This is a genomic window from Muricauda sp. MAR_2010_75, assembly GCF_000745185.1.
In the GTDB taxonomy this organism is placed as follows: domain Bacteria; phylum Bacteroidota; class Bacteroidia; order Flavobacteriales; family Flavobacteriaceae; genus Flagellimonas.
In genome coordinates this window covers 3,346,668-3,404,338 of the sequence record NZ_JQNJ01000001.1, presented here as the reverse complement: position 1 = coordinate 3,404,338, position 57,671 = coordinate 3,346,668, and the positions used below count along the sequence as shown (strand labels likewise).

Below are 57,671 nucleotides of genomic sequence, written 5' to 3'. Positions count from 1 at the left end.
TGGCATATGGTCACCATCGGAATCCACATACATATCTGTATTGGTGAATGATGTGTTATTCCATTCTGAAGGCTCACGATAACGGGAAGGGGTTGTCCCATTAATAGAACGCTCAATGTATTCTGTATCAATATCATCTCTGAAAAATCCAGGGCTACCATCGGCATTGATACCTCTGTTATGTCCTACTGCATATTGTAGTTTGTTGGGAACGTTCATGACATCCCAAATACCATCAGCAGGGTCTCCAAAATTATTTATTCTTGATGATTCATAATGATATGATAATATTGATCTCTCATCACCACCCTCTGAATTGTCCTTAAAATTCACCCAAAGATTTGTTTGGTTCCCAGATGGGCTTTCATCAAAGCCTGTTACATAATTATCCGCCGTATAGGTGTAGAAAGCGGTAATACCATCACCCATTTGGTTCACGTGTGCTGTTGTCCAATGGGACATGTTGCCCCCTTGGGCATAGTTCTTGAACCAATCAACATCAATGTTTCCATTTGTCCTGGAAAGCCTACCGTTCCAGTTTGAAATCCAGTTATTGTAGACCTCAAAACCGCCAGTTCTTCCACTCATATTGGGTGTTCTGTGACTTATGTTGTAGAACATGTTACGAGCAAACGTGAAATTACCAACATCATTTTCATCTTTACCTTGGTCGCCTATTATGGTCCCCGTATTGTGAGCTGGGTTCGCCTCTGCTATAAGTAGATAGGCCGAAGTACTTTTGGCTGTACCTTCTTCGCTTTCTATCGTATATACTTGGTCAGATGCATATCTAAATGAACAATGGTCTACGTAAATAGAAGAATTAGCCTCTTGTTTGTAAAAATTAAGACAGTCAAAACAATCAACATTGGGGGTACAGCTTGGATCATTGTGCTGGGAAGTGATATGCCTTATGAGAATGTTCCCAGAGTTCCTCCATGAGAACCTCTCCCCAATTTGCGTCATTCCCAATCCCGGCGCCATTTGGCCCCATATCGCTACATTACCGTTACTTGATGATTGATTGTCCAATGGAGATGTATGATTTACTATGCCTTCAACTTTTATAATGATTATCCTTTCGCCAGATGCCTCAAAAGCTTCTCTAAATGAACCTGAACCACTATCATTGAGATTAGTCACTTCATAGATTCTAGCACTCGAAGGATTGATTCTAAAATCTTTGCCGGCTCCAAAGGCTGATGGGAATGCTTTTAAACCATTAAGTGTGATAACGTCATCGATAACAATATTGCCGTCGTTGCCATTTTCATCATCTGGTTGTGGATTGTCATTAACCTTGCCCGCATATTCAACCACCAAGCGTGGACCAGGATTGTTTGGGCTCTCCTTTGAGGATATTGAAATATCATTTCCAGATGCAATGTTCAAAACAATGGATGTTAAGGAAGGGGTCAACGATTTGATTTCCAAAGGGATACGCTGATTATAGCCAACAGCATATTCACTGTCCACCTCTCCCAAAAGTACTCCAATGCTCGGAGCATTTTCAAGTGATAGGGTTTCTTCGGTCCAATCATTACCAGTTCCTTTATAAGCTTCCAAGTGACCATGACCTTGGTCGGAATCAGTGGTAAATTCAAGGTACGCATCCGTTATGGTTCCTTCAATAGATCTTAAGTCAAATTTCAAATAGGTTGTTCTTACATCGGCTTCAACGCGGACAATGTCTTCATCAAAACCTTTGCCGTCCTGTAAATAAGCATCATCAATTGCATTTAACGTAATTGTTGCTGTTTCAACTTCAGAACCATTACCGCCATCAGAATCATTGTCAGTTATGGTTTCTGGGTCATCCAAAACTGCTTCGGCGAATAAATCTGAATCTTTTTGACATGAAGAAAACACCAAAAAGAAAAAAGAAATAATAAACAACATAAACGTAGTTGGGGTGGGGTTACGTTTCATAAGTAAGGTTAAAAAAAGTACAATTCAAGATTCAGTATGCAATAGTATATTAAAAACGAAAAACTCCGATTAAAAGTTGTCTTTTTTCGATGAAATACATGGTTTTTTAAATATCAGTTATTTCATCGATACTAAAATTCATACAATCGCTCTTGATTGCCTTATGGGGTTAACAATTTTTTCACCGAGATACGGGTCCATTTTTCTTTTGGATCTTTGGAGCGACAGTTTTAACATTGATTTAGCGTTTTCGCCTGTTTTTGCATCCAAAATGGATGCTATAACGAAAAAATGGGTAGTTGGGATGATAAAATGTTTTTGGCTCGAAAAAAGTTTAGACCTTAGCGTGAATTTTGATGAAATCTTTGTTACGAAATTTATTGGATCCAATACAACGGTCCAATAAAAAATATAATCTGGAAAATACAGCGAAGTTTTGTAATATCTGTACCCCCACTGCGCTTTAAAAAATCCAATGGCATAACAATAAATGACTGATTCACCGTTAACTTTTTTAATAGACTAATTTTGTAAACTTTTTATGGGTCCTTCAAAGAACGATTCACTTACCAAAAAAGGAATAAAAGGCTTTATTTGGAATTTTTCGGGTTCAGTTGTCCAAATTGTTTTACAGTTATTGGTCATAGGTATTCTATCCAGGCTACTTACTCCTGAAGAATTTGGTGTTGTTGCCATAATCATGATCGTGGTCAATTTTACAAAGCAAATCACTACAATGGGTATTGCAAGTTCATTGGTTCAATTACCCGAGATAACCAACAAACATATTTCACTGGCCTATACGTTTTCCATTCTTTTAGGAACCCTTTTGGGATTTGCCTATTATGCCCTCACTCCAGTATTTGCTGATTTTTTCCACATTCAAAAAGACATTGAGGCACTTCAATTTTTTTCCATCTTTTTTCCTTTGGTAAGTTTTGGCAGTGTAGGTGAAGCCCTATTGAGTAGAAAGTTCCGGTTTGATGTGGGGGTTAAAATTGGCCTGGCAGCCTACCTCTTGGGTTCAGGTACAGTTTCCATAATCTTGGCCTATCTGGGTTATGGGTATTGGTCACTCATTTGGGGCCAGTTTATTGGACTTTGCATTACTGTTTGTTTGACCATTTGTTATGAGGTCCCCAAATTTTCATTGCGTTTGGAAAAGCAGCCTTTAAAGGATCTGTTCTTTTTTGGCTCAGGTCATACCCTAGGGATTATATTTAACTTTTTTGGTGAAAAAGCGGATAATATTATTGTGGGCAGAACCTTGGGGACCGCTTTGTTGGGGTTTTATTCAAAGGCCTTCCAATTGTATTCCATACCCGCCAGTTTTTTTGGGACTATTTTCGACAAGGTCCTATTCCCTATTCTATCCCAAAAACAGAACGACATTAAAAAACTATCATCTTTCTATACGTTTAGTACAACCTTTTGTTTTGGGCTCTTGGTTCCCATAAGTGTATTGATTTTGATCAATGCAGAATTTATTATCGATGCGTTTTTGGGAGGTCAATGGGGGTCTGCGGTACTACCACTGCAATTGTTGATATTGGGGCTGGCTTTCCGTTTTGGGACCCGAATAAACAAGTCATACCTTAAATCGTTGGGGATTGTGTACAGGGGAGCCTATTACCAACTGATATTTGCGGTCTTAATGTTTGTCTGCACCTATATTGGTGGCCTTCTCTATTCGTTGCCTGGGGTCGCTGCCGGGGTATTGGTGGCCACTGTGATCAATTATGTGCAAATAGCCTATAGACTCTATAAGGTTTTGGATTTTTCAGGTGTTGGGCTAATAAAAGACCTATCAAAAAACATCATTTTTCATTTACTTTTTGTGCTGAGCACGGTAGTGCTCTATTATTTCGAAATTAAATCAAAATGGATTCATCTGGCTATAACCGTAACGGTATATTTGCCCATATTTGTACTATATTTTAAGAGCAAGAAAAATATAATTTTTACCCCTAATAATCTTTCCATGTTTATTTTAGTTGCCAATTCGTTGCCTGGAAAGATTAAAAATTATATGGTTCGAGTACCCATTTTTAAAGACTTTTTTGCAGAACATCCATGAATCTAAAGGTCCCTTACATAATTATTGCCTTTTTATTGGCGTTTGACAATGTCTTTATCAAATTTCGCTTGGGAGGCCTTATCAGTATTGACCGTGGGTTGGAGTTCCTATTCTTTTTTATACTCTTTAAGCCTTATCTAACAGCGCTAAAGACCAATTCCTTTTTTAGGGGGTGGAATATTTTTTTAGTAGCTTTCACGCTATTACTATTTCTTGTTAATCTCCGTATTTTGGCCCTTAATGAAATAGAAACCAAATATGTTTTAATTGATTTGTTCAAGGGATTCTCCTTTATTGTATTTTCCTATTTATTTTTCCTTATTGCCCAAAAGAATTTAAAATACGTAAATGTAGTTTTAATAGGCCATTTCTTTATTTGTCTGTTCGCCCTTTTACAGCACCCTATTTCGCCCATTGCTAGTGAAATGTTTGAATTTAAAAGGTTTCTATTTTCAAATGTGACTGAAGGTAGTCGTGTTTCTGGAACTCTTGAAAACGAAGATATGTATATTTCTGGAGGGTATGCTGATAGATTCAGGTTAGCTGGCCCCTTTGCCTCTACCATCTCATTCTCTTACTTTGCCATAAGCAGTTTTTGCATGGCCTTTTTTATGTATATCAAAACCAAAAAAAGAATTTACATGGGCTTGCTTGGAGTTCTATTTGTTTGCTCCATTCTTACCCAGACCCGTTCATTGCTATTGGGGGAACTTGTTATAATTGGCGGTTATTTCTTTTTTGTTCCCCATAAAAAAAGGCCTATGTACCAATCTGCCATGTTTGTTGCAGGCTTGCTTCTTTCACTCTTCGTTGTTGTGGGCCAAGACTATTTTTTGCCCAAAAACTCCCGATTGACCAAATTGAGTTCAGAAGGGGAGTCTGATAGTAGGCCATTATTATGGCTAACAGGTGTCACTGCTGCAGTAACCTATCCATTTGGAGTATCCCAAAAAGAATACAAAGCCGTAAAACAAGATATGTACCACAAGTTTGGACATACTGCCATATTGCATTTAACTTCACACAATGGCATCATCAATGTGGGCATTTATTATTCGTTGCTTGGGTATGGGCTGCTCTTTATGTTGGTGAAATTTTTATTGGAGCACAATAGAAATTCAAATTCCATAATGCGGGTCTTTTTTATCTTGTGCCTGTTGGGCTATGCCACCCATATAAGCTTTCACAACAACATTTTTCTCAGTGCGGACTATCCGTTTTTTATGGTTCTAATGTTATTGGGTCTCGAATCCCAGGGCTTACTTTCAAAACCAGAGGAGGAATCACAGCATTTGAGTCCAATTCCTGATTAAAAAGCGAAATCAACCTAAAACAATGGCCAATAATGTTCATCAAAATTAAGTCGCAAGAGCTTTTCAAAACAAAACCATAAAACCCATTTAGAATTGGAGAAAAAAATTGATGTCCTTTTTATTTTGCCATCATTGCGTTCTGGAGGTGCTGAGCGGGTGATGTCTTTTTTGGCCCAAAACATAGACCCTAGCCTATTTAATTCCCATTTGCTGATTACCGGTTCCAATGCTGACCAGAAATATAACGTAGAGAACATTCCCGTAACCTTTCTAAACAAAAGCCGGGTCAAAAATGCCATTCCTGCAATTATTAAGTTTCTGATCAAGAACAGGCCTAAAATTGTGATTGGTGCCATGGGACACGTAAATACGGTAACAGGGCTGATCGGACTTGCTTTTCCTTGGATAAAATTTGTGGCCAGGGAAACCACCATATCCAGCTTTAGTATGGAGAATGAGAGTACCGAAAATGAAAGGCCTGCTTTGCCCTATCGCTTGGCATTAAAATCACAGGATAAGATTATTTGTCAATCCATTGACATGAAGAAGGACTTAATTGAAAATTTTGGCTTGCCCGTTTCAAAAATGGTGGTCATCAATAATCCGGTAACCTCAAAATTCAAGTTAAAGGAACGCAAATTTTCAGAGGACAATGTATTGCGGTTCATCACCATTGGCAGGTTAACGGAACGGAAAGGGTTTCAAAGGGTTTTAAAAGTCCTGTCTGAGTTCGATAAACCTTTTCAGTACACCATAATTGGGTCTGGAGACTATAAAGACACCTTAGTGAACTTGATTGACGAATTGGGGCTTATTGAAAAAATCACATTTATTTCGCATACGGATAAAGTGAATGCGTATTTGGCGCAGAACGATCTCTATCTTCAGGGTTCTTATGTTGAAGGTTTCCCAAATGCATTGTTGGAAAGCTGTGCAACAGGCACGCCAGCCGTTGTGTTTGACGCTCCTGGTGGAATCAATGAAATTATTATTCCCGGGCTAAACGGTTATATAGCCAAGGACCATTCCGATTTTTTGAAGAAATTGAAATTGTCCATCAACCACGATTGGGATTCAAGTGCCGTCCGGGAGTCCGTATATTCCAGATATTCGGAGGAAAAGATTTTATCTGAATATGAAAACCTTTTTCTAGGTTTGGTCTCCCCCAAGAAAAAATTTCAGGAAAAAATAAAATAAACTGATTTGCTACGTTATGTAGTAGAGAATTTTAATTTCATGAAGGTTTTACAGGTAATCAATTCTTTAAATTCAGGTGGAGCAGAAAAACTGGTCACCGATTTATGTATCGCTTATCTAAAAAAAGGGGTGGATGTTGAACTGGCTTTACTGAACGGCCAAAAAACGGCGTTTCTAGAACGCTTGATAAAAATTAGTCCTGAGTTAAAAATCCACAACTTGGGCGAAGGCAAAAGCATGTACAGTCCAACGCATATTTTTAAGCTAAGAAGATTGCTGAAGCAGTATGATGTGGTACACGTGCACCTATTTCCATCTTTTTATTGGGTTGGTTTTGCAAGTTTTCTTGGGAATGTTCGCCCTAAACTTTTCTACACCGAGCACAACACTACCAACCGACGTAGAAACCATCCCCTACTAAAACACATTGACAAGGTTATCTATAGGCGTTACACCAAAATCATTTCCATATCGGATGCAGTGCACCAAAACCTGCAGGAGCACCTTGGAAAATTGAAAAAGTTGGTGTTTCAAATCAATAATGGGATTAATCTAAATGAGGTAAGTTCCGCAAAGCCCTATCAAAAAACAGAACTGGGTTTTGATGAAACAACGACGCTTTTGTTGCAAGTATCGAGCTTTACACCTCAAAAAGATCAAAAAACACTGATTCAAAGTTTACAACATCTTCCAGAGACAACACATCTTATTCTAGTGGGTGATGGTCCGTTGAGAACAGAACAAGAAAAACTAGCGGCCTCGTTGAAGCTATCGGAAAGAGTTCATTTTTACGGACTGCGCAATGATGTGCCCCGTCTTCTAAAAACTGTTGATATTGTTGTTCTTTCCTCAAATTTTGAAGGCCTATCCCTATCTTGTGTTGAGGGGTTGGCTTCAGGAAAACCATTTATGGCTTCCGATGTGCCCGGTCTTACCGAAGTGGTCCAGGGATATGGAATCCTATTTCCCAAAGGGGACCATGAATCTTTGGCCTCGAGCATAAACAAACTGATTGAGGATGAGGATTACTATAAAGCTGTAGTTGAAAAATGCATGGCTCGATCTAAAGATTTTGATATAGAAGATATGGTAGAAGGCTATTTGCAATGCTATACGGGTGCCATTAAAAAATAAGGAACAATTCAATAAACGCCACAATCAATGACAAAGCCAAAAGTTCTAATTATTTGTTCTGTTTCCTATTCCCTGCTTAATTTCAGAAAAGACTTTATTGAAGAACTTGTTCTAGCGGGTTATGATGTTTGGTGTGCTGCTCCTGATTTCTACGATGACAGTATTGAAAAGGTGAAAGCCATGGGCGCCCATCCCGTTGAATTCAACCTGCAAAGGAAAGGGCTAAACCCTATTAAAGACTTTAAAAGTGTCTGGGAACTTAAAAAAATCATGAAAGACCTGGAGATAGACTTTGTGTTTGCCTACACCATAAAACCGGTCATTTATGGCTCTTTTGCAGCACAACAATTAAATATCAAGACGTTTTCCCTGATCACGGGACTTGGCTTTACGTTCAGCGGCGTTTCCATAAAGTCCAAACTATTGGGTCAGGTCTCACGACTTTTGTACAAGCTTGCCCTCAGAAAAAACAATACTGCCATTTTTCAGAATGTGGATGATAAAAACCTTTTTTTGGAACAAGGTATTCTTCCCAAAAACAAGGAGTCCTTTTTAGTGAACGGTTCTGGAATCAATATAGATCGATTTCGCTCCAAAGAAGCTCATGAATTCAATAAAGGAGGTATCGTAAATTTCATCATAATTGGCCGATTGATGGTTGAAAAGGGTATTGAACTGTTCCTGGATACAGCAGTATCTGTACATAAGGAAAACAGGGACGCTAAATTCCACGTGGTTGGAAGCCCTCCTGAAGACTTGATCGCATTGGCATCAAGATTACAAAAACTACATGATGATGGTGTAATTGTACATCATGGTACGCAAACCGATGTTAGACCTTATCTCAATGCTGCAGATATATTTGTTCTGCCCACCTATTACAGGGAAGGCGTACCGAGATCCATTTTGGAAGCCTTGTCGGTAGGTTTGCCAATCATAACAACCAAAACCCCCGGATGTAGGGAAACTGTACTTGAAGGAAAAAACGGATTTTTGATTCCTCCAAAAGAATTGGAACCTCTTCAAAAGGCCGTAAGCTACTTTTTGGATAATCCAGATAAAATTGAGGCAATGGGTAGGGAAAGTAGAAAACTTGCTGAACAGAAGTTCGATGTTCGTTTGATAAATGCTGATTTACTTAGAATCATCAACCAAAATATAACATAATGTATTCACGGTTCTTTAAACGGATAATAGATTTTTTGGTCTCATTGATCGCGCTACTGGTGCTGTCACCCATTATTTTAACATTGACCGTTCTGCTAGCATGGGCTAATAATGGAAAACCCTTTTTCTTTCAGAAAAGACCAGGGAAAAATGAGAAAATCTTTACTATCATCAAGTTCAAGACCATGAACGATAAGAAGGATGCCCAAGGCAACCTTCTCCCCGATATGGAACGCATCACCAAAGTGGGCAAGTTTGTGCGTGGGGCCTCCCTTGATGAACTCTTGCAACTTATCAACGTACTCAAAGGAGACATGTCCATTGTGGGGCCCAGACCCCTTTTGGTGGCTTACCTCCCACTCTACAATTCCGAACAGGCCCAACGGCATAATGTAAAACCTGGAATTACCGGTTGGGCACAGGTCAATGGGCGCAATGCCATAAGTTGGGAAGAGAAATTTAAGTTGGATGTTTGGTACGTCAATAACATCAGTTTCGCCACTGATGTAAAAATCTTGATGAAAACGGTGCAAAAAGTAGTACAGCGCGATGGAATATCGGCCAGTGAAGAGCAAACCATGGAGCGGTTTATGGGAACCAAAAATGGGTGAATCTTTTAACCCGGGATGCACGTTCAAAATAGGAACGTGGCATCACTTATGTACGATTCAAAGAATGTTTGAACAACTTTATAGATAAAAATCAAAGCCATACCAATAAATACCTAGATTTGGACAATGTACGAATTTAGGCAAGCTGATATAACATGAAAACTGTAATGATCTTAGGGGGATCCAAGGGAGTAGGCAAGGAAATCCTCAAATCCTGTGTGAAAAAAGGTTATAATGTAGCCTTTTGTGGGCGAAACCAAGAGGAAGGCGATAAGGTTATCCAATCTACACAGGCCGAAAATCAACTCTATTTCCATAAGTTGGACTTGAACAGTATTGAAGAAATAGAAAACTTTTACAATCAGACCATACAACGTTTCAAAAAAGTGGATGCCCTAATTTTATATGCGGGCATTACTCCTGTTGCCTCAATTCTTGATGCTGAGGAAGATGTGTATGACAGTGTGTTCAACATCAACCTTAAAGCACCATTCTTTTTATTGAAACACGTGCTAAAATCCATGGTTGAACAACAGTCGGGTTCCATCCTATTTTTTGGGTCGGCGCATATGGATTACGGTGAAATTGACCGCGCTCCCTACGCTCTAACAAAAAGTAGTTTGTATACCTTATCAACCCATATAGCCCATCATTATGCCAAATATGGCGTGCGATCAAATTATTTGGTCATGGGTTGGACCAATACCGAGGGTGAACTTGAACTGCGAAACAAAGAAGGCGTAAGCGAGGAAAAACTAAAGGAAAAGGCATCTGGAATTATCCCAATGGGTAGAATGCTCAATACGTCAGACCCCATACCCGCGGTCATGTACTTTATTTCAGACGAATCAGCAATGACAACTGGCTCATTGGTGCGAATTACAGGAGGAGAGTTTATTTAAAGTATGATCCATCTTTGATTTTTCAAAATAGATTCCCATATATGACAAAATCAGCCACCGAAAACAATATTTATATAGGAGGTTTGTTTTATATTGAATTGCATAAACTATGAGTCAATTGAATACTGTTGAAATAAGCGTTATTGTTCCCATCTATCGGATTGAAAGGTACTTGCCTCAGTGTATCGATAGCCTTTTAGACCAATCTTTTTCAGATTTTGAATTGATTTTGGTGGATGATGGCAGTCCTGACAGTTGCCCCAAAATTTGTGATGATTACGCAAAGAAGGATACCCGGGTAGAAGTCATACACAAAGAAAACGGTGGACTTTTAAGTGCAAGAAAGGCAGGATTGGATCAAGCCAAGGGAAAATATATTGCATACGTTGACGGTGATGATTGGGTAGATACATTTTATTTGGATGTGCTGTTCAAGCTTGCCGTGGCAAATGACTCTGATCTTGTGGTCACGGGCCATTTCAGGGAATTCGATGGGAAAATTGAGACCATAAAACCAAAATCCACAGGCATCTATGAGCATGAAGAATTGCAATCCTCCATTCTTCCCAACGCCATCTATAATGGTCGTTTCTGTGAGCATGGTATATCAACTTATGTGTGGAACAAATTGTTTAAAAAATCATTACTGAGTGAAGTTCTCTATGATGTGCCCAACGAAATAATCATGGGAGAAGACGCCGCCATAACCTATGCCTACCTGGCCATTTCAAAAAAAGTCACCGTAAGCCGTATTCCCGTTTATTATTATAGGCAACGGCATGATTCCATCGTAAAATCCATTGAAAATCCACAAATGGAATATTACAGGCTGGGGCTGTTGACAAGCTTTCTAAAATCAAAACTCAGCAAGTTTCTGGATAAGGAAAATCTGGACAAACAGATTACTTACTATTTGTACTCCCAAATTCTGGTTCGCTCTGGAGGGTTGATTTTTGACGAGGACAACAATCTGGTTTTCAATCCTTTTTTAAATGTCGGACCCAAGTCAAAAGTGGTTGTTTACAGTTCAGGTTCATTTGGGCAACACATCCTATCCACGAATACCAAAGCCCATTTTTTTGAGGTGGTCAAATGGATAGATCTGGACTACCATCCCTTAAATATTGGTGGGAACCATGTACAACCCATCAGTGCAGTAAGCAACAGTGATTTCGATCATTTGATCATAGCCACCATCAATCCTACAAATCACGATGAAATCAAGGAGGAGCTGAAGCTTATGGGCATTGATGAAAACAAAATTGTAGAAATAAACACAAACATGGGGGACATTAAACAAATATTGATGGATTTGGGCTTCAATGACCGATTTGAATTCCAAAAAAATTAATACTGCCTGTTTAAAATTGAAACCCCTGGAACATCAAAATAATACGATGTTGTAATAACTTTGATTTATGAAAAAACTTATCATATTGGGAGGAAACCCAGAAACGGCCGTTTTGGTCGATGTGGCAAACGCAATGGGCATTTATACCATTGTTGTTGATCCAAATCCCAATGCTCCAGCAAAAAAGAACGCTTCAGAAACCCATGATATAGATGGTTTTGATATTGACGGCATCGTTAAGTTGGCAAAGGATCGTAATGTAGATGCAGTATTGGTGGGCGTAGCGGACATCTTGGTAAAGCCCTACAGGGAAATTTGCGAAAAACTGGGTGTACACTGCTATGCTACCAAAGAAGCTGTTGAGGCATTTTGTAGCAAGGACGGGTTTAAAAGATATTGTGCTGAATATAACATTCAAGATATTCCCGGCATCTATTTGGATGAAACGAACATCGACAAGCCTGAAAACCTCGACTACCCCTTAATGATTAAGCCCGTGGATAGCGGTGGTGGTGTTGGTATGAAAATCTGTAGGGACGACAAGGATTACAACGAATCGGTAAAAACAGCATTGAAATTTTCCAAAAAAGGCGTTGTCCTTGTTGAAAAGTACATGGACTGTGATGATATGGCCGCCTACTATACTTTTAGATATGGTGTACCTTATATTTCCGCAATATCAGATAGACTTACTACTAAAAAACAAGGGGATGCCAGTCCAGTTTGTATTGGGGCTGTTTATCCGTCCAAGCACTCCCAACTGTTCATAGATCAGGTACATCCAAAACTCTGCGAACTTTTCAAAGGGTTGAAAATCCAAAACGGCGTACTCAACATTCAATTTTTTGTGGAAAATGGGATTGTCTACGCTTATGATCCCGGCTTTAGATTGCAAGGTGAGGCACCTCACATTCATATTGCCCATATCAATGGGTTTGATCATAGGGAAATGTTAGTGAACTATTCCTTCACTGGAGAAATGGGCGAAGATGACTTTGCTGAGAAAAATGATTATTGGTTCAAAGGAAAGACAGCCTGTACCATTTGGATACTTCTTACGGGTGGCGAAATTGGTTCCATTGAAGGTGTCGATAAAATAAAAAATGATCCAAACACCGTTTTTGTACTGGAACGATTTAAAGAAGGAGACACCGTTGAAGAAGAATGGTTGGGAACCGAACGACAAGTGTATTCCAGAATATACGTGGTGACCGACACTATTGCGGAAATCAATTCCAAAATCAATGCGTTTAAAGAAGTATTGAAAATCAAGGACACCAACGGTGAGAACATGATTTTGGAATGGTTGAAGCCTTTTAACGAAAATGATTATTAAACAGGAGAAATTCCTTCGTTTCGGCAAAACAGTAGTAGTTTGCCCCATAAAACGGCACTAAATCAATTTTATTTGTCCATACTGAAGGATGCCCTAGTTTTATGTTGATTTTAAGGATAATAAGAAAAAATCAAATATTGCGTTAGTAACATTGAAATCTTTGAATCAACATTTTTTTAGTGATTAAAACAACAACACAAGCCAATTAAGATTGCAATGAAATTAAGCATACTTATTCCACTTTATAATAAGGAAAAATATATTGAGCGTTGCTTTAAAAGTCTATTGGATCAAGACTTATCGTCAAATGAATATGAAATCATTATTGTTGACGATGGTTCCAAAGATTCAGGAGCTGCCATTGTAGCGGAATATGCTGAAAAGCATGCTAACATTCATCTCATCAAACAACAAAATCAAGGTCCAAGTGTAGCCCGAAACAAATGTTTGGAAGCGGCGAAGGGCGATTATGTCTATTTTCTGGATGCAGACGATTATTTGGCCACCAATGTTCTAAAAGCCGTGATTGAATTGGCCACAGAACATGAGCTAGACGTACTGGAATTCAATACCAAGGAAAAGAAAGAAGGTTCCGAACTTGATTTTGATTCCATGACACAAAACCCACAAAATCTGCCTGTGGTTGTTATGGATGGTATTACCTACGTTGCCGAACACGGTTTTAGAAATGAAGCGTGGCGTTATATTGTTAAGCGAAGCCTTTTGGAGGATGCCGGGGTGAAATTTATAGAAGGCACCTTGTACGAAGATGCTATTTTTACGGCCAGTCTCTTTTTTAAAGCCAATAGGATGGCCAAAGTGGACATGGATGTGCATCGGTACATTGTAGTTGAAAATTCCATCGTGACCAGCAAAGATCGGGCACACAACCTCAAATTTATTCATGGAATGGTCAATGCCATCGAACATTTCCATAGTCTGATCAAAGGTTTGGACAGTTCCCATCCCGATTATGGCAGAGTGGTTAAAAACTTAAAAGGCAAACAACAAGCTTATGTTTTTGCCCTGATCATAAGAACTTTAAAATACCGTCTGCTCAGTTTTAAGGAATTAAAGCAAATACTGTCCAAACTGCACACGTTTGAAGCATATCCGATGGACCCAAAAATTGGAGGTATCGGTGAGGGCAGTACTGGCCGTTTGTACAATATGACCTTTGTCCCGGCCTTTAACAATAAAACATGCCTTTACTTGGGTATGGGATTGATGAAGATCATGCCCTCACGTTAATAACAGCATTAAAATTTTGGTCTAGCTAGCTACGGTATAATAAAACGTACTGTAGCTTTTTTTTTGCCTAAAAATAGAAGTCAAGTAGCCAAATAATAGCATGCTACAAACGACCTCTATGCTTTCATTTGGCAATGGGCAGGTCTATATAAAAAAGTAGCTGGAATCCATTCTACTTTAAAAAATACACATAAAAAAGCCATAGTTTTCACTATGGCTTTTAAGGTTTGATGTATCTTTAATCCTAAAATTCAACAATCTGGAATTCCGATCTTCTATTTTTGGCGTGCTTTTCTTCCGTACAATATACTCCATCCTCACACTCGTTTACCAATTGGGTCTCCCCGAAGGCTTCATGACTAATCCTATCCCCTGCTATTCCTTTTGAAATAACATATTCAACGGTACGTTCCGCTCTTCGTTCCGAAAGCCATTGATTGTATTGGTCGGTTCCCCTTGAATCGGTGTGTGCCGTTACTTTAATGATCAAGTTTGGTTCATCTTGCATAACGGTGACCAATTGGTCCAAAAGTTCTTTATCCTTGGAAGTCAGATAGGAAGAATTAAGCTTGAAGTACACATTGCCCAATCCATTGATTTTGTTTTGAAGGGCGGCACGTCTGGCATCCTCAGCATCTTTTTTGGCCTTTTCGGCAGCAGACAGTTCCGCAGCTTCTTTTTCTCTTTGCAGACGTTCGGCCAACAATCGAGCTTCCTCCTCTGCTTGTGCAATGGAATCTTGAACTCTTTTTTGTTCTTCCTCCATCTCTTTCAACAAAGCAAGTTTTTCCTCTCCTTTTCGGGAAAGTCCCTTTTCAACTTCAAAACGATAGGCCACGGCAACCGCATGTTGAATGTGATTGTTCGCATTTTCTGTACTCATGGCCCATTTACCCGAAGTATTAATATCAAGACCCCAATGATCGGAAAACCAAGTCCTAAAACCCAAAACCGCATTGTAGGTTCCCCTACCCTGGTTATTGGCATCGGTATATCCCGCTCCTATTCCAACATAAGGATCAAAAAAACCGGTTTCCCCCAAAATTTTGTTCAAATCGTAGCTTGCCCTAAAATCAATTCCAAAGTAATCTATGTCTTCAGGGTTAACTTGTTTATCAATGATTTTTCCCTCCTTATACTTATTATAGGTACCAATGGCCTCCAAACCAAGACCATTTTTAAAATAGCGCCCCACACTGATTCTAGATGGGTATGGTACCATGTTCCAAGCATCTTTAATGTCAAAAAGCCTGTCAAATTCATGTCCAGAGTCGTCCACGATATTGGTTCCAAGGGATACTAGCCAGTAGCTTTGTACTATGCTATCCTTTTTTGTTAATTCAATGTCTTGTGCAAAGGTTGATGCTGTAAAGAAACAAGCCAAAGCTACAAGCGCTGGTTTTGAAATATTCATCATTCAGGATTTGAGGTTAATCAACAACAAAGGTATGTCACTGCTATAGAAAGGTGGATTTTGCACTTTCAAGTGCTTTTATTTTCGATAAGAAGTACATATTCCCATTTGAATTACCATCCCGTCTTTTGAAAGCTGAGCGATTTGACGGTCAACGGCATTTTATATAGATAAAAGGGATATAAAATAGGTGTTGCCTCTATATTTTTGGTGGTTTTAAGGTCCGTTAGCTCAACCGCAATGGTCAGTTCGTCTTCAGTTTCAGTTGTTTTGGACAATATGGGCATCCTTTCTCCCCTTTGTTCTCCCAAACAGACCACAATGGCCATTTCCTTGGAAAAATCTATCATAGGCACGGGAAGCCCGGGTTTTCGGGTCTTGTTGATCTGAGAATAAAATTTGTTCAAGGATTTTGTATCTCGAATCGCCATGGCATCATACTCCATAACACCACTATATCCGTCCTGCGCCACAAGTACCAAATCTTCAATTTCTTCTCCAGCCAAGCTCTTTTGCGCCTTACACGAAAACAGACAACATACCAGCGATAAGAGCATTATAAACCGCATAAATCAAAACGTGTTTTTAAAGCGGGATTTGAAGGCTTTTTCATAAAGTTCCTCATAAAGCGGTAGAATATGTACAATATCAAACTTAGACGCCACATTGTATGCATTTTGTTTGAATTTTTCTAAAACAGTTTCATCCTTTAGGATTTGCAATGCCTTGGAAGCCATATCGTCCACATCGCCCACATTTGATAAAAATCCAGAAATCCCATCCTTGTTCACTTCTGGAATTCCGCCTGTATTGCTGGAAACCACAGCTACCTTATTGATCATCGCTTCTAATGCCGCCAAACCAAAACTTTCCGTTTCCGATGGCAAGAGGAATAAATCGGAAAAACAAAGGATTCTATCAATCTCGGTGCTATTGCCCAAGAACAATACTTTTTCCTTCATTCCAAGATCATCGCATAATTGTTCTGCCTTTTCCTTTTCTGGACCCTCTCCCACCATGATCAATTTTGCGGGAATCTCTTTTTGGATTTTATGAAATACCTTGATCACATCCGGAATTCGCTTTACCTTCCTAAAATTACTGATATGGGTAATGATACGTTCATCCTCTTTGGCCATCAAGGTGCGTTGGCAATCTGTATATTCCGTACTGTATTTTGACTTTTCAATAAAGTTTGGAATGACCTCGATATCCTTTTCAATGTCAAAAAGTTCCATGGTGCTTTTCTTCAAGGCTTCGGAAACAGAAGTGACCACATCAGATTTATTGATGCTGAAGGTTACCGCTGGCTTATAAAAAGGATGTTTGCCCACCAAGGTAATATCGGTTCCATGAAGGGTTGTGATCATAGGAATGAAAATACCATATTCCTGAAGCATTTTCTTTGCCATATACCCTGCATAGGCATGCGGTATGGCATAGTGCACATGGAGCAATTCAATACCATAGAGTTTTATGGTATCCACCAATTTACTGGATAAGGCCAATTCATAGGGTTGGTAATGAAAAAGAGGATACTCGGGTACGTGCACTTCGTGAAAATGGATGTTATTTCCCAGAAGTCCCAACCGTACCGGCTGCCGATAGGTAACAAAATGTACTTCGTGACCCCTTTCGGCCAAGGCTATACCCAATTCAGTGGCCACAACACCGCTTCCACCAAATGTGGGGTAACAAACAATTGCAATTTTCATGACTACAAATCTAAGCCAATATTTGTTGTTTAATTTATAATGGAATCATAAATAGCTTGCTGGATCCTTGTCCGCAAACCCGATCTTATCAACAAATTATTGGTGGCCGAGGGATAGGTTCTGTTGGACAAAAACACATACACCAGTTCAGCATCAGGGTCGGCCCAGGTATAGGTGCCCGTAAAACCGCTATGCCCAAAGCTTTTTGGGGATACACATCCACAGGTTGGGCCGCTTTCTTCCAATTGGGGTTTATCAAAACCAACACCACGTCTTACATTCTTATTGCAGAAATAGCAGGTATTGAATTTTTTCACGGTACGCTCGTTCAAAAAACGTTCCCCACCGTAATAGCCTCCTTGCAAATACATTTGCATGATCTTGGCCACATCATTGGCCGTACTGAACAATCCTGCATGTCCCCCCACTCCACCTTGCATGGCTGCACCCATATCATGAACATACCCTTGAATGGTTTGGTACCGATAATAATCGTCCTCCTCAGTGGGAACAATTTCATCTTTTGGAAATTTATCCAGTGGATTGAACGCGGTGTACTGCAACCCCATGGGCCTGTACAGAAATTCATCGATAAGTTTGTCAATGGGTTTTCCATACGTTTCCTCAATATACTTTTTGAACACGTAGTAACCAACATCACTATAGCGGTACCGATTTGATTTTAAACTCTGTCGCCCAATACGTTCATAAATGGAATCTTTGTAGGCGTTGGTTAGGTATAGGTGATCCGCCACTTGGTAGGGAAATTCTTGGGAAGGGTTGTGACTGTAAAATTCAGGGGAAGGCCTTCTGTCCTTGTTCAAGGTGTCCAAATAAAAAGCGATCCAAGCGGGCAAACGGCCATAATGTGATAGTGCTTTTAGTACAGTTACATCTTTAAGTTCCGTATCTTCATACTCAGGGACCAATTCCTTGAACGTATAGTTCAATGCAATTTTACCCTCTTCTTCCATTTTCATGATCAAGGGAAGTGTGGAGAGGATTTTGGTCAATGAGGCCAAATCATAAATGGATTGTTCATCAATATATTCCGATGAATTATAGGTGGGCTTACCAAAACTTTTGTTGTATATGACCTTACCTTTTCTGGCCACAAGGACTTGTGCTCCAGGATACATCAATGAATCCAATCCGTTTTGTACCAGTGTATCCACCATGGCCAATTGTGAGGAACTCATCCCAACTCGCTCCGGAATGCTATAACCTAATCGTTGTAACGGTTTTACATCCACTCCCGTGTTCACTGGAAACTCTTCATGGGCCGAAACAGGGAGTTTTCCGGTTGCCCCGGTGGCTCCAAAAATTACCTCCGCTGTTTTTTCTTGGGCTATTTTGCTGTTCTGATATCCAACAACAACACCATCCATGGTGTCAAAATTAAGGACGTCCAAAAGTGCATAGGGTTTTGCAAACAATGCCAATATAGTATTGCTGGTTCGTAATCTTGAGATTTCCTCAAGCCAAAAGAGCTCATTTTTAGAAAATTTATATCCTTTCCAAGGGCTTTCATTGCTCATGTGGAACCCAATGATCACCAGATTGTAATTTTCCAATTCCTTTTTATATCCCGCGATATCCTTCGCCTTAATCTGAGTAACCTTAAAATACTTGTTGAGCGATGCAACAAAAGTGGAACCCGAATCATCTCCAAATTGCACATAGGCAATTTTTTTGTTCTCCAGTTTCTTAATGGGCATCAATGAAAAATTGTTCTTAGCTACCGTAATAGCTGCTTCAATGGTCTCCTCATACACCACATCGTTTTCAATGTCATTCAAATCTTCATAAAGATTGTTCAAATCTATTGGACGATAGTCGTACAAACCTGCCTTGTACTTGGCCATCAATATTTTTTTGACCGAATGGGCCAATCGTGCTTCCGAAATGACCCCGGTATTGTAGGCCTCAATCAACTTCTTCTTGGCCTCGAGCACATTTATGGGCATTAGAAGCATGTCGTTCCCAGCTAAAAATGCTTGAAGTTCCACTTCCCCATCAGGAGCAAATTGAGACACGGCCTTCATGTTCAGGGCATCGGTAAAAACCAACCCTTTATAACCCATTTCATTCTGAAGTAATCCGTAGACAATAGCATTGGAAAGTGACGAAGGATACCCCTCTCTACTTTCCAGACTGGGCACATCCAAATGGGCTATCATGATGGAGCTCAATCCTTGTTCCATTGCTTTCTTGAAGGGATACAGCTCAATGGAGTCCAACTGTTCCCGATTAGAATTGATTATGGGCAATGCTTTATGGGAATCTGTGGCGGTATCGCCATGCCCTGGAAAGTGTTTTCCACAAGAAAGAACACCTGCCCGCTCCATTCCTTTTATGAGGGCGACTCCTTTTTCGGCCACATTTTTGGGGTCTTCTCCAAAAGAACGATTACCAATGATGGGGTTTTGGGGATTGTTGTTGACATCCAAATCTGGAGCAAAATTAATATGTACCCCCAAACGTTTGGCGTGTTTCCCTATTTGATAACCCACTTTTTCCACTGCGGAATTATCCTGAATGGCTCCCAAGGTCATGTTCCAAGGGAAAGCGTAGGTAGAGTCTAAACGCATGGCCATTCCCCATTCCGCATCAGAACCAATAAGCAATGGTACTTTGGATACAGATTGATAGTCGTTGGTCAATTTTGCCTGCTGGACCGGTCCCCCCGACAGGAAAATAACCCCGCCTATGCCTTGTTCCTTGACCAGCTTTTTGACCTTGTCTTTTGATGCCTGATCTTGATTGGAAGCTATGCTCACCATGAACAACTGCCCAATCCGCTCATCCAAGGACATTCTGCTGTACTGGCCCTCCACCCAATTGGCCTGGACAAGTGAATCCTTTGTGACCAACGGGTTGGTTTGGCCCGTTACATGCAAACAAAAAAACAGGAAAAGGGGGAGGTAGAGTTTAATGCGCATAAATATCTTGTCTAGGACATGAACTTATCGCTGATAAAAATATTGCATTTCGTCGAAGAATGTACAGAAATTAAGATATTTTAAGAATTCGCCTATACAAATCGAGCATGCCAACTTTCACTGGCGGGCACTTCCCAATTGTCCAAATATTCCTGTTTTGTTGCCACCAAATTATTGAAAACAATGGTGTTCTTGGAAACGGCTTTCTCTTTAGCCATTTTTTTGAAATCCTTTAAGGGTTTGTAAGCGATGAACTCGCCTTGCTTGTAGGAAACATTCATTCGGTCCAAGAGTTCCACATCATATTTTTGCTCCAAGTTTTGGATAAAGTGCACGGATGCATCAATGGAGCAACCTGATGCGCTGGCATTGGTCTGATCTAATCCAATGATAATGAACCTTTTGTACTTTATTTCAAAACCTGCTTGCAATTCAGCACCATGTGCCGTCCATTCTTTTAAAAAGTTGGAAACATTTTGTTCTATATCTTGAAGCTCTTCGTCGGTAAAGCTTCGATTGGATTGGTAAATCCAAATTCTTGATGTATCTGGGAGTGCACTAAAATCTACTAGCATTTTTATGAATTTTTCGGGGAAAATCCCTGGTCCCTCCAGGGGGCAATTATACAGTTACAAATTTAGGGAGTTTGCCAATAACTCGGCAACATCCAAAACGGTAACACTATCTTCTTTTTCATGTGCCTTGATGCCGTCTGTCATCATGGTATTGCAATACGGGCAACCTGTGGCAATAATATTGGGTTGGGTCTCCAAGGCATCTTGGGTACGTAGCACGTTGATGTCCATGTCTCCCTTTTCCGGTTCTTTGAACATTTGCGCGCCTCCGGCTCCACAGCAAAGGGCTGTTTTTTTGTGACGCTTCATTTCCACCAATTCCGCGTTGGTCTTGGAAAGCATTTCTCTTGGAGCTTCATACTCCGAATTTGCCCGACCTAAATAACAGGGATCATGGAAGGTTATACGCTTTCCTTTGTAAACTTCTCCCTCTATGGTCAAACGACCCTTGTCTATCAATTCTTTTAGGTATTGGGTGTGATGGAGAACATCATACTTGCCACCCAAACCGGGATACTCATTTTTTAGGGTGTTGAAGGAATGTGGGTCACAGGTTACGATCCGTTTAATTTCATAGCCGTTCAACAGTTCTATGTTCATCATGGCCTGCATCTGAAACAAAAACTCGTTACCTGCTCGTTTGGCCACATCACCAGTGGAACTCTCTTCAGTACCCAAAACAGCAAAATCAACATTGGCTTTGTTCAATAACTTTACAAAAGCTCTAGTGATCTTTTTGGCCCGATCATCATAACTACCAGCCGAGCCGACCCAAAACAATATTTCGGGCTGCTTGCCTTCCGCCATAAACTCCTGCATGGTTTTGACCTTCAATTGCTCGCTCATAGTTCCAAATTTATTCGTTCACCCAGTTTAGTCGGTCCATTTGATTGTAGGGCCAAGGTGCACCGTTATTTTCTATGTTGGACATCATATTGTTCAACTCCATTGGGGCCGCGGATTGTTCCATGACCAAATAGCGTCTCATCTCCACGATGATGGATAATGGGTCTATACTCACGGGACATGCCTGCACACAAGCATTGCACGTAGTGCACGCCCATAGTTCTTCCGGGGTGATGTAATCATTCAGCAATTGTTTGCCATCATCCACAAATTCGCCCTTGTTGGCATCCATGATCTTTCCGACTTCTTCCAAGCGGTCACGGGTATCCATCATTATTTTTCGGGGCGATAATTTCTTTCCGGTTTGGTTGGCCGGACATTCTGAAGTGCATCGACCGCATTCGGTACAGGTGTAGGCGTTCAACAACTGCACCCAATTCAAATCCATTACGTCAGAAGCTCCAAACTTTTCAGGCTCCGGAGCGTCGGCCGGGGGTGCCGCATAGGGGTCGGCGGAAGGGTCCATCATCAATTTAACCTCATTGGTGACGGATTCTAAATTATTGAACTGTCCCTGTGGCCTCACCTTACCGTAATAGGTATTTGGAAACGCCAAAAGAATGTGCAAATGCTTGGAGTAATACAAATAATTCAAAAAGGCCAAGATGCCCAAAATGTGCAACCACCATGCGGTCCGCTCAATCAAAATCAAAGTGGACATGGGAAGACCGTCCAATACAGGAACAATAAACTGGCTGATCGGAAAAGCCCCCGCCTCTGTGTAATGGGCTGCTCCCATTTGTTGTAGCTGGTAATCTGCAGCATTCATGGTCAAAAACAACAGCATCAACACAAATTCGATGTAAAGAATTAGATTGCCGTCTGTTTTGGGCCAACCTTTCATCTCTGGTTTTATGAATCGTTGCAGTTTGATGATGTTCCGTCGTATCCAAAAAACGACCACGCCCACAATGACCAACAAGGCCAAAATTTCAAAGGATGCGATTAAAACATCATACAATGTGCCGAGGGGAGCAAACAGTCTATGGGTGCCTAAAATCCCATCCAAAATAATCTCCAACACTTCAATATTGATGATGATAAAGCCAACATATACAAAAATGTGCATGAGTCCGGCAACTGGTCGAACCACCATCTTGGTCTGTCCCAGAGCGATTCGGACCATATTTCTCCAACGTTGCGGCTTGTTGTCGCTCACATCCACATCCTTGCCCAATTTGATATTCCGGGACAGTTTTTTGACGTTTCTAGTGAAGAAACCGATACCTAAAATTAGGGCTATCACAAAAAGTATATTGGGCAAAAATTCCATCATGTATTAGTTCTGGGTCTGGATTGAATCTGCCGGGTCATTCTCCGGGAGCGTATATTCCTTTTGCTTTTTTCCAAAAACGGATACATTGACGTATCGCTTTGGATTTAGCCTAAAGTCTTGGAGCAATAGTTCCAGTTGCCTTGAAGCTTCCGTTAAGTTGTTGTACAGGGCATCGTCTTGGTGCAACTTGCCCAATGACCCTTCTCCTTTTTCAATTTTTCCGAGGATGGCATTCAATTTATCCACAGTGATCTGAAAATTGGTCAGGGTTCCTGCTAAATCCACACTGGCCAAGGAGTCTGAAAGCTTGGAGAAGTTGGAAGTGATTTTATCCACATTTTTAAGGGAGCTGTCCAATTGTTCTTGGTTGTTCTCCAACAACACATTTATCTTGTCCGCACTGCCCTTAAATGCCTTTACCAATTGGTTGAGCGAAACAATGGTTTCTTTTAATTCCCTTTTTGTGGGATCATCCAATATTTGATTAACATTCATCAACAAAGTATCCGCATTGGAAACTGCCCCTTCCACTTTCATCTGCAAGGGCGTGAGTTTTTGCTGTACCAACTCAGTGATGCCCGGTTTTATATTGGATTGCAAGGTATCCCCTGATTTTGCACTTGGGGCTCCATCGAAAACAGGAACAATCTGGATTCCCTTGCCGCCTATGATACCCGTATCAAAAAGTTCCGCGATACTGTTCTGGGAAAAATCAAACTCATTGCTCACCGAAAAGGTCACCAACAACTTTCCGGAATTATCTTTAAAACCAATGTTGGTAACATTGCCTACATTGTATCCATTGATGGATACTTGTGTTCCTGGCTGTAAACCGCCAACACTCTCGTACACGGCGTAAAAAGTTTTATTGTTGTCGAATAGTGGGGAGGATTTTAAATAGCTGAGCCCAAAAATAAAGGCAAAGATTCCTACGAGTACGATAACCCCGGTTTTAACTTCCCTGGATAGCTTCAAAGGATTCGGTTTATGGTTTAAACAAAATTAGGAATATTTTTGACAAGGCTGCCAAAGATGTTTATCTAGTTGGTTGCTTGTGACAAAGGTACCCGCTTTCCATCTTTATAGGCCACTATATATGAGGTTGTGTAGCCTTTGGCATCTGCGTTGGCCTTTAGCCTTTTTGCGTCATCCAAGGTACCTGCATTTCCATACATGTATCGGTAAAGGTTTTTATAAGGTTCTCTGGACAAAATATCCAAACCATTAAAGTTTTCTGCTCGTAGAGGAATACTCTTGGCACTTGCCAAAAGCTGTACCTTAAATACCACTCCGGTATTTGCACGTACAACGGGCGGGGTGGTTGTTTCTTCTTTTGGGGTTGATTCGACAACTGTTTCTTCCTTTTTAGGTGTTTCTTCTACCTTAGCAGGAGTTTTTTCTTCACTTTTGGTCTCTTCTGGAATGTTGACCACGACTTCGTTGTCTTCAATTTCTTTTGAAATCGTGCTGATATCCACACCTGTATTGATTTCGGATTTGTAGGCCAAAACGGCATCTGAAATGGCCTTGCCCATCTCTCGCTGACCGCTCTTTGAATTTAGATACGCACCTTCTCCTTTATTGGTCAAAAAACCGGTCTCTACCAAAACACTGGGCATAAAGGTTTGGTGCAGTACAATAAAACCAGCCTGTTTGACCTTTCTGTCCTTTCGATTTAATTTTTTGGTAAAGTTGTCCTGAAGCTTTTTGCCCAACAGAATACTTTGGTCCAAAAATTCTTCCTGCATAATGGTCAAACCAATAATGGATTCAGGGGAGTTAATATCATACTCCGCATAACGTTGCGCGTAGTCATCTTCCAAATAAATTACCGAGTTCTCCTTTTTGGCCACTTCAAAATTACGTTGATTGGCATGAAGGCCCAGAACAAAAGTTTCTGCCCCACTGGCATCGGAACTATGGGAGTTGCAATGTACGGACACAAAAAGGTCTGCGTTGGCCTGATTGGCTATCTCCCCCCTTTTAAAGAGGTCTACAAAAGTATCGTCGTCCCGGGTATACAAGACCTTAATGGTGGGGTCCTTTTCCAGTTCCTTTCCGGCCTCCAGTACAACCTGAAGGGCAATATCCTTTTCCAAATATCCATTTCCAATATTGCCGGGGTCGTGCCCACCGTGGCCAGCATCAAGGACAACAATGAATTTGTCCTTGGTTGTTTTTTGTAAATTGGTAATGTTAAATGAAATCAGTGTTGGGGCTATGAATAATAAAACGAAAAATGTAATCCAACTTTTATTCATAAGAACTGTTTATTTATAGTCTCCCAATATTGGTTAAAAATATTGTAATCCCCAATAAGCGGAACAAAAAATATATGTAAGTTTGAGCACAAAAACTGAGCCAACCCAGCACAAAAATAGGATTTATCACGTTGCAATCAAACAAACATCTTTTAGTTTTCCTATTTGTTCTTCTTTGTGGCAGACTCACCTTAACAGCTCAGGAAGACCGCATTACCCCTTTGCCCATAAAAGCTGCGCAGGATAGCATCACGGCTCCCTTGCTAACTGCAGACCTGCTTAATCCCTCAAATTCGGTGGATTCGGTTGAAGTGGATTCCGTATCTGGGAACCAGCCGTTGCTATTGGATAAAATCAAATATAAGGCCAAAGATTATGTACGGTTAAGCCAAAAAGAAAACAAAATTTATTTGTACGATGAGGCCGAAATCTATTACCAGGATACCGAACTCAAGGCAGGTGTTATTGTAATGGATTATGTTAAAAATGAAGTATACGCCGGGCGGATAAAGGATGAAAAGGGCGTTTATACCCAGTTACCGTTTTTTAAACAAGGTGAGAATGAGGTTAGACCGGATTCCATTCGCTTTAATTTTGACACCCAAAAAGCCCTCATCTGGAACTCCAGAACGGAACAGCAAGCAGGCGCGGGGGCATTAGGGAGCGATGCCATGAACGTGTATGCTGAAGTTACCAAAAAGGAAAATGACTCTGTTTACTTTTTAAGTGAAGGAAAGTTGACCACCTCAAAGGATACCGTTGATCCAGATTATTATATTAGGGTACGCAAGGCCAAGTTTGTGCCCAAAAAGAAAATCATTGCTGGTTTTAGCAATATGTACATTGTGGACGTTCCCACGCCCATTGCGTTGCCTTTCGCTTATTTTCCATTAACCACGGGCCGTGTGGCCGGACTACTTTTTCCAACTTTTGGTAACGATCCCCAACGTGGTTATTTTTTGCAGAACGGAGGGTATTATCTGCCCATAAGCGATTATGTGGATCTAAGCATTACCGGTGATTATTACACTAATGGCAGTTATGGTTTCCGGGGACAAACCGTTTACACCAAACGCTATAAGTTTAGAGGGAACGTCAATGTCAGCTATGAGAACCTAATTCGAAGCCAAAGAGGCTTTGATGACTATAATCGAACCAGTAGCTATAACATAAGAATATCGCACTCCCAAGACCCTAAGGCAAGTCCGTATTCACGTTTTTCCGCTTCGGTGAACCTAGGGAGCAGCCAATTCTATACCAATTCCCTCAATCAGGTAAACCGGAACAATTCGCAGACCAATACGTTTGCATCATCTATAAGTTATTCCAAAACGTTTCCCGAATACCCTTCCGTGAATGCGAGTTTGACCCTGAGCCATACCCAAAACTCCAGGACACAAACCATCAATATGTCGCTGCCTACTTTTCAGGCCAGTATGGAACGAATTTTCCCTTTCGCCAAAAGGGATGGAATAAAAAAAGGGATTTTACAAAATATCAACTTTCAGTATGATGTAAACGCCCAAAACAGTATTACCACCACCGAGGAGGACTTTTTTACCAGCAAAATGTTTGAGGATGCTCGTGTTGGTGCCCGGCACCGAATTCCCATCGGTACCAACTTTAAAGTAGCTAAATACCTCAGTGTGAGCTTGAACGGGAGCTATGAAGACGTGTGGACCTTGGAAACTCTGCGTCGAAGATATGATGCCGACCAAGAAGCAGTGGTCACCGATACCATTCCAGGGTTTGATAGGTTTAACCGATATAATTTGGGAGCAAGCTTGGGAACGGTGGTCTACGGTACCTTTAATTTCGGTGAGGATAAAAAAATACAGGCCATACGCCATGTAATGCGGCCTTCCATTGGGTATAGTTACACCCCTTCCTTTGAACAATTTTATGAAACTTATACCGATGAAGATGGCGAGGAAGTCCAGTACACCCCCTTTGAAACCAGTATTTATGGCCGACCTTCCTTGAACCGCGGAAGTTCCCTTAATTTTTCATTGCAGAACACACTGGAAGCAAAAGTGCGCGACAAGGATTCCACAGCCACGGAGCCCAAAAAGGTGAGCATTTTAAGCAACCTGACCTTTTCAACCAGTTATAATTTTGAGGCTGATTCTTTAAAACTGAGTCCTATCAACATGAGTGGAGCCACGGAAATAATAAAAAACGTCCCTATAAACTTCTCTGCTACCTTTGATCCCTATGCCATAGACAACAACGGCAGGCGAATAAATACCTTGAACATTAAAAATGGCGGGGGATTGGCCCGACTTACCTCGGCCCGGTTGAACACAGGGTTTTCCATTAACAGTGAAATGTTCCAAAAAGGTGGCGGCCAAAAAAAGCCTGATGAGCGGGGTGCGCAAGATCCCGATTATGGTGCCAACCCCTTTGAACTGGAAGGCGCTGAGGATGGTCAGCCCCATTTTCAGAAAGAAAAAGAAGGTGGCGGTGGTGAAGAGAATCCAATTTACGGCACCCAAGTCCCCTGGGATATGCGTTTGACCTATGTGGCCACCTATAGCAATAGGAATCGGGAAAAAGAAATCACTAACCACTCTTTGATGTTTACCGGAAACGTTCAACTTTCCCCCAAATGGGAAATTGGTTTCAATTCTGGTTACGATTTCAAGAACAAGGGATTTGCCGATACCCGGTTTAATTTTAAGCGAGATTTGAGCAGTTTTAGGTTGAGTTTTGATTGGACTCCGTTTGGACGTTACGAACGATGGTATTTCTTTATCGGTATAAAGAGTTCCATACTCAGCGATTTGAAATGGGAAAATAGAAGCCAGCCATTCCGTGGCAGACGATAATTTTAAATAACTTCACCTGCCATACATTATAGGATAAAATTATAACTATGAAAAAAATAGTAAATACCACCAAAGCCCCAGACCCAATTGGCCCTTATAACCAAGCGGTACTCGTTAAGGATACATTATATATTTCGGGTCAGATTGCTCTTGACCCCAGCACGAGTGAGTTGGTAAAAGGAGATGTAAAAGCAGAAACAAAGCAATCTTTGGAAAACCTCAAAGCTATTCTGGAAGCTGCCGATATGACCTTTGAAAATGTGGTAAAGACCTCAATCTTCATTAAGGACATGCACCAGTTCTCACAAATAAATGAAGTATACGGCACTTATTTTGACCCAGAGACCGCCCCGGCTAGGGAAACTGTGGAAGTAGCAAACCTTCCCAAGTTCGTCAACGTTGAAATTTCTATGATTGCCGTTAAATAGTTTCTTTATGAAATTCAACCAACCCTTCAATGGGTCTTCTGCGGATCACGCCCAAAATGAGGTCATTTCGCTCCAAACAAGCCGTTAGCTCATCCTGAAGAAAGTGTGCAATACTGCCCACAAAGCTGATCGGTACTTTAGTGGCCAGCTCAAATTGCATGATATAGTTGTTCACAAATTGCTGCAACCCTTTTTCTATGACGCCTTTACAGTAGGGATGTTCCTTATTTTCAATGATAAAACGGGCAAAAGTGGCCAAATAGGTATTTGGGTTGGGCTGTTTGTACAGATTTTCCTTTATGACATCGGCATCAAGATTATATTCCTTGGCAAACTTAATGCCCAGATCTTGCGGCATCTTGTGAAAGTAGTAATCCCTCAATAGTTTTCTTCCAAAGAAATTACCACTGCCATCATCCATTAAAATATAACCTAATGATGTCACTTTTTGAAATAATTGGTGACCGTCATAATAACTACAGTTAGATCCAGTTCCCAAAATACAAACAATGCCCTGACGACCAATCTTGGTTGTGGAATAGATGGCCGCATAAGTGTCCTCACGAACCTCGGTTTTGGCATTAGGAAAAAAATCCTTGAAGATTTCCTTCAAGAAAATCTTCATTCTATCGGTGCCACATCCTGCTCCATAGAAATATAACTGACGTACGTCTTCCCTATTCTTTGAAAGCTCAAAATTATTAGCCAAACGATCCTCTATTACCTCACGGGTAAGAACCTCTGGACTTAACCCCAAAGTCTGGGTAAGGAACAATTGCTCGCCTTTATCGTCCAGGGCAATCCAATCGGACTTGGTGGCGCCACTATCCACTATCAATATCATACGGTCAGTGTTTAAATTGAATCCTGAAAGAGGGTTACCCCCCTTTCAGGAAATAATAATATAGTAAGATAATAAATTATAGGCTGGCTGCGTGCTCTGCCAGGTCCACCAGTTTGTTGGAGTAGCCGGTCTCATTGTCGTACCAAGAAACCACTTTGAAGAATTTGGAATTTAGTTCAATTCCTGCATCCGCATCAAAGATGGATGTTCTTGTGTCTCCCACAAAATCCTGGGAAACCACCAATTCATCCGTATAGCCCAAAATACCTGCCAATTCACCTTCAGAAGCTTTTTTCATGGCAGCCTTGATTCCATCATATGAAGTTTCTTTTTGCAGTTTAACGGTCAAATCCACCACAGAAACATCAGCAGTGGGCACTCTAAAGGCCATACCTGTCAATTTTCCTTCCAAAGATGGAATAACCTTGGTCACCGCTTTGGCAGCACCTGTGGCAGCTGGAATAATGTTCAAAAGGGCACTTCTACCACCTCTGTAATCCTTTTTTGAAGGACCATCAACCGTTAATTGGGTAGCAGTTGTTGCGTGAACTGTGGTCATCAATCCTTCCTCTATACCGAACTCATCATTCAGTACCTTGGCCAAAGGGGCAAGACAGTTGGTGGTACAAGAGGCATTGGAAATAATCTTATCCGATGCTTTTACATCTTTATGGTTTACGCCCATAACGAACATTGGAGCATCTTTGGACGGAGCGGAGATTACCACTTTTTTGGCCCCACCATCAATGTGGTACTGGGCAGTTTCCAAAGTGGTGAAAATACCTGTACATTCCGCAACGATATCCGCACCCACAGCATCCCACTTCAAGTTTTTAGGGTCACGTTCGGCAGTAATCCTGATGGTTTTTCCGTTTACCACCAAGTTACCGTCCTTCACTTCTATGGTTCCATCGAATTTACCGTGTACAGAGTCGTACTCCAACAAATATGCAAGATGCTCCACATCCAACAAATCGTTGATGGCCACAACATCTACATTGTCTCTTTTTACGGTTGCACGAAATACCAACCTTCCAATTCTACCGAATCCGTTGATTCCTATTTTTAAATTTGACATGTTCTCTTTTTTAGTTTTTACATTAAGTTGTCATTATATCGGAAACTCGTATGAGTTCTTCATCAATTTCTGTGTGAGCCTTGATGGCTTCTGCGATGGGCGTCAACACCAATTTGGTATCGCGGATTCCCACCATATAGTTTGATTTACCTTCCAGCAAGCTCTCAACGGCCTTTACACCCATCCTACTGGCCAGAACCCGGTCAAAACAGCTTGGGTTACCTCCACGCTGCATGTGTCCCAGTACAGATACCCTAACGTCATAAATGGGCAGGTGTTCCTCTACATATTCCTTCAGTTCGAAAACATTCTTACCGGTTTTGTCCCCTTCAGCCACAATAACAATACTGGAGGATTTTCCAGATTTTTTACTCCGCTTTAAGGAATCCAACAAACGTTCCAGACCCAAATTCTGCTCTGGTATCAATATTTCTTCGGCTCCCGCACCAACTCCAGCATTCAATGCAATATGGCCCACGTCACGTCCCATCACTTCCACGAAGAACAGTCGGTTGTGGGAACTTGCGGTATCCCTGATTTTATCTATCGCATCCACAACGGTGTTGATAGCCGTATCAAAACCGATGGTGTATGAGGAACCTAAAATATCATTGTCTATGGTACCCGGAATTCCCATAATGGGAAAACCGTACTCTTCATTAAAGAGCATGGCTCCAGCAAAACTTCCATTTCCACCAATAACTACAAAGGCATCAATGCCTTCTTTCTTCAATTGGTCGTAAGCTTTCTTTCTTCCTTCCTTTGTCCGAAACTCTTGGCAGCGTGCAGATTTGAGGATCGTTCCTCCTTTATTGATGATATTGTTTACACTACGGGCGTCCAAAGTCTTGAAATCGCCTTCAATCATTCCTTGATACCCTCTGTAAATCCCTACGCATTCAATTTTCAGATATGCACATGTACGGACAACGGAGCGAATTGCCGCATTCATCCCCGGAGAGTCTCCACCGGAGGTAAAAACTCCTATTTTCTTTATTTCTGAGGCCATTCAAAATTTTAAAGGGTCAAAACTAGGAAACTTTATTTAATTAATGAATGCCTTAATAATTTATTTGTTTTCCCTTAAAACTTCAAACGTTTTCGTAAGAATTTTAATGAAAACAGTGAAAAAAACTATCTGACACTAAGGCCGCTTTAGAGGTGATTCCTTTTTGGGTAAAAAACGTATCAAACTATCTTGCCCCATGGTTTCAACGGGTTGTTCCATTTCCTCCTCTACAGGGGAATCTGCTGCTTTTTCTTTTTTATTGAAAACTTTTTGCATCAACTCCTTGAAACTGTTGAAATCTACCTGATACGAGAGACCTACACCTTGGGTGTAACCTTGCCGCTCGGCCAAGAACTGTTGAATTTGGTTTTCCCTATTGAAGATTTTGGCACTTAGGGTTCCTTGTTCGTTCAACAATACCTGAACCTCAACATCACCTGCCACCACCGTTTCGGATACGCCTCCGACCGGCACCCCCACTCTACCATTGACCAAAATACGGTCTGATATCTGTGTGGAAACGGTAACTCCTATCCTGTTTTCGGTTTGAATATCGGCATTGGGATCTATGAGACCTTGTTCATAGGACAATCCCAAATTGAACTTGTCATTATTCCCAGCCAAAATCTGATTGAGCAGTCCCGATGCCGTTTGAATGAGATTACCTGTTACGGCTTGTTGGTTTATTCCTGATTGCGGATTTACAAAAGTTCCTTGTGCCAAAAGAAAAAAGGCATTGCGCTCTTTTACCGTGGGATCCTGTAATCTATATTCCAGCTCGGACTGTACCACTGAGTTTGTTCCCGGAAAATCGATGCCAAAATCAATGGTTGGGCTCTCCAGTTCCCCATCCAAACGAACCACCACCTCAGTGGGGATTCTTCCAGTATACCCTGGGTTATCCAACAGTGGCGCTGGGTTTGCATTTAATGAATATACCGCTTCCAAGTTCAACTGTGCCGCTAAGGGGTCCCGTTCCCACAGAATGGTCCCTCCGGGTCGCACTTTAAACTTTTTGTCGATAACACCACCGTATTTAAAGTTGTATTCCCCTGTGACCACAACAAAGTCACCATACATATTGAACTTCCCATTGGTATTGATTTCTATCAGCAAAATTCCTTCCCCGGTTCCCTTGAGAGAGCTTCCCGTACTCCGGTCCACCACAATCTCGACTTCGGCTTCGGGCGTCACGGCCAAGTCAAAGGCCATTTCCAAACCTTGGTAATCTTGTAAAACCCGCTCTTCGCTAAAGGATTCCGATTCTCCCTTTTCAATAAAATTGATAAAGGAATAGTCTCCTACACTAGTAACATCACTCAGTGGTATTTTTAGGGATGTCCCCCTGGCCGTGGTGGCATCCACCGAAATGGTCAACGCATCGGTAGGACCATAAATACTTCCTGTCCCGTTAATGAAACCTGTTCCATAGTACAGGGACTCTTCATTAAATTCGGTATTCAGAATCATAAAACGGTTGTTCCTGGTGTCCACATCCAATCCGAGATACCAATCCTCAAAACCGGTATGGCTAATAGTACCGTCCAAGGTTGCCGTTGTTCCTTCAGCAACATCTGAAAGGCCCACATTTTCAAAATAGAAGGTTTGGTCAAACAGACGCACACGGGAATATTGCGCAAAATTGTAATCCACATTGAGGTAGGGAATTCCAATCCCAGCATTTACCAAACTCAAGGAACCATTAATGGAGGGATTACTGACACTTCCCGTAACCTTGGCACTTCCGATAATGCTTCCCCTGATATTGGATATGGCATCCTCGCCCAAAGGAGCGAACGGTTCCAAGTTGAAATCCGTGAAATTTGCCGAAAGATCCAGTTCTTGCTTGTTGTCAAAATTGGTGACCTTCCCATTAATGCTCATTTTCTCCTTTCCATTGTCGTTGAGCCATGTGCTCACCCCAAACTGTGTAAGGTCATTGTTACCGAATATCCCCACTTCCAAATCGCCCAACCGAATGTCGTTAACACTAAAATTGCTTACGTTAAGGCTAGATGTGGGTAGGTATTTACCATCTTTTTGTAGAATATTGAGAAAACCGTCCACCGATCCATTCAATTTTAAACTGTCTATGGCGGGAGTAATCTTGTTCAGGGAAACAATCTTAAACTGAAGATCTAAATCCTTGTAGGTAGAATCGGCAAACTCTCCCCTAAGGCGAATCTGCTCCCGGTTGTTATTATCCATCACCACATCCTCTATTCGGATACTGTCCAATGTTCTGTTGATGATGACTTTGTTTTGACTGTTACCATCTTTGTTCAATATCCAGGTGTTGCCTTTAAAACTGACATCGGATTTCTTTAAGCCAATAACAGACCTGTTATTTTCATTGAAGGTGTGATAGAAGTTGAGGTTGTAGCTATCATTGTACTCACTTCCTCCCTTGAACTCTGTTCTAAAGAACAGGGTGTCCTTCAAGGTGGTGTTTATCAAGCTAAAATCCTTGACATCGTAATAATTAGTGGACATGTCCTCAACGGAAACGAAGGTGTTGAAGAGCGGGTTTTTATTGTCAATCTTTAATTCAATATTATCGAACTTGTTCCCAAAGGCCTCAATACTGGGCGATTTAAAGGTGAGCTTAAAATCCCCTTCATCCGAAACAATATTTCCGCGAATAAACGTATTGGGGTCAAAGGCCACATCTGGGAAAAAGACGTCCACAATTTTATTGTAAATCTTGAAATTGAAATCCAGATGTTGCCCTTCCGAAATTTCATAGGGTTTATAGTTGGTATAAATGCTCCCCACGGAATTTTGTACCAATTTTCCTATTTCATTGACCTTGAACTTTCCCCGTACATAGCCCGTGATAATATCTGGTGAATTGATCTCCACCGTCCGAACCGTATCCTGATCAAAAGACGAATACACGGAGAAATCCTCAAAGTAATAGGTGGAATTTTGGTTTTGATAGGTGGTGTTGGAAAAGCGCATCTGCCCTGCCATATCATCCAGGGTCCCTCCTTCTATATCCATGTTCACATGCCCCTTAAAAATGGAAATACTATCATCAATGAAGTTCAGCTCCTTTAGATCTGCATAGTCCACGGCCGCAATAAAGTTGAATTTGTTTTCCCTGCCCCCAAAGTCTGCCAAACCTTTAAAATCGAACCGGAAATTTTCGTCATTGCAGAGCAACGTACCATCAAACAACTGGTCTTTGAGAATACCTGAAATTTTAATGTTGTTGTATTCGTAATCATTAAACTGAAGCTTGTACACTTCCCCAATGACCTCTGTGTTCAAGTTTTCAGCGGCAAATCCTTTTCCTTCAACGTTCACATCCAAGGAAGTAAGCCCCAGTTCATCATCTTCGATAAAATCCCCCAGATCAAAGTCAATCAATGAAATAAATCCAATATAAGAAGCATCGTTTTTTGCTTGCAGATTGGTCATTTGCACATCCATATAACTGCTCCCGACCGCGGTATTGAGATTTACCTTCACATCTAAAGATGTCTCCGTGACCTCTGCATCTCCCCGAACCGTGAACTGCCCCAATTTTTGAACAGATTCCGGAATGTTCCTTCCCAAAATATTGGGCAAGAGGGCACGTAATTGGTAATAACTGGAGGTTAGATTATCAATATCGCCACGTATCACAAACGGAGCTTGGTCCGTGAACATGTTGTCAAACTCAAAGTCCCCACGTATACCTGTGTTATCGGTGTAGAGAAACAGGTTGTCAACCTCCAATTTATTGAGTACTCCCCCAAAATCAGCGGTGAGAGTGACCACTCTGTCCTGCCCAAATTCATCGTAAAATGCATTCACCTCGTTCAGGGCCACGGTAGATTCCGTAAAATTGGCATCAATCTGTACACGATCCACAAATTGTGCAAAATCCTCACGATTGTAATTGAAAACGAGATTGCCCTTCAGTTCAGATTGTTCCGTATCGATGAGCAATGAATCAAAACGCATCTGCTCTTTGGTATACTTGAAATTTGTGGATAGTTTTTTCAGCCGAAGCCCTCGTTTGGCATCCAATGCCAGGTCCTCAATAATCAAAGTGACCTCCGGACCCAGTATTTGAAAATCACTGGCCAATATGTTCAGTTCGGTGAAGTTCAGGATTTCAGCCGATTCTAAATTTTCATCACTCAGCATAAACCGTCCATCATTGATCTCTATCCCATCGGATGACATAAAAAAGGGCGGTGTTCCGGGAGGTCTGGGTTTGCCATCGTCCAGTTTGGCCACAAACACATCCAAATTGGTGTCGGATTCCCCTTCGTAGGTTTTTAGGTTGAAGAAAAGACCATCGATATCAATATCACCAAACTCCATTTTACCATTGACCATATTTCTAATGTTCAGCACGGAAGTGGTCAATTTATTGATGTAGGCCAATGTATCTTTCTTGTAATCTTGAACATAAATGCCCTTGATCCCTGCATTAAGATTAAAAAGAGAAAGACTGACCTGGTCTATTTGGATATTGGTTCCAAACTCATTGTTGATGGATTCCATGGCATACTTTGCCATTTTGGTCTGTACTGCAGGCATGGACAAAATCAAAGAGCCCAATACCATGATCAGCAAAATAGCCAATACAAAACGAAGCAGTATTTTCCGAAGTTTTTTGATAGGGGTTTTATGTTTTACCTTTGATGTCCAAATTTTGTTCCAAAGCCAGTGACAAATTCAAAAAATTACATTCTTGCAATTGAATCATCGTGTGATGATACGTCGGCCGCAATTCTCTGCAATACAAAAGTACTGAGCAATGTGGTGGCCACACAAGAAATCCACAGGCAATATGGAGGTGTTGTCCCAGAGTTGGCATCGCGGGCCCATCAACAAAACATTGTCCCCGTGGTGCACCAAGCCTTGGCCAAGGCAAATATCGACAAAAAACAACTATCTGCCATAGCTTTTACACGTGGCCCCGGGCTTATGGGTTCACTGCTCGTTGGCACCTCATTCGCCAAATCATTGGCGCTTGGGCTCAACATTCCATTGATTGAGGTAAACCACATGGAAGCCCATATTTTGGCCCACTTTATTGAAGATGAAAAACAGACTGCTCCTAAATTCCCATTTTTGGCAATGACCATAAGTGGTGGACACACACAAATTGTAAAGGTTACCGATCACTTTACCATGGAAGTGCTAGGCGAAACTTTGGACGATGCCGTTGGGGAAGCCTTTGACAAAAGTGCCAAACTTATGGGGCTACCCTACCCCGGAGGTCCGTTGGTGGACAAATATGCCCAGCAGGGCAATCCATTGGCCTATGATTTTCCAAAACCAAAAGTGGATGGTCTCAACTTCAGCTTTAGTGGATTAAAGACGAGCATCCTCTATTTTTTACAACGAGAGACCAAAAACAATCCCGATTTTGTTTCCGGGAACATCAATGATATCTGTGCCTCCGTACAGTATACCATTTTAGAGATCTTGATGGATAAACTGAAACTTGCCGTAGAGGAAACAGGGATAACCCAAGTTGCTATCGGTGGTGGAGTTGCGGCCAACTCGGGTATTCGTAACAGATTAAAAGAAGCCGAGGAAACCCTTGGGTGGACAACTTTTATCCCAAAATTTGAATATTGTACCGATAACGCCGCCATGATTGGCATTGTGGGATACCTTAAATTTATGAAGGGTGATTTTTCGGACCAAAGTATAGCCGCCAAGGCCAGATATGCCATTGGCAGTTGACCCACAGTAAATTCATAATTAATCCCTAACTTTCCTTTAAGATTTAACCCTTGGCTTACAACGAAGAAATAGCAAAAAGAATTCAACAAGCGCTTACATTGATTCCTGAAAATTTCACGGAAAAGAAAATGTTCGGGGGCATAGCCTTCCTCTATCAGGGTAAAATGACAGTGGGGGTTGTGAAGGATGAATTAATGGTACGGGTAATCGGAAATAAAATGGAATCGGTATTGCAACAGGAACATACCAGACCCATGGATTTTACGGGAAAACCCATGAAAGAATTTGTCTTTGTTTCACCACAGGGTTTTAAAAGCGAAGAACAATTGCACCATTGGATAGAAATGGGCCTGGAACACGCAAAAACTAAATTATAACCTATGCAGCTCTTTTATAACCCCTCTATAGATTACAGTGCCACGCAGTTTGTCTTTTCGCCGGATGAAAGCAAGCATATTGTTCGGGTATTGCGTAAAAAAGAAGGTGACATTCTGCATATTACCAACGGAAAAGGATATACGTTTGAGGCTGAAATCATGGTTGCGGATCAAAAGAGATGCAAAGCCCGAATCATCTCCACAAAAAAAACCATTCCCAAAAGGTACAAGCTGCATCTTGCTGTGGCTCCCACCAAAATGAATGATCGCTACGAATGGTTCCTTGAAAAAGCCACTGAAATTGGGGTAGATGAAATCACACCCATCATCTGTGATAATTCAGAACGAAAAACCTTAAAATTAGAACGGATGGAACGGGTGTTGCAATCTGCCATGAAACAGTCCCTGCAAACCGTTTTGCCCAAGCTCAATCCTGCAATCCCTTTAAAAACTTTCCTTGAGGGAGAGCACTCAGGACTAAAGTTCATTGGCCATTGTGATAATGGTGAAAAAATGGAATTGAAAAGAAGGGTTATCGCTGATAGGGACATTACCATTCTCATTGGTCCGGAAGGTGATTTCTCCAAAGATGAAATTGATTTGGCCAAGCAGAAAGGTTTTGTACCCATATCTTTGGGAAATACCCGCTTACGAACAGAAACTGCTGCAGTTGTAGCTTGCGCAACAGTTGCCATTATCAACAGCTAGTTGTTTATCCGGGTTTTGGCGGCCGCGGTGATATCCAAATTTTCAGATTCCATCAATAACATCAAGGTCAAATCATCGGCTGGGGTCACCAAAGCCGGAATCGCAATGGAAGAACTTCCTGTTTGACTTTCCAAATCAATATAGTGTTCATTGACCACAATATTGCTGTTGTGCAGGGTCCTATTTCTGTTTTCCCCTCTTTTTACCTCTGTAGTTCGCTCGTTTATCACCAAAACGGCGCGCAGGAGTTTATGGCTGAAATCCCCGGAAATGGAATATTGGAACGAAATTTTATCGCTTGAAGTTTTGGCATCCAAAATTGTGATCGAATTTTCTGTGTTCTGGGCTGTATAGTACCCTATTTTGGAATATGCTTTGGCCTGATTCGACCCTACAAAATGTTCCCTTCCGTTTACTACCATTTGCGGGGTGTAATTGTTGGGGTACCCGAACTCACGGTTATACTCGCTTTGTTTTTTGGCATAGCCGGGTTTGGCAAAAGGGTCTTTCCAGCCAATGTAGTCCCAATAATCCACATGGTAGGACAGGGCAAAAACAGTTTCCGGGAACTCCTTCTTAACCTTTTCCAACAGCCTATCTGCAGAAGGGCAACTGGAACATCCCTGTGAGGTGAAAAGTTCCAATACCACAAATGGCCGTTCCGCACTGTTGAACATCTCCGGCATATGGTCATTTTCATATTTAACGGTGTACAATGCCATAAGCGACATTCCAAAAAAGGCAAATGAGAGAAATATGATCTTTTTAAACATGAATACTGTACTTTTGATTAGTTGGTTAATCGGATTTTCATGAGACAACTTACCCTGTTCAGTTGTATTTTAACGTTTTTTATGATGGGCTTGGTGCCTGCACAAGAAATTGCCATCCTAAAATATGGTGGTGGAGGTGATTGGTATTCCAACCCAACGGCTTTGCCCAATCTCATCCAATTTTGCAATGCCAATCTGGGTACTAGAATCACTCCTGAGCCCGAAACCGTGGAAACGGGCAGTGTCACCATTTTTAAGTATCCATTCCTTCATATGACAGGGCACGGGAATGTCTTTTTTACCGATGAAGAGGCGGAAAACCTAAGAACCTATTTGCTTTCAGGTGGATTTTTACATATTGATGACAATTATGGCATGGCCCCATATCTGGAAAGGGAACTGAAAAAAGTATTTCCCGAAAAACAGTTGGAAGAATTAGGTGCAGACCATCCTGTTTTTGATCAAAAGTTCAAATTTCCCGATGGCCTTCCCAAAATCCATGAGCATGATGGCAAAAGACCCCAAGCCCTGGGTATTTTTGACAAAGGAAGATTGGTGCTTTTGTTCACCTTTGAATCTGACTTGGGCGATGGCTGGGAAGACCCCTCAGTGCACAACGACCCGGAAGATGTCCGGGTAAAAGCCCTACAAATGGGAGCCAATATCGTGGAATACGCTTTTAAAAGTTGATATCATGACCTCAAAAACAATAGCCAATGGAATTTTAAGGGCAGTAAGCATAATAGTTGGTGTGGTACTCCTATGCTATTTCCTGTACAAAATCCAGTCTGTTTTAGCCTATTTGGCCATAGCCGTGGTCATTGCATTATTGGGAAGACCAATTGTTTTGTTCCTAAGGCATAAACTAAGGCTTCCAAATACCTTGGCCGTAGTGGCGACCATGGTGCTTATGCTGGCCATTTTTCTGGGGATATTGGCTTTGTTCATCCCCTTGATCACAGAGCAAAGTAAAAATCTATCCCTTTTGGACATAGAGGCATTAAAAGCCGATATCAACACACTGTACATTCAAATTTTGGAATATTTTGGGGCCACGTCAGGAAATGTGGAAGACTTAATCAAGGAATCCCATCTTGAGGAAAGTGTGCTCAAAGACCTAAACTTTGGTTTTATACCCAACTTTCTCAATTCCTTTGTCAATACTCTGAGCAACTTTAGTGTCGGTTTTTTCTCTGTGCTCTTTATCTCATTTTTCTTTTTAAAGGACAGTAAACTTTTCCAAAATGGGATGCTCACTTTTGTACCCGACAACAAAGAAAGTAATCTGGTAAAATCCATTGACAAGATCAATGGATTGCTCTCAAGGTACTTTGCCGGGATCTTGTTGCAGCTTTTCATCCTATTTGTCGTTTATACCATTTCGCTGTTCATCGTTGGGGTGGAAAATGCCATTGTGATCGCTTTTCTTTGTGCCCTTTTCAACATTATCCCATACATAGGCCCGATCATTGGAGGAGGCATCATGATCACCCTCACCATGACCAGTTTTTTAGGCGCCGATTTCAGTACCGTAATTTTGCCAAAAGCCCTGTATGTTTTTATTGGTTTGGTGATAGGGCAGCTCATCGATAATTTCTTTTCGCAGCCCTTTATTTTTTCCACAAGTGTAAAATCCCATCCGCTGGAAATCTTTTTGGTCATCATCATTGCCGGATTGCTTTTTGGAGTGGTTGGAATGGTGGTTGCCGTTCCCGGATATACCGCCATAAAGGTGGTTTTAAAGGAGTTTTTGACCGAATATTCCTTTGTGAAAAAGTTGACAAAAAACCTGTAGTGTTAGTTTGAATAGATTAATATTAAATACTGGTGTACAGGATTTTATAGAAAATAATTGGAATACTGACATCGTGTCAGTATTGCTTAAAAAGCCACTTTTTGCGGGCATATCGCAAAAAGAGCTCGCTGAACAGTTGGAGGCCAAGAAAAAATGCAAGGACAAACTCCCCTCCTGGTTCAATACGCCAAACATTTATTACCCCAACAAACTCAATATTGAGCAAACCAGTTCGGAGGAAACAGCACAGTACAAAGCTAGTTTGGTTGATGGAAAAACACTACTGGACCTCACCGGGGGATTGGGAGTTGACAGCTATTTTTTTTCCAAAAAAATCGACACGGTTTTGCATTGTGAGATCAATGAAGAACTCAGTGAAATTGCCCAACATAATTTTGCGGTTTTGGGTCAAAAAAACATCGTTTGCATTTCTGAAGAAGGAATTGATTTTTTAAAGCAAACAGACAAAAATTTTGATTGGGTTTTTGTGGACCCGTCCCGGCGAAATGAAAAAATTGGAAAGGTTTTTTTGTTTAAGGATTGCCTACCCAACCTTCCAGAACATCTTCCTTTTCTATTCAAGAAAACCGAAAATATTTTGGTGAAAGCCTCCCCTCTTTTGGATATAAAACAAGGTGTTGAAGAGCTCAATTTTGTAAAGGAAATTCATGTGGTGGCCATCAACAATGAAGTCAAAGAACTCCTTTTTGTGTTGAAGCAAGATTACCAAGATAAGGTTACCATCAAAACCATCAATAAAACCCAAAATCAGGAAATGGTCTTCAGTTTTAATCTGGATGATGAAAAGGATGCTGAGGTTGATTTTCAAGAACCTCAAAACTATCTCTACGAACCCAATGCAGCCATCCTGAAATCAGGAGGGTTTAAATCTGCAGGGAATACATTCGGACTGAAAAAGTTGCACTTGCATTCCCATTTATACACATCGGATGCGCTGGTGGATTTCCCCGGAAGGCGGTTTTCCATTTCAAGGGCATTGCCCTACTCTAAAAATCCCTTGAAAGAATTCGCCCATAAAAAGGCCAACATCACCACTCGGAATTTTCCAATTTCAGTTGCCGAAATCCGAAAAAAGCACAAAATAAAGGACGGCGGTGACTCTTATCTCTTTTTTACCAGGACTTTAAATGATGCTTTAACCGTGTTGGAGTGCAAAAAATTAGACTGAGCTACTCTAAATTATCCAGCCAATCGTACAAAAGGGATATCCAGTTTTTGAGACGCTGGTCCTTCAAGGCCAAGGAAAATCCATGACCGCCTTTGGAGTAAATGTGCATGGTTACCGGAATCCCTTCCTTTTTCAGTGCGCTGAACATTAAAATGCTATTTTCAACAGGCACTGCATCATCGTCTTGGGCGTGAAGCAAAAAAGCAGGAGGCGTATCTTTGGTCACATTTTTGTTGGCAGAAAACCGGTTGGCCAGTTCATCCGATGGATTTTCGCCCAATAAGGCTCCCTTGGATCCTGAGTGGGTAGTTTCATTGTCCATGGAAATCACAGGGTAGATCAAGGCCATAAAATCGGGTCGGGCGCTTAACTCATCTGCTTCATCTTGTTTTTCATACACGGTATCATCATAATGCGTGCCCAGCGTCGAGGCCAAATGTCCACCCGCAGAAAATCCCATGATACCTATTTTTCCTTCGGAAATATTCCATTCCGCCGCCTTACTTTTTACCAAACGCATGGCCCGCTGTGCATCTTGCAAGGGAACCACTTCTTTTCCCTCCACAATGGATTTTGATATGGGCAATCTATATTTTACCACAATTCCTGCCACTCCCTTGGAATTTAAGGCCTTGGCCATGTCAATACCTTCCCAGTCGTAGGCCAAACCATAGTACCCTCCCCCGGGAAAAATAACCACGGCCTGCCCATTGGCATTGCTTTTTGTAGGCAAATAGACTTCAATGGTAGGTTGTTGTACGTTGGTGACCCAATCAAATCGGTCTGTCTCTACTCTTTCCTTTTCATTGGATGCTTCTTGATTGGGAATTTTATTGGGCCACAAAGGCATAATCGTGTCTTGAGCCGATATACCCATGTCCACAAATACAAGAAGTACTGCGAGAATTGATGTGGTTTTAAAATGCTTCACTTTATTTGTTTTTAGTTAATTGTTACAATCCCATTTAAAGTTGGCCACCCGATCATTGGAAGCTGCCGATAAATTGTAATGCCACCATTCGGTCCGTATCGACCAAAATCCATGGGCTTCCATGGTTTCCTTTAACAATTTTCGGTTCTCCAAAACTTCTTTGGGCAAATCCAGATTATCGTGATAGGCTTTCTTTCCGAAGAAATCAAAATCGGTGCCCATATCCAGTTCGTTTCCATCTCTATCCACCAAAGTGATGTCCACAGCACCACCTTTATTATGGATAGATCCTTTTACGGGATTAGCCACATATTGTGGGTTGGGGACTATCTCCCACATCTTGTACTGTACTGAATTAGGGCGATAGCAATCAAAAAATTTGATTCTCACCCCTTTTTTCATAAAATCTTTGTTGGCCTCTATCAGTGCCTTTGCTGTTTTCACTCGCGTGTAACATTCGGCACAATCATACACCTTTGCCTTTAAAAAGTTATTCTTTGTGGCATATCTCAAATCATAGGCGAAATCATCACTGAAATCTGCCAAGCGAACAAAAGTGGTGTCTGCCAGACCTTCAAAAGTCTTTGGTTTTTTCTCTTGCTCAGCTACCGTATCGGGGACCTTTACAACTGCTGGTTCTTGTACTTCAATCTTCTTTTTATCCAGCTTCTCCCTACAGTTCAAAAGGGACATTGCCATCAACATATACACCAAATATCTCATTGCGATCAGTTTATCCGTTTTTGTTTGGCCAGCCATGTGTAGAGTGAATCGGTGGTATAAGCCCTGTCCCAAGCATTGTGCCCCAAATCTTTGTACCGGGTATAGATGACATCGTAATTCATTTCTTTGAGCCTGCTCACCATTTTGTCCGATTCTTCCACGCTAATGGTCTCATCTTTATCCCCATGAAAAACCCAAATGGGCATGTTTTTGTCAATCCAATGCGCATAAGGTACCGGAGCCATACCGCAAACCACTGCCATGGCCGCAAATTTATCTGGATACTGTGTGGCCATTTCCCAAGCTGCACTTCCACCCCTACTGAGTCCAGTTAGATAGAGGCGGTTCTTATCTACCCGGTTCGCATCAACAATGGAATCCAATAATTGGTTAACCGCTTGGGTGTTCCACCATTTTTTTTCATGTGGATTTTGGGGAGCCAAAACCAAAAAAGGAAATTGCTTGCCTTCTGCCAGCAATTTTGGTGGGCCATTTTTCTTTACATGAAGCAATTCCCTTCCAGATTCACCTCCACCGTGCAAAAAGAGCAATAGTCCAAATTCATCATCTGGTTTTTCAAAATATTCCTCTGGATAATACAAATAGTAGCGGAGGTTTTCTTTGGTCACTGTCTGCGCTTCGTCCTCCACCAATTGGGATTGGGCAGAACAAGCCTGAAGAAAGAATAGGATGCCCAAAAGAACAATCTTGGAAATGACTTGGCGAATTTGCATGTCCCAAGTTACAAAAGTTTATCCGCGATTTCTCTCCAATTGTTGGCACGTTCAAAATCTGTGGTGTTGGTGTTGTGCGGAGAGGTGAACATGATACTCCTTCCATCAAATTTTTTGAGGTTTTTGCTACGGTCATCAATCAGTACATCACCTTTTAAGATGAACTTGTCCCCGCATAGAATTCGTTTTTTCCAAGGAATGAATGGAAAGAATTCATCCAACCAATCCGATTTTTCCTTTAGGGAATTGGGAAATTCCATGGCCGCGGAGGCGATATAGACCTCGTATTTTTTACTTAATTCAAAAAGTACTTCTTGGCTATCTGGAATCACCTTCAAGTTTCTAAAATATCCTATTCGCCAATTATGTCCCCTTACGGTTTCTTGGTGCTCCTTGGGTACACATTGCCACGCTTCCTTACCATAGCAGTCTTCCAATCTAAGTTGGGCATCAAATTCAGAATTGTATAGTTCGAGGTGCGCTCCATAAGCATCGGCAATCACCTCATCCATATCCACAAAAATGGTCATTTCTAATGTTTTTGTGAAGTACGGAAAAACTCAATAAAAGGTCAAAAAAAGTTGTTCGACTAAATTATATACCATCAATTCAAGATGCTCAATGAAGCTCTTCGCAACGAAATCCACTTTTCTGTAAAAGTGATGAGATTACCGGTGCGCTCAGGCTTTGGGTTTCCACCCGGAGGATGTTATCACAATCCTCCAGGTCGAAATTCCAATACCCGTTTTGGTTGACCAATCGGTTCAACAAAGGTTTTAGCTTTTTCACTTCATCTTTACCAGAAACCGATGTTTTAAATACCAATACGTTTTTCATTTCTAAAACAAATTAGCTTCGGTCATAGAAAAATGGAGGTTCTACATCCAATGAACGCAAGTAGACGTACCCTTGCCCTCGGTGATGAATCTCATTATCGATGAAATAAAAAATCTGGGATTGAACGGAACCTTCGTACTGTCCAAATAATTTTACATGCTCCTGAAACCGCTCCACTGGGATTTTGGCCCATAACTCGTTGATTTGCTCTGTGGCCTCATCCCACCATTTCAGTAGTGTAGCTTTACTGTTGCCATGATTCAAGTCTTCGTTAAACTTTGCGGTTTCACCCGACACAATTTCTTGAAGTCCTGGAACCGCTATGGCCAGAAGCTCTGATACCATCCCTGAAAATGGACGCATTCCGCCAATGGAGTGTGTAAAGAGCTCCTTTTCCGGAAAGGCTTCGATGACCCTTCGCGTTACCCTTCGGTGTCCTTGCCAATGCTCCAAAAGTTGGGAAGGTGTAATCACTTGTGCTGTGCTGTTTTGTTGTTCTACTGTGTTTTCCATGGTTCATTGTTTTTATTTATTGATTCTGGAACCAAAGGTAAACGGGGGGTGTGACAACCCCGTGTCAGTAGAAAAAAATGAGGGTGAAATTTTTATTGTTGACAAAAGGCTGTCAGTACCCAATCATAACTTTGCAAAAAATGATTCCCTCTTTTATGCCCGCCCGTTGAGGAATAAAATGGATTTTGATAAGACCAAAACTGAAAGAATGAACAAAAATAGGCCCGTCTACCTTGGATTGAAATCCTATCTTTGGGAGATAGGTCGCTCAATTATGGGAATGGATACCGCTAAACGTTTTGATAGGATTGTAGCCATCTTGATTCAGCTGCAGTCCAAACGCATAGTAAAGGCTCAAGAACTGGCTGACCGGTTCGATGTAAGCCTAAGAACCATCTATCGTGACATACGCACCTTGGAAGCATCCGGGGTTCCCATTGTAAGTGAAGCGGGGGTGGGCTATTCCATTATGGAAGGGTACCGACTGCCCCCGGTCATGTTCACCCGTGAGGAGGCCGGTAGTTTTGTGGCCGCTGAAAAGCTGATGCAAAAATTCACGGATAAGTCGCTGGGAACCTATTACGAATCCGCCATGTTCAAGCTTAAATCGGTTTTGCGTGGAAAAGAAAAAGATTGGGTGGAAGCTTTGGAATCGCAGGTTTCCATCTTTCCAGGACAAGAATTGTTCAATGCGGATGTTCCCAACGCCCTTGAAATTCTCTTTGAGAGCATTGCCGAAAAGAAACAGGTCTTTTTAAAATACGAATCGCTCCGGGAAGATGACCCATCGGAGAGGAATATTGAACCCGTTGGTGTCTTTCATGAGAATAACTTTTGGTATATTCTGGGGTACTGCCATCTCAGAAAAGATTACAGGCATTTTAGAACGGATAGAATTCATCAAATTAAGCGGACACCTCATAGCTTTGTCCTTCAACATGGCACTATTGATGAGCATCGGCACATACATGAAAACACCCAAAAAACCAAGGTCACCATATTGGTGAACAAAACAGTGGCCAAATACATCCAAGGCAGTAAAAAATACCATGGATTTGTATCGCAAAAGACAAAAAATAATGAAGTGGAAATGACCTTTATGACCACGGACTTGGAGAATGGTTTTGCCCGATGGTACCTTATGTTTGGGGATTACGCCAAAATCATCGAGCCCGAAAGCTTAAAAAAGAGAATAGCTGACCTCTTGCAAAAAAACCAAGATATGCTCTCCGCATAATTCTATAAATCAACAGTTCTTTTTTGTTCATATTTCAGAATTGCCACCCTTAAAATTCCTCGTTTTCAACAACTGAAAAATACACACAGGAAATCCTGCACATGGTTTCAATTTAGAAAAATATCCTTTACCTTCACGGGCAGTGCGCAAACAACAAACCCAGTATTTTTGTGTTTAAAACCAACCCTAAAAACTATGCTGCCTAAAGGTAATTTTCCCGAAAAAATCTATTTGAATGGTGAAATTATTTCCAGTAACCAAGCAACCATTTCTGTTTTTGACCGTGGTTTTCTTTTTGGGGATGGTATTTATGAGGTTATGGTCCAGTTGGAAAACGGTCTGTTCTATAGCGATGCACACTGGGAACGGCTTCAAGGAAACTTAGATAAAATCGGAATTACCTATGATGTTGGCGAGATGGAAGCTCAGTTGGAACCGTTGTTGATGGCCAGCAACCTTACTAACAAACCCTGCCTTATCTATATGCAGGTAACCCGTGGCGTGGCACCGAGAAAACATGCTTTCCCAAAAGATATTCCCCCTACAGTGATGATATACGCCCTGCCCCATACCCTCCCCTATATCAACGACCGGGATTTTCACGGTATTTTGTGTTCGGACAATCGGTGGCACAGGTGCGATATTAAATCAACCTCTCTTTTGGGCAACGTCATGGCCAATGAAAGAGCCATGGAACAAAATGTCGATGAAGCTGTTTTCGTTCGAAATGGATTCATTACCGAAGGCTCGCACACCAACATCTTTTTTGTGAAATCGGGAAAAGTGTACACCCATCCAGCCAACCAATTGATTTTGGATGGCATCACCCGAAAGATTGTATTGAAACTTTGTGAGGATTTGGAAATCCCCATGATGGAAAAAGCCATCGGTGTAGATGAAATTGATGGGATGGATGAAGCTTTTCTCACCGGGACCACCACCCAAATTGCCTCTATTGCCAAACTTGGCGACCATGTCTACCACAGGCCAGAAGAAATTGGCGAAACCACAAAAAAACTACAGAAAGCCTTAGCTGAACTCAAAAAATTGGAATCCTCAAAATTAGTACTGTAATGCACCTAAAAATGAAAGCCAACATTCTGATCAAATTGCTTTTGAGCTTTTCGTTCATTGCTCTTTTTTCCTGTAGTGGCCCGGAATATGACATTCTTATTTTGAACGGCACCGTTTACGATGGTTCAGGAAGTGCACCTATTGAAACCGATATTGCCATAAAGGGTTCCATGATAGTGGCCATGGGTGATTTGGATAAAGCCACGGCAACTCGAATAATTGAGGCCAAAGGTCTTGCCGTTTCTCCTGGATTTATCGACATGCACACCCATTTAGAACCCATCATGGAATTGCCTTCTTGCGAAAGCCATGTTCGGCAGGGTGTCACTACGGCTTTAGGTGGACCTGATGGCAGTTCGCCTTGGCCCTTAAAATCCTATATGGATAGTCTTGAAGTAAAAGGTATTGGGATGAATGTAGCTTATCTTATTGGCCACAACACGGTTCGTAAAAACATCATGGGATTGGAAAATCGGGCTCCCACTGAAGAGGAACTTTTGGATATGGAAGCCCAAATTGATAGTGCCATGCAAGAAGGCGCTTATGGAATTTCAACGGGACTCAAATATTTACCGGGAGCTTTTTCCAAAGTGGATGAAGTCATTGCGTTGTCTAAAGTGGCTTCAAAATATGGCGGTATTTATACCTCACACCTCCGGGAAGAAGGTTTGGGTTTATTCGATGCGGTTGAAGAAGCCATCCAAATTTCAGCCAAGGCCGATATTCCCGTGGTTTTGACCCACCATAAGGCCATTGGCAAACCCATGTGGGGGGAAAGTGTTCGTACCTTGGCGATGGTTGATTCTTCCCGTGCCAAAGGTCTCGACATTAAAATGGACCAATATCCTTACACCGCTAGCTACACCGGAATTTCTGTACTCATTCCTAGTTGGTCCATGGCAGGTGGTCAAGAAGCCTTTGACGAAAGGGCCACTGACCCAGTGCTCAGGGATAGCATTAAAAATGGGATTGTTTTCAACATTCTCAATGATCGTGGTGGTTCAGATTTGGACCGAATTCAATTTGCCAAAGTGGAATGGCAGCCCGAACTGGAAGGAAAGACCTTAAAATATTGGGCCGAACAAAAGGGCTTGGAACCCACGGTTGAAAATGGCGCGGATTTGGTCATTGAAGCTCAATTAAATGGTGGCGCATCCTGCGTGTTCCATGCTATGGCCGAAGAAGATGTAACCCGAATAATGCAACACCCACAAACCATGATTGGCTCCGATGGCCGATTGGTGGAACCCGGCATGGGCCATCCACACCCACGTTGGTACGGAACATTCCCAAGAGTTTTGGGACATTATGTTCGAGAAAAAAAGACTTTGGAACTATCCGAGGCCATTCGTAAAATGACTTCGTTACCAGCACAAAGTCTTAAATTGACGGATAGAGGAATGCTCAAAGAAGATATGCGTGCCGATATCACCATCTTTGATCCAGAAACCATAATTGATAAAGCCACTTTTGAAAAACCCCACCAATATCCCGAAGGAATTGATTTTGTCATTGTGAACGGGATTTTTGCGGTGGACAATGGTGAATTCCATGATGTGAGGTCTGGAATGGTATTACAAAAAAACTAACGCAATAGATATGAAACAAATTATTACCTGCCTGTTATTGACTATTTTCCTGCTGCCCAACCTAATCCGCGCACAGGAAAGCCCAACAATTGAAAAAAAGTACACCAAAGAAATTGACAAGTTGGCAAAGGCCAAAAAAGTACAGACCGCTTTTAACCTCATCACAGAACAAGAAGACCAGACCATGAAGGATTTGGTCACCTTAACTGAAGTACTGGCCCCACCTTTTGGCGAAGACAAAAGAGGAAAGGTCTTTGGCAAAATGTTGATGGACGCTGGTATTGATAGTGTTTGGACAGACAAAGTGGGCAACGTCATCGGATTGCGAAAAGGCACTTCTGGTGAATCTGGTTATGTGGGTGTAGATGCCCATTTGGATGTAGTTTTTCCCGAAGGAACAGATGTAACCGTCACCAAAGTGGGTGATACTTTAAAAGCGCCCGGGATTGGGGATGATACTCGCGGTCTGTCCATGCTCATTAGCATGCTAAAGGCCATGAACAAAGCAGAAATAAAGACCGAAAAAGACCTGCTTATTGTGGGAACGGTTGGAGAAGAAGGTCTTGGTGACCTGCGCGGCATGAAGTATATGTTCAACGAATCTGGGTTGGATATCGATGCCTGGATTGCCATAGATGGTGGTAGTATTGGCCGAATCAGCAATGCTGGTCTTGGTTCCAAACGCTACAAATTGGTTGTCAGTGGAAAAGGTGGACATTCATGGGGCGATTTTGAGTTGGTAAATCCGCATCATGCCTTGGGCAAAGCGATTGATATGTTCTCAAAAGATGCATGGACCTATACTTCGGGAGATATTTCCAAAACAAGTTTCAACGTGGGTCGAATTGGTGGGGGAACTTCGGTAAATTCCATTCCGTTTGAATCGTGGATGGAAGTTGACATGCGTGCCATCGACCCTAAAAATTTGGATGAAATTGAAAGTATCTTCAAAAATTCTGTGGAAAAAGCCATTTCAGCATATAATGTCAGCGGCGTAAAAGGTGAAGTGACCTATGAGCTTGAAAAAATTGGGGACCGTCCTTCTGGAGAGCTTCCCGCGACCCTGCCCCTGATTCAACGAGCCATGGCAGCAACCCAATATTTCGGTGTTGAACCTTCTTTGGGAAGAGGGTCTACCAACATCAATATTCCAGTTTCTTTGGGAATTCCATCGGTCTGTATTGGTCGCGGTGGCAAAGGAGGTGGTGCCCACTCATTACATGAATGGTATATGAATGATGAAACCGGGGCAGAATCCATTCAATTGGCGCTGTTGATTACCTTGGCCCAAGCAGGACTTGAAAAATAAAGCATGACTAAAATTTTTGCTAGACTACTTGTTTGTATTGTATTCCTATGTGCCGAATTTGTTTCGGCCCAAATAGCGGACAAAATTACCCAAATTGATAGCTTGTTCTTGGATTGGAACCGTCCCAATCATCCAGGAGGTGCCATAATGGTAATGCAAGGGGATGATATTGTTTTTTCAAAGGCTTACGGGTTGGCCAGTATGGAATATCTGGTGCCCAACAACACTGGTACACGATTCAATGTAGCTTCTGTCTCCAAGCAATTCAGTGCGTTGGGAATTGTATTGCTTCACTTGCAACGAAAACTCTCTGTGGATGATACCATCGATACCTATATTGATGGGCTACCCGATTTTGGCCAAAAAATCACTATTCGGCACATATTGCACCACACTAGTGGACTTAGAAGTCTCCATGCGCTATTCGGATTGGCTGGTTGGAGAGATGATGATGTTCGAACAAATGCCGATTTAAATAGAATCATGCCCCAACAACACGACCTCAATTTTGAACCTGGCTCCGAATACATGTACTGCAATACAGGATATATGTTTTTGGTCAACATTATTGAAAAAGTAACCGGAACATCTTTTGTCAACTATATGAAAGATGAAGTTTTTGAACCATTGGGCATGCACGATACCTATGCAGAACCAAACTACAATCGGATTGTACCCAATAATGCTACGTCTTACGATGCAACCAAAGATGGTTTTGTTAGAGCTGTTGAGTACTGGGCCTATATAGGTTCTGGTAATGTTCATACCACTACCGCTGACCTTTCCAAGTATCTGAAAAATTACTACGAACCCTCTTCGGGATGGGAAAAAGCCTTTGAAATGATGCAAACGGTGGATGCCCTCAATGATGGAAGCACCAATCAATATGCCTTTGGGGTAATCGTAGATGACCTCTATGGACTGAAGCGAATCAGTCACGGTGGGTCCATTGGAGGATATCGCTCACATGTTTCTGTTTTTCCCCAAGAAAAAACCAGCTTTATGGTGCTTACCAATTTTTCATCCTCCTCTCCTGCTGAAAAATCAACCGTTATGGCTAGAATTCTTTTTGATAAGGGCAATAGCTCCAAAATGCTGAAAACCATCAAAGTTCCAAAACAGAAACTGCAATCGTATGCGGGCATATATTGGGATGACATGACCTATCAGGAACGGGAGATCTTGAGCAATGCGGACAAACTCTATCTCGGTAATGGCAATTCCGAAACTACATATGTTCCCGTTGAAAAGGAAAAATTTGTTGCTTTGGATGCTAAAGATGCATCTTATTTTGAATTTAAAAATGGTACCATGCTATTTCACCGAGAGAGTGGAAAACCCTTGATCTTTGAAAAATTCACCAAAGAAGAGTTGACTCCGCAACTTGCCGAGGAATACCTTGGAACGTATTTCAGTCCCGAAATAGAAACAACCTACACAATTCATTACGAAAACAACTCGCTCTATGCCCATCACATCCGGCATGGAAAATTAGTACTTCAACAGAAAAGAAAAGACCTTTTGGAGGGAACATATCCACTTAACTTTCTAAAATTCAAGCGTAATGTTAATGAAAAAATCGAGGGTGTATTTATCTCCAATGGCAGGGTAAGAAATCTTTGGTTCAAAAAAACAGATTAGTATGAAATCAATTCCACAGCATTTATCAATACTTCTTTCGGTAGTATTTTTCTTTTGCCTCATCGGCGTAAAAGCACAAGTCTTCACGGACCGGGTCTGGCATTGGGCTTCTGAATCTGAGGCCAAAGCATGGAACAATCCTAAGGCTGAAGCGTTTCATGAGTATTTGGTGGACAGCACAAAAATCACCGGGCTTATGATCGTCCATAAGGGCAAGGTAGTTTTCGATTATGGTGACCTAGAGGAAGTCAGTTACATTGCCTCCATCCGAAAAAGTGTACTCTCCATGCTCTATGGACAGTATGTTGAAGATGGCACCATTCGCCTCAATAAAACCATCAAGGAATTGGGTATTGATGATGTGGAAGGGATCCTTCCCATTGAACAGTCTGCCACTATCCAGGATATTATTTCTGCTAGGTCCGGAGTGTACCACCCAGAAGGCTATGGTGGGGGAATGCAGGAATACGCGCCCGAACGTGGCTCCGTAAAACCTGGAACCTATTGGTTGTACAGCAACTGGGATTTTAATGTGGCAGGGTATGTTTTTGAACAGGAGACAGGAAAGAACATCTATGATGAAGTGGAACGACAGTTGGCCAATCCCTTGCACATGCAGGATTGGGACCGTTCCCTACAACACAAACAAGGCAATACCTCAATCTCCAAATATTTGGCGTACCCTATGTGGTTCTCAACCCGTGATATGGCTCGTCTAGGGCTGCTAATGCTGAACAAAGGGAAGTGGAAAGATGTTCAGGTCATTAGCGAATCTTGGGTGGATGAAATGCTGGAATCCCGCACTTCACATGAAGAATTGAACAAAAACGTGCCTGTTTTTCATGGTACAGGGGTCAATTATGGTTATGGCTATATGTGGTGGCTATGGCAAGATGTGAGCGACCCGCGTTTTGAGGGTGCTTATTCCGGGAAAGGTGCCATGGGGCAAAATATTACAGTGTATCCCGCCATTGAAACCGTATTGGTGTTTAAGACCAAAGCGGCTTATGGTCGCAGTAATCCTTCGGCTGTACGCATAAAAGTGGCCCAAAAGGCTGCGGAAATCTTCACTATGGAAGACTAACGAGCTTTTGGGCCATTTCAATTTTTAAACCTGGTAGTTATTAGGTGATGGTCGCTTTAATCTGTCGCCATTTCAATATTAAAACTGAGCCTGAAATTAAGGCCACAGCTGTCAATATCAGGGCTCCTGCCCATCTTCCATAAATCCAATATCCGGTAGCGAACAAAAGACTGTAAATCAGAATGGTACCGTACAGCATGGCCTGTATTCCACTGGGAACGCTCCATTTTTCACCATTGTCCAGTTCGGTGCCCTGTGCTCTGGCCTGTTTGACAATCTTTTTCCAACCGGGACCTCCGGGATTTATTTTCTTGTAAAAGCTGTTCAACACTTCGGTACTTTCAGGAGCAGTGATATAAGTTGCAATCAACCATGCCGCTGTGGTCACAAGTACCACCGTGGGGTATTCCATCCAATCGGGTAAAAGTCCCGTTTCAGTAGCGAACAAATAATCTCCCAATGGGTTCAACTTGAACAGTAATGACAATATTCCAGATACGAACATGGCGGTGATCTCGCTCCACGCATTGATACGCCACCAAAACCACCTCAGGATAAAAATCAGTCCGGTTCCTGCCCCAAACACAAGCAATACTTCAAAAAGTTGAAGTGCATTCTGCAATAGAAGGGCCAGCAAGGCACTCAAGACCATCAAGCCAACCGTGGAGATTCGTCCCACTGCCACCAAACGCTTTTCAGATGCTTCTGGATCGACCCTTTGTTGGTAAAAATCATACACAATATAGGAAGAACCCCAGTTGAGCTGCGTGGATATGGTGGACATGTAAGCGGCCACCAAAGAGGCCAAAACCAATCCCAATAATCCAGAGGGCAATTTGGTCAACATGGCAGAATAGGCCAAGTCGTGTCCCAATTTATCATCAGCTACAATGGGAAAGGCCTGTTGCAAACTCTCCAAATCGGGGAAAACAACCAAAGATGCGAGTGCCACCAAAATCCAAGGCCATGGACGCATGGCATAATGCATAATGTTGAAAAAGAACGTGGCCCCAATAGCATGCTTTTCATTTTTGGCAGATAGCATTCGCTGTGCGATATAGCCCCCTCCCCCCGGCTCCGCTCCTGGGTACCAAGAACTCCACCATTGTACGGCCAATGGAATGATCAAAAGGGTAATCAAGGTATGGGTATCGCTTGTATCTGGTAAAATATCCAGTTTTTCCTTTACATTTTCATTGGACAACAAGGCTTCCAAACCACCAACTTCTGGGATATTCACCAAATAATACGCTGCACCAATGGCACCGCCCATCGCCACGAAGAAGAGAATAAAATCAGTATAGACGACCCCTTTAAACCCTCCAACGGCACTGAAGATAACCGTGATGAGGCCAGCACTGACCACCGTCTGCCATGGTTCCAGCCCAAGCATGATGCCACCAATCTTAATTGCGGCCAAAGTCACTGCGGACATGGTAATGACATTGAAGATCACTCCGAGATAAATGGCCCTGAACCCTCTTAAAAAACGGGCGGGTTTTCCACCATACCTCAGTTCATAGAACTCAAGGTCTGTGTTGACGTTTGATTTCCGCCAAAGACGAGCATAGATGAAGACCGTTAGCAACCCCGTCAACAAAAAGGCCCACCAAACCCAGTTTCCAGAAACGCCGTTGGTCCGGACAATGTCGGTCACCAAATTGGGTGTATCGGTTGAGAATGTTGTAGCCACCATGGATATTCCCAACAACCACCACGGCATGGATTTACCGGACAGGAAAAATTCAGAACTGTTCTTTCCCGAGCTTTTGGACACATAGATTCCAATGCCCAAGGTAATGGCAAAAAATCCAAAGATGATGAGTACATCCAATGTATTCAATGATATCATAATATGTAATATTAAATCGGATACGGTTAGAAAAGTAAAGTACAACAAAAATGACATATCAAAATAGAAATGATTGCCCATATTGGTACCTGTTAAAAAAGTAAAGGAAGAGTTGCTCTTCCTTTACCTTACTTAACTCAAAATTAAACTAACTCAAATTATGAAGTAATCGCATGGATTGATTTCATAACATCCTTGGTTTATTGTGCAAACCAAAGTGTAGTTCCTTGCATATCTGGGCCCTGTGCAGCATTAGCTGCTTCTGTATTGGGGCCGTTGGTATTATATGCATTGGTACCATAGCGCATTCGTTGTGGATATGCACCATTCAACGTTCCTGCACTGTAAAGATCATAATCGGAAACTCCCGCGGCCAATTCGGAAGGATATCCACTATCCCTAACGATTGCCCAAGCTTCTGAACCATCGGTATATGCTGCAATCCATCTTTGGATGCTTATCTTCTCTAGGTTTTCATCAGCTGAACCATTCAAAAGTGCCATATCTTCTGTAGATATAAATGTTTCAATTGCGGCATCGTCAACGTTCCATATTCTCATGGCCTGTCGTATTCCTTCTTGATAGAACGTCTGAGCATCGCCAGTAGCCAACCCTTTTACAATCGCTTCGGCCTGCAAAAAGTTGCCCTCCGCTGCCGTGAACACAATTTCTGGAAAAATTTCATTTCCTTGGTTTTTGGCATTGATAACTATGGCAGCTGGTCTCGAGAACAAAGCTTCTTTTACATGGGTATAGATCAATCCATTTAGACGGGTGGGTTGGCCCACGTAATAAGGCGTGTCTGTAGCTACATTAATGGTTACTGTTGCCAAGCCATCCCCATTGGTTCCATCAGTTCTGGTGTAACTTACTCCAGCATTGTCCAATTGGGCAAGGATGAAATCCACGTGTTTATCAAAAAGTGCCACACCTTCACCTTCAACAGGTTCAGTGAAAACCACTTCACCACCATCAATGGGTTGTGCGTACATGGGTAGTCTTGGATCGTTGTTTGCTTGTAAGTAATCTATCAAGGTCTTACCCACGGTCCAGTTGGAACCTACACCGAAGTTGTGCCAAACGTCTCCATACGCAGCGTTGGACCACTGTGATATTTCAGTATCCTTTTCCATAAGGGCGTTATCGCCATCAGTTACCAAAAGATCACTTGCCAATGCTTCGCTTATCGCAGCGGTGGCAAAATCCGCTCCAGGTGCTCCTTGGGCTCTTAGCGCCATTCTTAGTTTAAGGCTATTGGCCAACTTTTTCCATTGTTGTAGGTCTCCACCAAAGAAAAGATCATTCTCAGCCAAAACTTCTACACCATCCCCAGTTACGGTGGCATCTCCAATAATTGCCATGGCTTCATCCAACTCAGCAATGACACCTTGGTAGATAGCTGCTTGTGAATCATAGGTAGGCGTAATAATATCTGGATTAAGTGCTTCAGAATACGGAACCATTCCAAATACATCGGTATAGGTTTGATAGTACAATCCTTTCATGATCAATCCTATGGCATAATAGTTTTGATTTTCAAGCTCTCCACCTTCACCTACAAAGTTCATGAATGCACTGAGGCTAGTGACATATCCAGCCAAATAATCATAAGCGGCATCTGTATATCCTGTATCATATGTATAGGATAGACCATCTGTCCACCAACTTCCATTAAAACCGAAACAGAACTGACCTGCAAAACGATCCCAGTGAATCAACTGGGCTCTCCAATACGGAAATCTATTGGGAGCATAAAGTTGAATTTGTGTCTCTGTGACAAAATATTTGGCACTTACCTCATCAGATGTAAAGGCGTTTGGCTTTACATTGATATCGTCAAAATCGGAGCAACTTATTGCGAACAATAGGGTGGCCACTGCCAATCCTATTCTCATTATTTCTTTTTTCATCATCATTTTTTTATAATTTCAGATTAAGGTTCAACCCAAGGCTCCTGACCGTGGGTACATTGTTTATGGAAATACCCTGTCCGTTCAATCCAGTACCCAAGGTTGCATCTGGATCTATATCATCTGCCTTTTTGTAAAAGAAGAACAAGTTTCTTCC

48 protein-coding genes (2 of these 48 cut by a window edge) are annotated in these 57,671 nt (G+C 41.7%); 24 read left to right on the top strand and 24 right to left on the bottom strand.

The window, feature by feature from the left end; translation table 11 throughout:
* Nucleotides 1-1,929, bottom strand: the 5' portion of a protein-coding gene (locus FG28_RS15365) for a hypothetical protein (protein ID WP_036384323.1). The gene continues 204 nt to the left of window position 1, outside the view; 1,929 of the gene's 2,133 nt are visible here — the first part of the coding sequence; the start codon lies at nt 1,927-1,929; its stop codon lies beyond the left edge, outside the window.
* Nucleotides 1,930-2,470: 541 nt separating this feature from the next.
* Between FG28_RS15365 and FG28_RS15355 the strand changes: the two genes are divergently transcribed.
* The 10 genes from FG28_RS15355 to FG28_RS15310 all read left to right on the top strand — a co-directional run bounded on the left by FG28_RS15355 (nt 2,471) and on the right by FG28_RS15310 (nt 14,268).
* Complete coding sequence (locus FG28_RS15355) at nt 2,471-4,006, top strand: lipopolysaccharide biosynthesis protein (protein ID WP_036384320.1); 1,536 nt, start codon at nt 2,471-2,473, stop codon at nt 4,004-4,006.
* Nucleotides 4,003-5,319 carry an O-antigen ligase gene (locus FG28_RS15350; RefSeq protein WP_036384319.1) on the top strand — a complete coding sequence of 439 codons (1,317 nt, stop codon included), beginning with the start codon at nt 4,003-4,005 and terminating at the stop codon, nt 5,317-5,319. The genes FG28_RS15355 and FG28_RS15350 overlap by 4 nt, the downstream gene beginning before the upstream one ends.
* Nucleotides 5,320-5,412: 93 nt before the next feature.
* Entirely contained in the window at nt 5,413-6,516 is a 1,104-nt protein-coding gene (locus FG28_RS15345; protein ID WP_036384317.1) for a glycosyltransferase, read from the top strand.
* A gap of 39 nt (nt 6,517-6,555) precedes the next feature.
* Nucleotides 6,556-7,650, top strand: coding sequence for a glycosyltransferase (locus FG28_RS15340; protein WP_036384315.1), 1,095 nt, complete (start codon nt 6,556-6,558; stop codon nt 7,648-7,650).
* 27 nt (nt 7,651-7,677) lie between these two features.
* Nucleotides 7,678-8,817: a glycosyltransferase family 4 protein gene (locus FG28_RS15335; RefSeq protein ID WP_036384314.1), complete on the top strand. Its 1,140-nt coding sequence runs from the start codon at nt 7,678-7,680 to the stop codon at nt 8,815-8,817.
* The gene (locus tag FG28_RS15330; protein WP_036384313.1) at nt 8,817-9,428 is read left to right on the top strand and encodes a sugar transferase; all 612 of its coding nucleotides are present in this window, start codon (nt 8,817-8,819) and stop codon (nt 9,426-9,428) included. Before FG28_RS15335 ends, FG28_RS15330 begins: the two co-directional genes overlap by 1 nt.
* Before the next feature lie 155 nt (nt 9,429-9,583).
* Nucleotides 9,584-10,330, top strand: coding sequence for an SDR family NAD(P)-dependent oxidoreductase (locus tag FG28_RS15325; RefSeq protein WP_036384312.1), 747 nt, complete (start codon nt 9,584-9,586; stop codon nt 10,328-10,330).
* A 109-nt stretch (nt 10,331-10,439) separates the two neighbouring features.
* Nucleotides 10,440-11,681 (top strand): glycosyltransferase family 2 protein, encoded by a 1,242-nt coding sequence (locus tag FG28_RS20220; RefSeq protein ID WP_231562642.1) that lies wholly within the window; start codon nt 10,440-10,442, stop codon nt 11,679-11,681.
* Between the two features lie 67 nt (nt 11,682-11,748).
* Nucleotides 11,749-13,017: a carbamoyl-phosphate-synthetase gene (locus tag FG28_RS15315; protein WP_036384310.1), complete on the top strand. Its 1,269-nt coding sequence runs from the start codon at nt 11,749-11,751 to the stop codon at nt 13,015-13,017.
* Between the two features lie 216 nt (nt 13,018-13,233).
* Nucleotides 13,234-14,268, top strand: coding sequence for a glycosyltransferase (locus tag FG28_RS15310; protein WP_036384306.1), 1,035 nt, complete (start codon nt 13,234-13,236; stop codon nt 14,266-14,268).
* Between the two features lie 244 nt (nt 14,269-14,512).
* Here the strand turns inward: FG28_RS15310 and FG28_RS15305 are convergent, their stop codons facing one another.
* From FG28_RS15305 to FG28_RS15265, 9 genes are all read right to left on the bottom strand, one after another.
* Entirely contained in the window at nt 14,513-15,682 is a 1,170-nt protein-coding gene (locus tag FG28_RS15305; protein ID WP_051947400.1) for an OmpA family protein, read from the bottom strand.
* A gap of 113 nt (nt 15,683-15,795) precedes the next feature.
* Complete coding sequence (locus tag FG28_RS15300) at nt 15,796-16,251, bottom strand: hypothetical protein (protein ID WP_156102293.1); 456 nt, start codon at nt 16,249-16,251, stop codon at nt 15,796-15,798.
* A gap of 3 nt (nt 16,252-16,254) precedes the next feature.
* Nucleotides 16,255-17,397, bottom strand: a complete 1,143-nt coding sequence (gene bshA, locus FG28_RS15295; protein ID WP_036384302.1) for an N-acetyl-alpha-D-glucosaminyl L-malate synthase BshA — start codon at nt 17,395-17,397, stop codon at nt 16,255-16,257.
* A 29-nt stretch (nt 17,398-17,426) separates the two neighbouring features.
* The gene (locus FG28_RS15290; RefSeq protein WP_036384299.1) at nt 17,427-20,339 is read right to left on the bottom strand and encodes a glycoside hydrolase family 3 N-terminal domain-containing protein; all 2,913 of its coding nucleotides are present in this window, start codon (nt 20,337-20,339) and stop codon (nt 17,427-17,429) included.
* A 92-nt stretch (nt 20,340-20,431) separates the two neighbouring features.
* Nucleotides 20,432-20,914, bottom strand: coding sequence for a hypothetical protein (locus tag FG28_RS15285; RefSeq protein ID WP_036384297.1), 483 nt, complete (start codon nt 20,912-20,914; stop codon nt 20,432-20,434).
* A 54-nt stretch (nt 20,915-20,968) separates the two neighbouring features.
* Nucleotides 20,969-21,760 carry a (Fe-S)-binding protein gene (locus tag FG28_RS15280; RefSeq protein WP_036384295.1) on the bottom strand — a complete coding sequence of 264 codons (792 nt, stop codon included), beginning with the start codon at nt 21,758-21,760 and terminating at the stop codon, nt 20,969-20,971.
* A 10-nt stretch (nt 21,761-21,770) separates the two neighbouring features.
* A complete protein-coding gene (locus FG28_RS15275; protein ID WP_036386722.1) occupies nt 21,771-23,093 on the bottom strand; it encodes a (Fe-S)-binding protein in 1,323 nt (440 codons plus the stop codon).
* A 6-nt stretch (nt 23,094-23,099) separates the two neighbouring features.
* Nucleotides 23,100-24,071: an MlaD family protein gene (locus FG28_RS15270; protein ID WP_036384293.1), complete on the bottom strand. Its 972-nt coding sequence runs from the start codon at nt 24,069-24,071 to the stop codon at nt 23,100-23,102.
* A 65-nt stretch (nt 24,072-24,136) separates the two neighbouring features.
* Entirely contained in the window at nt 24,137-25,357 is a 1,221-nt protein-coding gene (locus FG28_RS15265; protein WP_036384290.1) for an N-acetylmuramoyl-L-alanine amidase, read from the bottom strand.
* 131 nt (nt 25,358-25,488) lie between these two features.
* On the opposite strand from FG28_RS15265, the gene FG28_RS15260 reads away from it, so the two are divergent.
* Entirely contained in the window at nt 25,489-28,185 is a 2,697-nt protein-coding gene (locus FG28_RS15260) for a putative LPS assembly protein LptD (RefSeq protein ID WP_036384288.1), read from the top strand.
* Between the two features lie 47 nt (nt 28,186-28,232).
* On the top strand, nt 28,233-28,613 hold the full coding sequence (locus FG28_RS15255) for a RidA family protein (protein WP_036384286.1): 381 nt from the start codon (nt 28,233-28,235) through the stop codon (nt 28,611-28,613).
* On the opposite strand, the gene FG28_RS15250 is transcribed toward FG28_RS15255, so the two are convergent.
* The 4 genes from FG28_RS15250 to FG28_RS15235 form a co-directional block, all read right to left on the bottom strand.
* Nucleotides 28,606-29,457 (bottom strand): N-acetylglucosamine kinase, encoded by an 852-nt coding sequence (locus FG28_RS15250; RefSeq protein WP_036384284.1) that lies wholly within the window; start codon nt 29,455-29,457, stop codon nt 28,606-28,608. The genes FG28_RS15255 and FG28_RS15250 overlap by 8 nt on opposite strands.
* A gap of 76 nt (nt 29,458-29,533) precedes the next feature.
* Nucleotides 29,534-30,535, bottom strand: coding sequence for a type I glyceraldehyde-3-phosphate dehydrogenase (gap, locus tag FG28_RS15245; RefSeq protein ID WP_036384282.1), 1,002 nt, complete (start codon nt 30,533-30,535; stop codon nt 29,534-29,536).
* Between the two features lie 22 nt (nt 30,536-30,557).
* Nucleotides 30,558-31,544, bottom strand: a complete 987-nt coding sequence (gene pfkA / locus FG28_RS15240) for a 6-phosphofructokinase (RefSeq protein ID WP_036384279.1) — start codon at nt 31,542-31,544, stop codon at nt 30,558-30,560.
* A 135-nt stretch (nt 31,545-31,679) separates the two neighbouring features.
* The gene (locus FG28_RS15235) at nt 31,680-36,107 is read right to left on the bottom strand and encodes a translocation/assembly module TamB domain-containing protein (protein WP_036384278.1); all 4,428 of its coding nucleotides are present in this window, start codon (nt 36,105-36,107) and stop codon (nt 31,680-31,682) included.
* Nucleotides 36,108-36,209: 102 nt separating this feature from the next.
* Between FG28_RS15235 and tsaD the strand changes: the two genes are divergently transcribed.
* From tsaD to FG28_RS15220, 3 genes are read left to right on the top strand one after another with little or no spacing between them, the layout of a single operon-like run.
* A complete protein-coding gene (gene tsaD / locus FG28_RS15230) occupies nt 36,210-37,238 on the top strand; it encodes a tRNA (adenosine(37)-N6)-threonylcarbamoyltransferase complex transferase subunit TsaD (protein ID WP_036384276.1) in 1,029 nt (342 codons plus the stop codon).
* Between the two features lie 50 nt (nt 37,239-37,288).
* Nucleotides 37,289-37,615 carry a TfoX/Sxy family protein gene (locus FG28_RS15225; RefSeq protein ID WP_036384274.1) on the top strand — a complete coding sequence of 109 codons (327 nt, stop codon included), beginning with the start codon at nt 37,289-37,291 and terminating at the stop codon, nt 37,613-37,615.
* 3 nt (nt 37,616-37,618) lie between these two features.
* Nucleotides 37,619-38,323, top strand: a complete 705-nt coding sequence (locus FG28_RS15220) for a 16S rRNA (uracil(1498)-N(3))-methyltransferase (RefSeq protein WP_036384273.1) — start codon at nt 37,619-37,621, stop codon at nt 38,321-38,323.
* On the opposite strand, the gene FG28_RS15215 is transcribed toward FG28_RS15220, so the two are convergent.
* The gene (locus tag FG28_RS15215) at nt 38,320-39,096 is read right to left on the bottom strand and encodes a thioredoxin family protein (RefSeq protein ID WP_081894419.1); all 777 of its coding nucleotides are present in this window, start codon (nt 39,094-39,096) and stop codon (nt 38,320-38,322) included. The genes FG28_RS15220 and FG28_RS15215 overlap by 4 nt on opposite strands.
* A gap of 39 nt (nt 39,097-39,135) precedes the next feature.
* Here FG28_RS15215 and FG28_RS15210 point away from each other — a divergent pair, with 39 nt between their 5' ends.
* The 3 genes from FG28_RS15210 (at nt 39,136) to FG28_RS15200 (ending at nt 42,080) form a co-directional block, all read left to right on the top strand.
* Nucleotides 39,136-39,786, top strand: a complete 651-nt coding sequence (locus FG28_RS15210) for a DUF4159 domain-containing protein (protein ID WP_036384272.1) — start codon at nt 39,136-39,138, stop codon at nt 39,784-39,786.
* A 4-nt stretch (nt 39,787-39,790) separates the two neighbouring features.
* The gene (locus FG28_RS15205; RefSeq protein ID WP_036384270.1) at nt 39,791-40,891 is read left to right on the top strand and encodes an AI-2E family transporter; all 1,101 of its coding nucleotides are present in this window, start codon (nt 39,791-39,793) and stop codon (nt 40,889-40,891) included.
* Nucleotides 40,892-40,964: 73 nt separating this feature from the next.
* Complete coding sequence (locus FG28_RS15200; protein WP_316930871.1) at nt 40,965-42,080, top strand: class I SAM-dependent methyltransferase; 1,116 nt, start codon at nt 40,965-40,967, stop codon at nt 42,078-42,080.
* A gap of 1 nt (nt 42,081) precedes the next feature.
* On the opposite strand, the gene FG28_RS15195 is transcribed toward FG28_RS15200, so the two are convergent.
* The 6 genes from FG28_RS15195 to FG28_RS15170 all read right to left on the bottom strand — a co-directional run bounded on the left by FG28_RS15195 (nt 42,082) and on the right by FG28_RS15170 (nt 45,818).
* Nucleotides 42,082-43,011 (bottom strand): alpha/beta hydrolase, encoded by a 930-nt coding sequence (locus FG28_RS15195; protein ID WP_036384267.1) that lies wholly within the window; start codon nt 43,009-43,011, stop codon nt 42,082-42,084.
* Between the two features lie 15 nt (nt 43,012-43,026).
* Nucleotides 43,027-43,734 (bottom strand): M15 family metallopeptidase, encoded by a 708-nt coding sequence (locus tag FG28_RS15190; protein ID WP_036384265.1) that lies wholly within the window; start codon nt 43,732-43,734, stop codon nt 43,027-43,029.
* A gap of 5 nt (nt 43,735-43,739) precedes the next feature.
* Nucleotides 43,740-44,468, bottom strand: coding sequence for an alpha/beta hydrolase-fold protein (locus FG28_RS15185; RefSeq protein ID WP_036384263.1), 729 nt, complete (start codon nt 44,466-44,468; stop codon nt 43,740-43,742).
* A gap of 8 nt (nt 44,469-44,476) precedes the next feature.
* Nucleotides 44,477-44,998 carry a 5'-3'-deoxyribonucleotidase gene (locus FG28_RS15180; protein ID WP_036384261.1) on the bottom strand — a complete coding sequence of 174 codons (522 nt, stop codon included), beginning with the start codon at nt 44,996-44,998 and terminating at the stop codon, nt 44,477-44,479.
* An 88-nt stretch (nt 44,999-45,086) separates the two neighbouring features.
* On the bottom strand, nt 45,087-45,305 hold the full coding sequence (locus FG28_RS15175) for a hypothetical protein (protein ID WP_036384259.1): 219 nt from the start codon (nt 45,303-45,305) through the stop codon (nt 45,087-45,089).
* 12 nt (nt 45,306-45,317) lie between these two features.
* Entirely contained in the window at nt 45,318-45,818 is a 501-nt protein-coding gene (locus tag FG28_RS15170) for a DinB family protein (RefSeq protein ID WP_036384257.1), read from the bottom strand.
* Nucleotides 45,819-46,092: 274 nt separating this feature from the next.
* Between FG28_RS15170 and FG28_RS15165 the strand changes: the two genes are divergently transcribed.
* The 6 genes from FG28_RS15165 to FG28_RS15140 all read left to right on the top strand — a co-directional run bounded on the left by FG28_RS15165 (nt 46,093) and on the right by FG28_RS15140 (nt 53,752).
* Nucleotides 46,093-47,055 carry a YafY family protein gene (locus tag FG28_RS15165; protein ID WP_036386719.1) on the top strand — a complete coding sequence of 321 codons (963 nt, stop codon included), beginning with the start codon at nt 46,093-46,095 and terminating at the stop codon, nt 47,053-47,055.
* A gap of 195 nt (nt 47,056-47,250) precedes the next feature.
* The gene (locus tag FG28_RS15160; protein ID WP_036384255.1) at nt 47,251-48,129 is read left to right on the top strand and encodes an aminotransferase class IV; all 879 of its coding nucleotides are present in this window, start codon (nt 47,251-47,253) and stop codon (nt 48,127-48,129) included.
* 11 nt (nt 48,130-48,140) lie between these two features.
* Entirely contained in the window at nt 48,141-49,718 is a 1,578-nt protein-coding gene (locus FG28_RS15155; protein WP_036386717.1) for an amidohydrolase family protein, read from the top strand.
* Between the two features lie 10 nt (nt 49,719-49,728).
* Entirely contained in the window at nt 49,729-51,027 is a 1,299-nt protein-coding gene (locus FG28_RS15150) for a M20/M25/M40 family metallo-hydrolase (RefSeq protein ID WP_036384253.1), read from the top strand.
* 3 nt (nt 51,028-51,030) lie between these two features.
* On the top strand, nt 51,031-52,668 hold the full coding sequence (locus FG28_RS15145; protein WP_036384252.1) for a serine hydrolase: 1,638 nt from the start codon (nt 51,031-51,033) through the stop codon (nt 52,666-52,668).
* A 1-nt stretch (nt 52,669) separates the two neighbouring features.
* Complete coding sequence (locus FG28_RS15140) at nt 52,670-53,752, top strand: serine hydrolase (protein ID WP_051947395.1); 1,083 nt, start codon at nt 52,670-52,672, stop codon at nt 53,750-53,752.
* A gap of 40 nt (nt 53,753-53,792) precedes the next feature.
* Here the strand turns inward: FG28_RS15140 and FG28_RS15135 are convergent, their stop codons facing one another.
* The 3 genes from FG28_RS15135 to FG28_RS15125 all read right to left on the bottom strand — a co-directional run.
* Nucleotides 53,793-55,604, bottom strand: coding sequence for a sodium:solute symporter family protein (locus FG28_RS15135; protein ID WP_036386713.1), 1,812 nt, complete (start codon nt 55,602-55,604; stop codon nt 53,793-53,795).
* Nucleotides 55,605-55,804: 200 nt separating this feature from the next.
* Nucleotides 55,805-57,514, bottom strand: a complete 1,710-nt coding sequence (locus FG28_RS15130) for a SusD/RagB family nutrient-binding outer membrane lipoprotein (RefSeq protein WP_231562641.1) — start codon at nt 57,512-57,514, stop codon at nt 55,805-55,807.
* A gap of 10 nt (nt 57,515-57,524) precedes the next feature.
* On the bottom strand, nt 57,525-57,671 hold the end of the coding sequence (locus FG28_RS15125; RefSeq protein WP_036384248.1) for a SusC/RagA family TonB-linked outer membrane protein. 2,949 nt of this gene lie beyond the right edge of the window; the window shows 147 of its 3,096 coding nt (coding positions 2,950-3,096); its start codon lies off the right edge, out of view — the gene reads right to left on this strand; its stop codon occupies nt 57,525-57,527.

What these genes read in the sequence shown, in the direction of transcription:
- FG28_RS15355 (WP_036384320.1), top strand. Translation starts at nt 2,471, where the DNA reads ATGGGTCCTTCAAAGAACGATTCACTTACCAAAAAAGGAATAAAAGGC.
- FG28_RS15350 (WP_036384319.1), top strand. Translation starts at nt 4,003, where the DNA reads ATGAATCTAAAGGTCCCTTACATAATTATTGCCTTTTTATTGGCGTTT.
- FG28_RS15340 (WP_036384315.1), top strand. Translation starts at nt 6,556, where the DNA reads ATGAAGGTTTTACAGGTAATCAATTCTTTAAATTCAGGTGGAGCAGAA.
- FG28_RS15335 (WP_036384314.1), top strand. Translation starts at nt 7,678, where the DNA reads ATGACAAAGCCAAAAGTTCTAATTATTTGTTCTGTTTCCTATTCCCTG.
- FG28_RS15330 (WP_036384313.1), top strand. Translation starts at nt 8,817, where the DNA reads ATGTATTCACGGTTCTTTAAACGGATAATAGATTTTTTGGTCTCATTG.
- FG28_RS15325 (WP_036384312.1), top strand. Translation starts at nt 9,584, where the DNA reads ATGAAAACTGTAATGATCTTAGGGGGATCCAAGGGAGTAGGCAAGGAA.
- FG28_RS20220 (WP_231562642.1), top strand. Translation starts at nt 10,440, where the DNA reads ATGAGTCAATTGAATACTGTTGAAATAAGCGTTATTGTTCCCATCTAT.
- FG28_RS15315 (WP_036384310.1), top strand. Translation starts at nt 11,749, where the DNA reads ATGAAAAAACTTATCATATTGGGAGGAAACCCAGAAACGGCCGTTTTG.
- FG28_RS15310 (WP_036384306.1), top strand. Translation starts at nt 13,234, where the DNA reads ATGAAATTAAGCATACTTATTCCACTTTATAATAAGGAAAAATATATT.
- FG28_RS15305 (WP_051947400.1), bottom strand. Translation starts at nt 15,682, where the DNA reads ATGAATATTTCAAAACCAGCGCTTGTAGCTTTGGCTTGTTTCTTTACA.
- FG28_RS15300 (WP_156102293.1), bottom strand. Translation starts at nt 16,251, where the DNA reads ATGCGGTTTATAATGCTCTTATCGCTGGTATGTTGTCTGTTTTCGTGT.
- bshA (WP_036384302.1), bottom strand. Translation starts at nt 17,397, where the DNA reads ATGAAAATTGCAATTGTTTGTTACCCCACATTTGGTGGAAGCGGTGTT.
- FG28_RS15290 (WP_036384299.1), bottom strand. Translation starts at nt 20,339, where the DNA reads ATGCGCATTAAACTCTACCTCCCCCTTTTCCTGTTTTTTTGTTTGCAT.
- FG28_RS15285 (WP_036384297.1), bottom strand. Translation starts at nt 20,914, where the DNA reads ATGCTAGTAGATTTTAGTGCACTCCCAGATACATCAAGAATTTGGATT.
- FG28_RS15280 (WP_036384295.1), bottom strand. Translation starts at nt 21,760, where the DNA reads ATGAGCGAGCAATTGAAGGTCAAAACCATGCAGGAGTTTATGGCGGAA.
- FG28_RS15275 (WP_036386722.1), bottom strand. Translation starts at nt 23,093, where the DNA reads ATGGAATTTTTGCCCAATATACTTTTTGTGATAGCCCTAATTTTAGGT.
- FG28_RS15265 (WP_036384290.1), bottom strand. Translation starts at nt 25,357, where the DNA reads ATGAATAAAAGTTGGATTACATTTTTCGTTTTATTATTCATAGCCCCA.
- FG28_RS15255 (WP_036384286.1), top strand. Translation starts at nt 28,233, where the DNA reads ATGAAAAAAATAGTAAATACCACCAAAGCCCCAGACCCAATTGGCCCT.
- FG28_RS15250 (WP_036384284.1), bottom strand. Translation starts at nt 29,457, where the DNA reads ATGATATTGATAGTGGATAGTGGCGCCACCAAGTCCGATTGGATTGCC.
- gap (WP_036384282.1), bottom strand. Translation starts at nt 30,535, where the DNA reads ATGTCAAATTTAAAAATAGGAATCAACGGATTCGGTAGAATTGGAAGG.
- pfkA (WP_036384279.1), bottom strand. Translation starts at nt 31,544, where the DNA reads ATGGCCTCAGAAATAAAGAAAATAGGAGTTTTTACCTCCGGTGGAGAC.
- FG28_RS15235 (WP_036384278.1), bottom strand. Translation starts at nt 36,107, where the DNA reads ATGGTATTGGGCTCTTTGATTTTGTCCATGCCTGCAGTACAGACCAAA.
- FG28_RS15220 (WP_036384273.1), top strand. Translation starts at nt 37,619, where the DNA reads ATGCAGCTCTTTTATAACCCCTCTATAGATTACAGTGCCACGCAGTTT.
- FG28_RS15215 (WP_081894419.1), bottom strand. Translation starts at nt 39,096, where the DNA reads ATGTTTAAAAAGATCATATTTCTCTCATTTGCCTTTTTTGGAATGTCG.
- FG28_RS15210 (WP_036384272.1), top strand. Translation starts at nt 39,136, where the DNA reads ATGAGACAACTTACCCTGTTCAGTTGTATTTTAACGTTTTTTATGATG.
- FG28_RS15205 (WP_036384270.1), top strand. Translation starts at nt 39,791, where the DNA reads ATGACCTCAAAAACAATAGCCAATGGAATTTTAAGGGCAGTAAGCATA.
- FG28_RS15190 (WP_036384265.1), bottom strand. Translation starts at nt 43,734, where the DNA reads ATGAGATATTTGGTGTATATGTTGATGGCAATGTCCCTTTTGAACTGT.
- FG28_RS15185 (WP_036384263.1), bottom strand. Translation starts at nt 44,468, where the DNA reads ATGCAAATTCGCCAAGTCATTTCCAAGATTGTTCTTTTGGGCATCCTA.
- FG28_RS15180 (WP_036384261.1), bottom strand. Translation starts at nt 44,998, where the DNA reads ATGACCATTTTTGTGGATATGGATGAGGTGATTGCCGATGCTTATGGA.
- FG28_RS15175 (WP_036384259.1), bottom strand. Translation starts at nt 45,305, where the DNA reads ATGAAAAACGTATTGGTATTTAAAACATCGGTTTCTGGTAAAGATGAA.
- FG28_RS15170 (WP_036384257.1), bottom strand. Translation starts at nt 45,818, where the DNA reads ATGGAAAACACAGTAGAACAACAAAACAGCACAGCACAAGTGATTACA.
- FG28_RS15165 (WP_036386719.1), top strand. Translation starts at nt 46,093, where the DNA reads ATGGGAATGGATACCGCTAAACGTTTTGATAGGATTGTAGCCATCTTG.
- FG28_RS15160 (WP_036384255.1), top strand. Translation starts at nt 47,251, where the DNA reads ATGCTGCCTAAAGGTAATTTTCCCGAAAAAATCTATTTGAATGGTGAA.
- FG28_RS15155 (WP_036386717.1), top strand. Translation starts at nt 48,141, where the DNA reads ATGAAAGCCAACATTCTGATCAAATTGCTTTTGAGCTTTTCGTTCATT.
- FG28_RS15150 (WP_036384253.1), top strand. Translation starts at nt 49,729, where the DNA reads ATGAAACAAATTATTACCTGCCTGTTATTGACTATTTTCCTGCTGCCC.
- FG28_RS15145 (WP_036384252.1), top strand. Translation starts at nt 51,031, where the DNA reads ATGACTAAAATTTTTGCTAGACTACTTGTTTGTATTGTATTCCTATGT.
- FG28_RS15140 (WP_051947395.1), top strand. Translation starts at nt 52,670, where the DNA reads ATGAAATCAATTCCACAGCATTTATCAATACTTCTTTCGGTAGTATTT.
- FG28_RS15135 (WP_036386713.1), bottom strand. Translation starts at nt 55,604, where the DNA reads ATGATATCATTGAATACATTGGATGTACTCATCATCTTTGGATTTTTT.
- FG28_RS15130 (WP_231562641.1), bottom strand. Translation starts at nt 57,514, where the DNA reads ATGAAAAAAGAAATAATGAGAATAGGATTGGCAGTGGCCACCCTATTG.